The organism is Streptomyces ossamyceticus, assembly GCF_001418475.1.
GTDB classification, from domain to species: Bacteria; Actinomycetota; Actinomycetes; order Streptomycetales; family Streptomycetaceae; genus Streptomyces; species Streptomyces ossamyceticus.
This window is the reverse complement of record NZ_LIQX01000094.1, coordinates 437-58,107: the sequence shown is the minus strand read 5'-3', so window position 1 is coordinate 58,107 and position 57,671 is coordinate 437. Positions and strand designations below refer to the sequence as shown.

The following is a 57,671-nucleotide window of genomic DNA, read 5'->3' as shown; positions in this document are numbered from 1 at the left end:
GTCCGCCGACCAGGGCCACGAAGACCAGCACCTTGAACAGCAGGCCGAATACGACCTGGAGGATGCTGACCAGCAGCCCGCCGAACACGACCAGGGCGATGACCGGCACCGCGATCCACTTCACCCACCACGGCATCCCCGCGAAGATCTCCCGCATCGCCTTGCTCCTTGTCTCCGCCCGTGGCCCTCGTCGGGCACTGTTTCCGGGTCCCTTCATGTCCTGCCGTCGATGCTAGGGCCGCGCACGGGGCATCCGGGGGCTTCGCACCCCTTGTCCGTCCCTGATCGTTCCCCTAGGGAATCCGGAAGTGGAGCTCAACCCTCCGGCGGAGAGAACACCACCACGACCCGGAGATCCTCGGTGATGTGATGGAACTTGTGGGCGACCCCGGCAGGCACGTAGACCACGCTGCCTCGCGCCACCTGCGTGGTCTCCAGGCCGACCGTGAGTGAGGCCCTACCGCTCACGACGAGGTACACCTCGTCCTGGCTGTGCGGCCGCTGCGGGTCGAGCTCACCCGCGTCGAGCGCGTAGAGACCGACCGACATGTTCCGCTCACGCAGGAACTGCAGATAGGCGCCGTCGTTGGCGGCGCGCTCCGCCTCCAGTTCATCCAACCGGAATGCCTTCATCGACTTTGTCGCCCCTGCCCGGTGCTCGTACCGATCCGTTCTGCCACGATCAGACACATGATGAATTTCCTAGTCAAGACGATCGCCAACGCGGGCGCACTGGCCGTCGCCGTCTGGCTGCTCGACAAGATCACGCTCACCGGGGACAGCACGGGCAAGAAGGTCGGCACGCTGCTGCTGGTGGCGCTCGTCTTCGGCCTGGTGAACGCCGTGGTGAAGCCGCTCGTACAGCTCCTCACCCTGCCGCTTTTCATAGTCACCCTGGGCCTGTTCACGCTGGTGGTGAACGCCCTGATGCTGCTGCTCACCTCCTGGCTTGCCGACAAGGTCGATCTGAGCTTCCACGTGGAGGGCTTCTGGACCGCTGTCCTGGGCGGCCTGATCATCTCGATCGTCTCCTGGGCACTCCACCTCGTCCTGCCCGACGCCGACTGAGGCTTTGAGATGACCTACCGCGTCTGTTTTGTCTGCACCGGCAACATCTGCCGCTCGCCGATGGCCGAGTCCGTCTTCCGCGCCCGTACGGAAGAGGCCGGGCTCGACGGTCTGGTCGAGGTCGACAGTGCGGGCACCGGTGGCTGGCACGAGGGCGAGCCGGCCGATCCGCGTACCGTCAGCGTCCTGGAGGCCCACGGCTACGGCAGCGGTCACACCGCGCGCCAGTTCCACGCCTCGTGGTTCTCCCGCCTCGACCTCGTCGTCGCCCTGGACGCCGGTCACTTGAAGGCGCTGCGCCGCCTCGCGCCCACACCGGCGGACGCGGACAAGGTCCGCCTTCTGCGCTCCTACGACCCCGCGGCAGGGGACGACCTCGACGTTCCCGACCCCTACTACGGTGACATGGACGGCTTCGAGGAGTGCCTCGAGCTGGTGGAGGCCGCGAGCGAGGGCCTTCTGACCGCCGTACGCGAGCAGGTGGAAGGAGATGCCGCATGAGTGAGGAGAATCCCGTCACGGAGCTGGGCGAGGGCACACGAGCCGTCCGCGTCGGGCTGCCCGAACCCGTCAAGCACGAGCCGACCCTTCCGGGCCCGGTCTTCGCCGCGCACTACCACCTGCCGGGCGACCCCACCGGCCCGTACGCCTACGGACGGGACCAGAACCCCACCTGGACCCTCCTGGAGCGCGCCATCGGGGAGCTGGAGGCACCCGGCCAGGAGGAGGTCGAGACGCTCGCCTTCGCCTCGGGCATGGCCGCGATCTCGGCGGTCCTCTTCTCCCAGCTGCGCTCCGGAGACGTCCTCGTCCTGCCGAGCGACGGCTACAACGTGCTGCCCCTGGCCGGTGAGCAGCTGCGGTCGTACGGCGTCGAGGTGCGCAGCGCCCCGACCGGCGGCGACGCCCAGCTCGACGCCCTGGACGGCGCCAAGCTGCTGTGGGTGGAGACGCCGTCCAATCCGGGGCTCGACGTGTGCGACATCCGGCGGCTCTGCGAGGTGGCGCACGAGCGGGGCTGTCTGGTCGCGGTCGACAACACCCTGGCGACCCCGCTCGGGCAGCGGCCGCTGGAGCTGGGCGCGGACTTCGCGGTGGCCAGTGGCACCAAGCAGCTGACGGGGCACGGTGATGTGCTGCTCGGTTACGTGGTCGGGCGCGATGCCGGGCTGATGGCCGCCGTGCGGCGCTGGCGCAAGATCGTCGGAGCGATCCCCGGCCCGATGGAGGCCTGGCTCGCGCACCGTTCACTGGCCACGCTCCAGCTGCGAGCCGACCGGCAGAGCACCAACGCCCTGGCCGTCGCCGAGGCCCTGAAGGGGCGCCCCGAGGTGACCGGGCTGCGGTATCCGGGGCTGGGGGACGATCCGTCCCACAAGATCGCCTCGCAGCAGATGCGGCGCTACGGATGTGTCGTCTCGTTCTCGTTGCCCACACGCGCGCGTGCCGACCGCTTTCTCGACGCGCTGCGTCTCGTGGACGACGCCACGAGCTTCGGCGGGGTGCGGTCGACTGCCGAGCGGCGTGGGCGGTGGGGCGGGGACGCGGTGCCGGAAGGCTTCATCCGGTTCTCGGCCGGCGCGGAGGACACCGACGACCTGGTGGCGGATGTACTGCGGGCTCTCGCCGTGGCTACCGGCTAGTCCTCCGCTACGTACAACGGACGGTCCGAGCCTCCCCCCTCGTGGCTCGGACCGCCCCGGTTCCGCGCGCGAAGAACCGCGCGACCAAGGCTAGTTGACTCTGTGTCAGTGTCCAATCACAGTAGCGACAGAGACCTATCGACTTATTTATAGTTGGGCGCTCCGGGGCGGCGAAGGGGCGACCATGGATCTGGCCTTACTGCGTACGTTCGTGACCGTGCACCGGGCCGGTTCGTTCACCCGTGCTGCGGCCCTGCTCGGCCTCTCGCAGCCGGCCGTGACCTCGCAGATCCGCAGCCTGGAGCGGCAGCTGGGCCGACCGTTGTTCCTGCGCCAGGCCCGGGGCGTGACGCCGACGACGATCGGCGACGAACTCGCCCACAAGGCGGCCCCTCATCTCGACGCGCTGATGGAGATCGCCGAGACGGGTCTCGACGACGATTCCTCCTTGGGCACACTCCATCTCGCCGGTCCTCCGGAGTTCACCGCCGAGCGCGTCGTGCCCGCTCTCACGGAACTCATCGACGACGGCCAGGGCTACGCACTGCGGGTGTCCTTCGGGAACGCCGACGAGACGCTGGAGGGCCTCGGCGCCGGCCACCACGACCTGGCCATCACCACCGCGCGGCCCCGCGGCGCGCTGCTGACCGCGACCCCCCTCTGCGACGAGGAGCATGTGCTGGTCGGCGCCCCGCGGTGGGCCGAGCGCATCGGCCCCGGCAAGTTGCACCCCAAGGAGGCGCACCTGCTGGAAGGGCTTCCGGTCGTCGAGGTGCACGAGTCGCTGCCGTTCATCGCTCGCTACTGGGCCTCGATCTTCGACTCCCGTCCCGCCGCCTCCGGCACCGTGGTCGTCCCGGACCTGCGCGCGGTGCTGGCCTGCGCGATCTCCGGGGGAGGTGTGGCCGTGCTGCCCCGCTATCTCTGCGTCGACGCCCTGGAGCGCGGCGATGTCGTGGCGCTTCTCGAGCCGGCGGTGCCGCCGCTGCGGACGTACTTCCTGGTGGTCCGTACCGGCACCCTGGCCATGCCCCACATCGCCCGGGCCCACGAGTGGCTGCTGCGCACCGCGGTGGGCTGGTCCTGAGGCAGCGGGCGCCATGGCACATTTCCGTGGTCGGGCGATGTTTCACGTGGAACATGGCGGGCCACATTTCTCCCATGACCGTCCGACCCGTGGTCAAACGCACCGCCCGCGCCATCCTGCTCGACGGCGACGACCTGATCCTGATCAAGCGGACCAAACCGGGTGTCGATCCCTACTGGCTCACGCCGGGTGGCGGGGTCGAGCCCGAGGACACGACCGTCGTCGACGCACTCCACCGTGAAGTGCACGAGGAGCTCGGCGCCAAGATCACCGATGTCGTGCCCTGCTTCGTGGACACCGTCGAGCACATCGGTGAGGACGGTGGCGCCACGGGGGTCAAGGTCCAGCACTTCTTCGTCTGCCGTCTGGAATCCATGGACACGTCGAAGCGGCACGGCCCCGAGGTGGACGAGCCCTTGGGCGAGTACGAGATCGTGCGGGTGCCCTTCACCCGGGTCGGGATCGCCTCCGTCCACCTCGTCCCGCTGTCGCTGCGGCACTACCTCGACGGGAACATCGAGGGCGTCCGCGCGATGCACGCGCCCGACCTGGGCTGACGAACAGCTGCCGCTGCCCGTCAGGGGCCGGGTCGGCTTCCGGCTCAGTCGCCGGCGGCCACCAGTTCCTCCACCGAGTCATGGCGTATGCGGTCCGACGGGACACCCACGCCCCTGAGCGCGTCCACGCCGCTGCGGATCATCCCGGGCGGACCGGAGAGGTACGCGTCGTACTCGGTCCACGGTCCGTATTCGCGTATGGCGTCGGGCAGCTGGAGCAGCCCGTGCCGGTCGACCACCGGCCGGACCTTCAGCCAGGAGTTGCTCTGCTGCAGTCGCAGCAGGGTGTCGATGTCATAGAGGTCCTGGTCACTGCGGGCTGCGTAGAAGACCTCGGCCGGGCGGTGCCGTCCTCGTTCGGCGACGTCCTCGATCATGGCCTTGATGGGGGCGATGCCGGTACCACCGCCCAGGCAGAGCAGTCCGCTGTCGGTGCTGTGGTCGACGGTCATCGCACCGGCCGGCGGACCGAGCCGTATGACGTCGCCGGGTCGGGCTCGGTGCACGAGCGCGTTGGAGACCCAGCCCGCCGGGACCGCTTTCACATGGAACGACAGCAGTCCGTCCGAGCGGGGCGCCGAGGCGAAGGAGTAGTGCCGCCAGATCCGCGGCCACCAGGGAGTCTCCAGGCTGGCGTACTGACCGGCCAGGAACGGATACGGCTGGTTCGGCCGGACGGTGAGGACCGCTATGTCTGCTGTTCTCAGCTCGTGCGAGACGACCTCGGCGAGCCACCACGGCGGAGAACGCAGCTCGTCCGCGGCGGCCGCGTCGATCATCACCTGGGAGATCGTGGTGTACGTCCGGACCCAGGCCGCCTCGGTCTCGTCGTTCCAGGTCGTGGGGGCGTAGCGGCTCAGGGAGCCGATCAGGCACTCGCCGACCGCCGGGTAGTGGTCAGGCTGTGTGCCGTACTTGCGGTGGCCTCGGCCGAGGTTCTGGAGGTAGTCGACGAGGACGGGGGTGTTGTCGATGTGCTCGGCTGCGGTCAGTAGTGCCTTGAGCAGACGGTCCCGTTGGGCGTCCATCGCCGGCGGGAAGAGGGGGCGCAGGTCCGGGTGCTGGACGAAGAGGAGCGCGTAGAAGTACGAGGTGACCTTGTCGGCGACGGGTCCGATCTCGGCCATGGTGCGCCGGATGAGCACGGCGTCGGGCGAGGCCTCGGGGGTGCGGCCCGCGCGGGTGATGGGGACCCGGGCCTGGAACACAGACTGCTCGGAGCCATGCTCCTCGCCGAGGACAGCCGGTCGGGGCGGAGGGCTGGACGGCGGGTCCTGGAACGGGGGTATTCGCTCCCGGGCAGCCTCGTCCGGCATCCGATGCGGCCCGGTCGACGGCTCCTGGGGACGGCCCACGGGACGAAGCCCGGCGAGACGGTTGCCCTCGATCTCCTGGTCCCCGTCGGAGGACGGCTGGGTGCGCGGTGTGAACCAGCTGCCTCCGTCACTGTCCCCCGCAGCGCCGTTGCCGGCCGACGTGGTGGTGGTCGGAGCGTCCATGGTGTGCCTCGCCTCGAGCATCTTTCGGTCGATCTGCGCACTCCCTCAGTCGGAAGGTCGCATGTTTCCCCCGCGGACGGCCTTGCTTTCCCCGTTGTGTTCCCCCCGACCAATGCGGCCACATTCAACCCGGCTTCCCGCACCGTACGGACAAGTAGGCGAGAGTGTGACGTGGGCCGCAGCAATACGTGGCAGCGTTCCACAGCACACCAACGCCCACGTTCCGCAACGGTGAACGCGGGTCTTCGATCTCTCTGTCCGGTTAGGCTGCATTGGACTGTGTTCGTACCCGCAGGATGAGACGACTACATCTCGCTTCGGACACGAACCGGACTCGACCCTACCGGCACGCGCGTCACACACAAGTCCCCCCATGTCCCGGCGGGAATTCAACAGGGGCGAATCAGCGATTCCTTCAATTACCGGGCGCGGTGCACCAATTCATAGGCATCCCACAGATCCTGCCCCGTGTAGGAGTGCGTGGCCAACGCGGCCACGTGCTGATCCGCATTTACGGCGACCGAGATCGGCACCGAGTCGAAAAGGTCCGCGTCGGACAGCGAGTCACCGTATGCGACACAGTCGGCGCGTGTCAGTCCGAAGTGCGCGCAGAGGAGATCCGCGATCTCGACCTTGGCCGCCGGGGTGAGGATCCCTGCTGGATCCACCGGCTCGGTGAAGGGCACTCGGGGAAAGAGCGAACCGTACGCCGCGTGCGCACCCCACGCCCTCAGCCGCTCGACGAAGAACAAAGGCGAGAGGGAGATGACGGCGCAGTACTCTCCCCTGTTCCGGATCTCGGCCCAGGTGTCCCGGATACGCCGGAGCCAGGGCGCTCCATCGAAGGCCGCAGCGACATGTCTCTCGGTGAGCCCGGTCCACAGACCGTGGACGCGCTGCGCGTAGGTCCGTGAATCGATACGCCTGGTCACGAAGTCCCGTTCGAGCTCGGTGATCTCGTGGTCCAGGCCGAGCTGTCGGGAGATCTCCACAGGTGCTGCCGATCGGTGCAGCAGGGTCCCGTCCAGATCGAACAGGTGCAGTCGCGTCATAGCGGCCGAGGCTAGCCAGCCCCGCGCTTCACGCCTGCTCGGGTGTGCCTGCGCGCTGCTGTTTCACGTGAAACATCTGTCCGCGCGCTGTGCGGTTGTGGGCAAGATGGCCAAAAGCGCGTACGTCCCCCAGCAATCCGGTGGACGTCGGGGTCCTGCGTCGGACAGCCTGGCCCGCGTGCCGACACCTTCCGCCTCTGCTCTGCCCATCCGCCGCCTCACCCCGCACGATCTCACCGCCTGCGCCGACTTGTCCGAGAACCGGGGCTGGCCCCGCGAAGAGCACAAGTGGGGGTTGCTGCTGACAGCCGGGGCCGGGTACGGCATCGACGATCCTGAAGGTGGCCTCGTGGCCGCCTGTGTGGTGACCGAGTACGGAGCGGTGGGCCGCCCGGACCTGAGGGCGATCGGCATGGTGCTGGTGGCCGAGCGGCACGCCCGGCAGGGCATCGGCCGCCGGCTGATGCGCCACGTCATCACCGAGTCCGGGACGACCCCGCTGACGCTGCACGCGACGCCCAACGGACAGCCGCTCTACGAGGAGCTGGGGTTCAAGGTCACGGGACGAGCCGAGATGGTCCGGGGACACTTCTCAGCCGACGGGGACGATCCCGCTGTCGCTACCCGCCCGGCCACCGCCGAGGACCTCACGACCATCGTGCGGCTCGACGGAGAGGTGTTCGGCACGGACCGCACTCACGTCCTCACCCGGCTCCCCGCCTTCGCCGATCAGATCCGCGTCGCCGAGGAGAGCGGCCGAGTCATCGGTTACGCGGCCGCCTGGCCCAACATGGACACCCATGTCATCGGCCCGCTGATCGCCCGGAACACACGGACGGCGAAGGCACTCATCGCGTCCCTTGCCGCCCACACCGGGCTCCCCCTCCGCACGGACATCGACGTACGGCACGAGGAACTGCTGGCATGGGTGAAGCAACACGGCCTGAAGTCGGTTGCCTTCAACGCGGTGATGACCTACGGGATTTCCGAGCTGCCTGGCGACTGGTCCCGCCGATACGCTCCGCTGACTGTGGCGGCGGGCTGAGCGCTCGAGCCTGGCTGGCACGGCCTACGCACGGCTGTCAGCGGCGCACGGCCGTCCGCCGGTCGGCCATGGTCCCGCCGGCCACAACCGCGCGCGGCACGTTCCTCCTGCGCTCCAGAGCCGCCGAGAGAAACGCTGGCACGAGGGTGCTCACCGCGAGGAGGGCTCCGACCCAGTTGGGTGCCGTGTAACCGAACCCCGCGTCGATGACGAGGCCGCCGAGCCAGGCGGCGAGCGCGTTGCCGAGGTTGAAGGCGCCGATGTTGACGGCCGAGGCCAGGGTGGGCGCACCCTGGCCTGGTCGAGGACGCGCTTCTGCAACGGCGGCACGGTGGCGAAGCCCAGGGCGCCGACCAGCGTGATGGTCACGGCCGCGGCGACCTTGTCGTGGGTGGTGAGGGTGAACAGCGCGAGGACGACGGCCAGGGCGCCCAGGGAGACGCACAGCATGGGCATGAGCGCACGGTCCGCGTACCTGCCGCCCACGAGGTTGCCGGCGACCAGGCCGAGGCTGAAGAGGACGAGGGGCCAGGTGACGAAGGCGTCGGCGAAGCCGACGGCGTGGGTCATCATCGGCGCGATGTAGGTGATGGCCGCGAGACGCCGCCGAAGCCCAGCATGGTCATCACCATGGCGAGCAGAACCTGGACGTTCTTGAAGGCCTCCAGTTCATGGCGCAGGCGCACGCCCTGCGGCTTGGGTACCGCCCGTGGTCCGCACCGTGGAGTCACTGAACGCACCTGCGTAGGGTGCGGGCATGGAAGATCTTGAGATTCGCTCGGCGGCCAAGGACGACATCGCCGACATCGTCGCCATGCTCGCCGATGACCCGCTGGGCGCCCGGCGTGAGTCGCCGGACGATCTGACGCCGTACTTCGCGGCCCTGGAGCGACTGAGTGGTGACCCCCACCAGCACCTGATGGTCACCGTCCGCGAGGGCCGCGTCGTCGGCACACTTCAGCTGACGATCATCCCCGGTCTCTCCCGGCGCGGCTCCACCCGGTCGATCATCGAGGGTGTGCGTGTCCATGCGGATGAGCGCGGGAGTGGTCTCGGCACCCACCTCATCGAGTGGGCGATCGCCGAATCACGCCGTCAGGGGTGCCAGTTGGTCCAACTGACGTCCGACGTAACGCGCACCGACGCCCACCGTTTCTATGAGCGGCTCGGCTTCGAGGCGACTCATGTGGGCTTCAAGCTTCCGCTCTGAGCACACCTGGTTATGGGCCGGGGGCCCTGTTTCACGTGAAACATCGCGCCAGGACCCCGCCCCGACCCGGTCGGTGACTACGCGATCCCTCGCCACCCCTCGGGATCCACCCCACCGGGCACCGGAGCGCCCTCCTCGTACGGCTGACGCGTGAACACGAAGGAGCCGACGTCCAGGTGGCTCACTCGCTTGTCGGGCCCTCGTACGGCCTGTAGGCGCTCTCCCGCGAAGTATCCGTTGAGACCGGTCCAGCCGCCGTCGCCGTCGCGCCGGAAGCGAGCACTGCGGCCCACGCCCGACAGCGGATCCAACGACACGGCTCCGTCGGCCTCGAGGCGCAGTACGAAGCTGTATGTCCCCCAGTACCAAGGCCCCACCAGTTCCAGGACCGACTGGTCGACCTCGGGCAGCGGATGCCAGGGCTCCGGGATTCGCGGTTCGGCCTCCGCCACGATGCGGACCAGGTCGGCAGCCACCTCCGACACCACCGGCCCGGAGGTGCAGTTGGCCAAAACCACGGCCGCGATATCGTCCTCGACACTGATGGTCAGCTGCGCGAGGAAGCCGGGCACCGATCCTCCATGACCGACGAGCAACCGGCCGTCCCGGTCCTGGATCTGCATGCCTAGCCCGTACGCTGAGCCGGCCGACACATCGGCGGCGTCACTCGCGGCTGCGGCAGGCGCCCGCATCTCCTGAACCGACGCCGCACCCAGCACCCGGTCGTCCCCCTTGGCCAAGAACGCGGCGAAGCGCGCCAAGTCCGCTGCAGTCGACCAGAGTTGCCCTGCGGGACCCATCTTCCCGAGGTCCTCCACCCGCTCCGGCATCATCACATCGGCCCAGGGGTGGACGGCCCACCCACCGGCGTGCGGCGCATCGGGGTGCCAAGTCGTGCGGGTGAGGCCCAGCGGTTCGAGGACCTCGCGCCGCAGGACGTCCTCCCAGGAAGCGCTCCTCATCCTCTCGACCAGCGCACCGAGAAGCGTGAAACCTGGGTTGGAGTAGTGGAAGCGGCGGCCGACGGGATGCCGGTGCGGCTCCTCACCGAGCACATCGGAGAGTTCCGGACGCAGAAAGCCGGGGGTTCGCTCCCACCAGGGGGAGGGCGACTCGGCTGCCAATCCGCCCGTGTGGGCGAGCAGGTGGGCGATGGTGGCCTCCCCCGCGCCGGTGCCGGGCAAATGCTTCTCCAGCGGGTCACCGAGATCCAACAGGCCCTCGTCCCGCAGGCGCAGGACCAACACCGCCGTAAAGGTCTTGGTGATCGAGCCGATCCGGTACTGCACGTCCGCGTCCGGCGCATGCCCGTCGACGGAGGTCCGCGCCCCGTTCCACACCGTCCTGCCGTCTCGCACGACCGCGGCGACCAGGGACGGCGCGCGGCCCTCGGTCTGAGCGACGGCGATACGGTGCAGCAGAGCCCGGCGGGTGGCGGGAAGCAGCTCTTCCAGAGGTTGTGTCATGGGCTCAGTCCACCTGGCCCGGCCACGCACGTCGAGCACATTTCGTCCCGGACGAGCGGTCGGATCAGGTCTGGGCCATGTCCACGAACCGCGAGTAGTGCCCCTGGAAGGCGACAGTGATCGTCGCCGTCGGACCGTTACGGTGCTTGCCCACGATGATGTCCGCCTCGCCGGCGCGCGGGGACTCCTTCTCGTAGGCGTCCTCGCGGTGCAGCAGGATGACCATGTCGGCGTCCTGCTCGATGGAACCGGACTCACGCAGGTCGGAGACCATCGGCTTCTTGTCCGTGCGCTGCTCGGGACCACGGTTGAGCTGCGACAGCGCGATGACCGGCAACTCCAGCTCCTTGGCCAGCAGCTTCAGGTTTCGCGACATGTCCGAGACTTCCTGCTGGCGGCTCTCGGACCGCTTGCCGGACTGCATCAGCTGCAGATAGTCGATGATGACGAGCTTCAGATCGTTGCGCTGCTTCAGACGGCGGCACTTGGCTCGGATCTCCATCATCGACAGGTTCGGGGAGTCGTCGATGTAGAGGGGCGCGGCCGAGACGTCCGGCATCCTTCGGGCCAGCCGGGTCCAGTCCTCGTCGGTCATCGTGCCGGAACGCATGTGATGCAGGGCTACGCGCGCTTCCGCGGAGAGCAGACGCATCGCGATCTCGTTGCGGCCCATTTCGAGCGAGAAGATCACGCTCGGCAGGTTGTTCTTGATGGAGGCTGCACGGGCGAAGTCCAGCGCCAGCGTGGACTTACCCATGGCGGGACGGGCCGCGATGATGATCATCTGACCGGGGTGGAGCCCGTTGGTGAGCTGGTCGAGGTCGGTGAAGCCGGTCGGCACGCCGGTCATCTCTCCCGACCGTGAACCGATCGCCTCGATCTCGTCGAGCGCGCCCTCCATGATGTCGCCCAGCGGCAGATAGTCCTCGGTGGTGCGCTGCTCGGTGACCGCGAAGATCTCCGCCTGGGCTCTGTTGACGATTTCGTCGACGTCGTCGTCGGCCGCGTATCCCATCTGTGTGATGCGCGTGCCGGCCTCGACCAGGCGTCGCAGGACGGCGCGCTCGTGGACGATCTCCGCGTAGTACTCGGCGTTCGCCGCCGTCGGCACCGTCTGCACCAGCGTGTGCAGATAGGAGGCGCCACCGACCTTGGTGATCTCGCCACGCTTGGTGAGCTCGGCGGCGATGGTGATGGGGTCGGCGGGCTCGCCCTTGGCGTATACGTCGAGGATCGCCTGATAGATGGTCTCGTGAGCCGGCTTGTAGAAGTCGGCGCCCTTGAGGAGCTCGACGACGTCGGCGATGGCGTCCTTGGACAGCAGCATGCCGCCGAGGACGGACTGCTCCGCGTCGAGGTCCTGCGGCGGCACGCGCTCGAAGGCCGAACCCCCGCCGTCCCACTCCCCGTTGTCCCGGCCGCGGTCGTGCTGATCGTCCCGTCCCCGGCCGCCGTCCTGCCGTCGCCGGGAGGCGGGCAGACGATCACTGGGGCCGCTGTCGGCCCACGGGTCGTCCAGGGGCTCGGAAATGCTCACCGAGCGACCTCCTCCCGTCCGCCGAGCGGACCTCGCCGTGCTTCTCAGTTCTACGGCACGACACTGACAAATGAGAGGCCCAACTCCGGTTACGGCACGTCGGTTTTGCGGGGTTTCCGCGGCCTGCCGAGGGAGTGGGCGCCGCACCACCGTAGGCCCGCGGGCACCTTCAGCCAATCTGGTTATCCACAGGCCATGTGGACGACGCCCCAGATGCTGTGGAGAACTCCGCGAAACCTGTGCACGACTCGGTGGACAGCCCTGTGAACAAGCCCTCGCCTCAGCTACAGAAACCATCCTGACCTGCACGTTTAGCATCCACCGGTTGTGCAGAAGAAAAACTTCCCCAACAGGATCAAGATCATCACGATCCGTGCGCGAAGACACACTCAACCGGGCTCGATGTAATAGTCGTACGTCGATTGCATCTCTTACCTGTGGAAGATTAGATTGGTGCTCATGACACAGGCTCCAGCGACCTCCAAGGCCGATCGCCGACGCCACGACCGTGAGATCGTCGCACTCGCCGTTCCGGCCTTCGGCGCGCTCGTCGCCGAGCCTCTTTTCCTCATGGTCGACACCGCCATCGTCGGCCATCTCGGCACCGCACAGCTCGCCGGTCTCGGTGTCGCCTCCGCCCTTCTCGTCACCGCCGTGAGCGTCTTCGTCTTCCTCGCCTACGCCACCACGGCGGCCGTCGCCCGGCGGGTCGGAGCCGGCGATCTCAGGGCGGCCATCGGTCAAGGCATGGACGGCATCTGGCTCGCTCTGCTGCTCGGCGGTGTCGTCGTCGCGGTCGTACTGCCCGCAGCGCCTGCTCTGGTCACCCTCTTCGGCTCGTCGGAGACAGCCGCTCCCTATGCCACGACCTATCTGCGGATCTCGGCACTGGGCATCCCGGCCATGCTCATCGTGCTCGCCGCCACGGGCGTTCTCCGCGGCCTCCAGGACACCAAGACTCCTCTGTACGTCGCCGTCGGGGGCTTCGTCGCCAACGGCGCCCTCAACGCGGGACTCGTCTACGGCGCAGACCTCGGCATAGCCGGTTCCGCCTGGGGCACGGTCATCGCTCAGTGCGGCATGGCCGCCGCATACCTCTGGGTCGTGGTCCGCGGAGCACGCAGACACGGCGCTTCACTGCGGCCGGACACGGCCGGGATACGCGCTTCCGCTCAGGCGGGGGCCCCGCTGCTGGTCCGTACGCTCTCCCTGCGCGCCATCCTGATGATCGCCACCGCAGTCGCCGCCCGACTCGGCGACGAGGACATCGCAGCCCACCAGATCATCCTGTCGCTCTGGAGCCTGCTCGCCTTCGCCCTGGACGCGATCGCCATCGCCGGGCAAGCCATCATCGGCCGGTATCTCGGAGCCGGCGACGCTCAGGGCGCTCGCGAAGCCTGCCGCCGCATGGTGCAGTGGGGAATCGCCACGGGTGCCATCCTCGGGCTTGCGGTGATCGCGGCCCGCCCTCTGTTCATCCCACTCTTCACAGGGGATCCGGCGGTCCAGGAGGCCGCGCTGCCCGCACTGATCGTGGTGGCGCTCGCCCAGCCGATCTCCGGGATCGTCTTCGTGCTCGACGGAGTGTTGATGGGTGCGGGGGACGGGCCCTATCTTGCCCGGGCCATGTTGGTGACCCTCGCGGTCTTCGCGCCCGCTGCTCTGCTCGTCCCAGCCTTCCATGGCGGCCTGACCGCCCTGTGGGGTGCGATGACACTGATGATGGCGACCCGCATGCTGACCCTGTGGCTTCGCTCCCGCTCGGGCCACTGGATCGTCACCGGAGCCACTCGCTGAGCAAGCCGACCGTCGTTTCACGTGAAACATCACCCGGTTCACGCTGTTTCACGTGAAACAGCCACCGGTGTCGGCACAAGCACCAGCAGGTGAGGAACACAGAGTTTCTGTACGCAAGTGGGGCCGCACCCCTCCACAGGGTGCGGCCCCACGCAGTGCTCTAACGCAGCGCTTAGGCCGCGATGACCTCGATGTTGACCTTGGCGGCAACCTCGGGGTGCAGACGCACGGACGTCTCGTGAGAGCCCAGCGTCTTGATCGGAGCGCCCAGCTCGATGCGGCGCTTGTCGACCTCGGGGCCACCGGAAGCCTTGATCGCGGAAGCGATGTCGGCCGGGGTGACGGAACCGAAGAGACGACCGGCGTCGCCGGAGCGGACAGCCAGACGCACCTTGACGGCCTCGAGCTGGCCCTTGACCTGGTTGGCCTGCTCGATGGTCTGGATCTCGTGGATCTTGCGAGCACGACGGATCTGCTCGACGTCCTTCTCGCCGCCCTTGGTCCAGCGGATAGCGAACTTCCGCGGGATCAGGTAGTTGCGAGCGTAACCGTCCTTGACGTCGACGACGTCGCCGGCAGCGCCGAGGCCAGAGACCTCGTGGGTCAGGATGATCTTCATGTGTCTGTCACCCTTCCCTTAGCGCGCGGTGGACGTGTAGGGCAGCAGCGCCATCTCACGGCTGTTCTTGACGGCCGTGGCGACGTCACGCTGGTGCTGCGTGCAGTTGCCGGTCACGCGGCGGGCACGGATCTTGCCGCGGTCGGAAATGAACTTCCGCAGCATGTTCGTGTCCTTGTAGTCCACGTACGTGACCTTGTCCTTGCAGAAAGCGCAGACCTTCTTCTTCGGCTTGCGCACAGGCGGCTTCGCCATGGTGTTTCTCCTGTGTGATCAAGAAGTGTGGGGTACGGCCCCGCTCTCGACCGACGGACCGGTGTCCGGCCCGAGCGGTCTTAGAAGGGGGGCTCGTCCGAGTAGCCGCCACCGCCGCCGGAGCCTCCGCCCCAGCCGCCACCGCCGCCGCCTTGGTTGCCGCCGGCGGGAGCACTGGTCGCCCACGGGTCGTCAGCGGGAGCGCCACCGCCCTGCTGACCGCCGCCGGGGCCTCCGCCCCAGCCGCCGCCACCCTGGCCGCCGCCACCCTGGCCGCCGCCACCGCCGCCGCCTCCGCCGTAACCACCCTGGCCGCCTCGGCCGGCGGTCTTGGTGACCTTGGCCGTGGCATTGCGCAGGCTGGCGCCGACTTCCTCCACGTCCAGTTCGTAGACCGTGCGCTTGACGCCCTCACGGTCCTCGTAGGACCGCTGCTTCAGTCGGCCCTGCACGATGACGCGCATGCCTCGCTGGAGCGACTCGGCGACGTTCTCCGCCGCCTGACGCCAGACCGAGCAGGTCAGGAACAGGCTTTCGCCGTCCTTCCACTCGTTCGTCTGACGGTCGAAGGTGCGGGGGGTGGACGCGACACGGAACTTCGCGACCGCCGCACCGGAAGGGGTGAAGCGCAGCTCGGGGTCGTCGACAAGATTGCCGACGACCGTGATGACGGTCTCGCCTGCCATGGGGGAACCTCTCGGCGGGTTTGCTGCTTGGCTGCTGGTGCTGCTACTCGAAACCCGAGATCAGCTGAGCGGAAGGCTCAGTGGGTCTCGGGACGGAGGACCTTGGTCCGGAGGACCGACTCGTTCAGGTTCATCTGGCGGTCGAGCTCCTTGACGACCGCAGGCTCAGCCTGCAGGTCGATGACCGAGTAGATGCCCTCGGGCTTCTTCTTGATCTCGTACGCGAGACGACGACGGCCCCAGGTGTCGACCTTCTCGACCTTTCCGTTGCCCTCACGGACGACGGAGAGGAAGTTCTCGATCAGCGGGGAGACAGCACGCTCCTCGAGATCGGGGTCGAGGATGACCATCACCTCGTAGTGACGCATGTGGAACCCACCTCCTTTGGACTCAGCGGCCACGGTCGTTCCGTGGCAGGAGGGTTGTGATGCGTACGCAACGGTATCGGCCACCACTGACAATCGGGGTTCCCGCTGGGGATCCTCTGTCATGGCCTGGGCAGACACCGGTGCAGACGGTACACACTACCCGCACACCTGCTTCCGGTTGAAATTCGGCGGTGGTGACCGTCAATCTGTACACATCGGGTGTGTATGGCGCTACGATGCGCCGCTTTCCGCAGGAGGTGCCCCATGGCACAGACATTGCGACCCAACATCGCCGGATCCCTGTTCGCGACCGACGACAAGCCCCACCCCGTGCAGGACACGCTGCTCGCCGTGACGCTCGTCCTCGGTGTGGTCTCCTTCATCACGGCGATGTTCCACCACCTTCATCTGATCAGTTCCTGGACGGGGCTGGTGGGAATCCTGACCGGCGCGTACGGGCAGTTCATCTCGGAAACGACTCGTGAGCGCTTCGGCCTGATCGTGGGTCTCGGTGCCTCGGCCGTCGGCTTCTTCCTCGGCATGGCTCATGGAGGTCTGTTCGGCGGACTCATCGGCTGACTCTTTCCGCGGCCGCAGGGACGACATACGGCGGTGCCTCGCACCGTCCGCCGTCCCACATCGGACCAAGCGGCCTAATAGCACCGTCCGGCGTCCCAGCCGCGCATCGGCCGGGGCGCAGGTTCCATGCGGCCATTCGGCGTGCCCGCAGGGCGCAGTAGGCTTCGGCGCGAGAGCCGGAGCCCCTGTACCCATGGGGACACACCAGCCCGAGGAGCGCCCCGAATGAGCCTGACCCTGAGGACGATCAGCCGAGAGCAGCATCTGGCGTACATCCAGAGCCTGCCCTCGGCTAGCCACATGCAGGTCCCGGCCTGGGCCGACGTCAAGGCCGAGTGGCGCTCCGAGAACCTCGGGTGGTTCGACGACAAGACCGGTGAGATGGTCGGCGCCGGCCTGGTGCTGTACCGCCAGCTTCCCAAGATCAAGCGTTATCTGGCCTACCTGCCCGAGGGCCCGGTCATCAACTGGTTCGCGCCGAACCTCACCGACTGGCTGGAGCCGATGCTCGCGCACCTGAAGAACCAGGGCGCCTTCTCGGTGAAGATGGGTCCCCCGGTGATCATCCGGCGCTGGGAAGCCACCTCCATCAAGAGAGGCATCCAGGACCCGGATGTGAAGCGGCTGCGCGACATCGAGGCCGACTTCATCGAGCCCCGTGCCTTCGAGGTCGCCGACAAGCTGCGCCGCATGGGCTGGCAGCAGGGCGAGGACGGCGGGGCCGGCTTCGGTGACGTACAGCCCCGCTATGTCTACCAGGTGCCGCTGGCGAACCGGTCCCTCGAAGAGGTCCACAAGAACTTCAACCAGCTGTGGCGCCGCAACATCAAGAAGGCCGAGAAGGCAGGCGTCGAGGTCGTCCAGGGCGGCTACCACGACCTGGAGGAGTGGCAGCGGCTGTACGAGATCACCGCGGTCCGCGACCGTTTCCGGCCTCGCCCGCTGTCGTACTTCCAGCGCATGTGGACGGCCCTCAACACCGAGGACCCCAATCGCATGCGGCTCTACTTCGCCCGGCACAACGGCGTGAACCTGTCCGCCGCGACAATGCTGGTCGTCGGTGGGCACGTCTGGTACTCGTACGGCGCCTCGGACAACATCGGACGTGAGGTCCGGCCCTCGAACGCGATGCAGTGGCGCATGCTGCGCGACGCCTACGCCCTCGGCGCGACCGTCTACGACCTGCGGGGTATCTCCGACTCGCTGGACGAGACGGACCACCTCTTCGGCCTGATCCAGTTCAAGGTGGGCACGGGCGGCCAGGCCGCCGAATACCTCGGTGAGTGGGACTTCCCCCTCAACAAGCTGCTCCACAAGGCGCTCGACATCTACATGTCGCGCCGCTGACTCCCCCGTTTTTGCTTCCACACCTCTGATACACCGCTGCCACGAGAAAGGTTCCGGGACCGGCCATGGCGCTCACGCTCTACGTCGACACCGCGCGCTGGCGGGCACACCACAAGCACGTTCAGGAGCAGTTCCCGGGACTCGTCCCCGTCTGCAAGGGCAATGGCTATGGCTTCGGGCACGAGAAGCTGGCGGAAGAAGCCACGCGCCTCGGCGCGGACGTCCTGGCCGTCGGCACGACGTACGAGGCGGCCCGGATCAAGGACTGGTTCAGCGGTGACCTGCTGGTGCTGACGCCGTACCGACGGGCCGAGGAGCCCGTCCCCCTGCCCGACCGCGTGATCCGTTCCGTGTCGTCGGTCGACGGCGTGTACGGCCTCGTGGGTGCCCGCGTGGTCATCGAGGTCATGTCCTCGATGAAGCGGCACGGGGTGAGCGAGCAGGAACTGCCCCAGCTCCACGCCGCCATAGAGAACGTGCGCCTGGAGGGCTTCGCCATCCACCTGCCGCTGGACCGCACCGACGGCTCGGACGCCGTCGAGGAGGTCATCGGCTGGATGGACCGCCTGCGCGCGGCCCGTCTCCCGCTGCACACCATGTTCGTCAGCCATCTGAAGGCCGAGGAACTCGCCCGTCTCCAGCAGCAGTTCCCGCAGACCCGCTTCCGGGCCCGGATCGGCACGCGGCTGTGGCTGGGCGACCACGAGGCGACCGAGTACCGCGGGGCCGTCCTCGACGTCACCCGGGTCGCCAAGGGCGACCGCTTCGGCTACCGGCAGCAGAAGGCGGCTTCCGACGGCTTCCTGGTCGTCGTGGCGGGCGGTACGTCGCACGGGGTGGGTCTGGAGGCCCCCAAGGCCATGCACGGGGTCATGCCGCGCGCCAAGGGCGTCGCCCGAGCCGGCCTCGCGACGGTCAACCGGAACCTTTCTCCGTTCGTCTGGGGCGGCAAGCAGCGGTGGTTCGCTGAGCCGCCGCACATGCAGGTGTCGATCCTCTTCGTGCCCTCGGACGCCCCGGAGCCGCAGGTCGGCGAGGAGCTGGTGGCCCACCTGCGGCACACCACCACCCAGTTCGACCGGATCGTCGACCGCTGAGCCACACCCGCCCGGCCGCCATGCTGTGGCCGGGCGGGACTGCACGCCGCATCCATGTGAAAGGCCGTGCACGGAGATCCCGTGCACGGCCTTCCGTGTGCCTCACCTGCACTGTTCGCTCAGGGCGAACGGTCCGTGGAGTCCTGACAGCCCCACTCCACATGGGGGCCTTCGAAGTGCGCCGCGTGCCGCGGGGGACGGGCGGCGGCACCGTACACGTGCGTGTCTTCCGCGCCGTCCAGCACACCGCCGGACGGGTCGTCGTCACCGGCGCGGCGCACCATGTCCCGCTCCGGCATGAAGATGTCGCGTACGACGATGACGCACAGGTACAGCGTTCCCAGCAGATGGGCCATGATCGCCACGTGGTAGCCCTCGGGAGGCAATCCCTTGTGGGCCTCTCCGCTGGTCGTGTACGCGAGGTACAGCCAGATCCCCAGGTAGTACACGACCTCGCACGCCTGCCAGATGAGGAAGTCGCGCCACCGGGGCCGGGCCAGGGCGGCCAATGGCACCAGCCAGAGCACGTACTGCGGTGAGTAGACCTTGTTGGTGAGGATGAAGGCCGCCACGATCAGGAAGGCCAGCTGAGCGAAGCGCGGACGCCGTGGCGCGGTAAGCGCCAGTGCGGTGATGCCGCCGCAGATCAGGAGCATGGCGATCATCGCGTACGCGTTCGCCGTCTCGGGGGTGATCTGGATGTTCATCCGCTGCGAGATGACGAGGAAGGCCGAGCCGAAGTCGACGCCTCGCTCCTGGCTGAAGCGGTAGAACTTCGCCCAACCGTCGGGCGCCAGGAGCATCACGGGGAGGTTCACCGCGAGCCAGCCGCCGACCGCGCCGAGGAGTGCGGTCCCGAACTCGCGCCACTTGCCCGCTCGCCAGCAGAGGACGAAGAGCGGGCCGAGGAGGAGGAACGGATAGAACTTGGCGGCTGTGGCGAGTCCGATCAGCACGCCGAAGGCCAGGGGACGCTGACGCGACCACATCAGCATCGCGGCCGCCAGCAGGGCCACGGCGAGAAGGTCCCAGTTGATGGTCGCCGTCAGGGCGAACGCCGGCGCCAGGGCCACCAGAAGGCCGTCCCAGGGGCGCCGGCGGTGGATGCGCGCGGAGCACACGGCGATGACCGCCGCGCACGCCATCAACATGCCCGCGTTGACCATCCAGTACCACTGTTCTTGTTCCTGGATGGTGCCGCTGCCCGGGGTGAGCCACGCGGCCACCTCCATGAAGACACCGGTCAGCACTGGGTACTCGAGGTACTCCATGTCGCCGGGGATCTTGTCGAAGTACGGCACCAGCCCGTCGGCGAAGCCCCGCCCCTGATAGAGGTGGGGGATGTCCGAGTAGCAGGCGTGGGTGTACTGGGAGCTGGCCCCGAAGAACCAGGCGCCGTCGTAGCAGGGCAGCTTCTGCACCATGCCCAGCGCGAACATGCCGATCGCGACGAGGGCGACGACCCGGACCGGGCTCCACCAAGACGTCCCGAGCAGTGCACGTCGCCCGATGGGGCCGCCGATCAGCTCACTGCCGGCTGCAGCGATCTCGTCCTCTTTGGTCGGCCGCACCGGCTCCGGCTCGTCCACGCTCATTCGCGTCGTCTCCGCACTGGGCATGCCGCACATCCTGCCGTACGTGCCCAGGACTACGCCGAGGGCCGCCGCATCCAGCTGTCTGGGATGACCGGTGTTTCACGTGAAACAGCCTCTTGAGCACCCGCTCTCGTGCCGCCGCACACGAGAAGGGCCGCCGCACCTCAGCGGTGCGGCGGCCCTTGTTTCACGTGAAACACCTTCTACCGGGACGACGAGCTATCCGGCGGGTCCTCCGAAAAGTCCCCCGTTCTGATTGCCTCTTGTGTCGTCCTCCGGTTCGGTCGGGGTTGGTGTCACCCCGCCGTCCGTGCCACCGGTGTCCGTACCCCCTGTATCCGTACCGCCGGTGTCCTGACAGGTCGGATCGAACGGGTTCTTGCAGGGCTTGTCACTGGGCGTCGGCGACGGAACGACGGGCTCGCTGGCGGACGGCGACGGGGACGGCTCCGGGCTCTCCTCCGGGCTCTCTTCCACCGAGGGAGTCGGCGTCGGGTCCGGGTCGTCGTTGACGATCACGCCGATGGGCTGCGGCTCAGGGAACGCCTTGGGAGGCACGTTCTTGAGCGCGTCCTCCATGTAGTCGTGCCAGATCTCGGCCGGGAACGAGGCACCATGGATCGTCTCCTGGCCACCCGTGCCGTACATCTCCAAGAACGTGCGGTTCTTGTTGGATTCGTCGTCGTCCATGCGGTACATGCTGATCGCGGTGGACAGCTGCGGGGTGTACCCGACGAACCAGGCCGACTTGTTGCCGTCCGTGGTGCCGGTCTTGCCCGCCACCTCGCGGCCGGTCAGCTGAGCCGAGGTACCGGTTCCCTTGTCGACGACGGTCTTGAGGACATCGGTGACGTTGTCGGCGACATCCGCGGTGAAGGCCTCCTTGGGGGAGGCGATCTCTTCGTGGTCGAACTTCGTCAGGCCCTCGTACTCGACCTTGCTGACGGAGAACGGGTCGTTCTGCTTGCCGCTGGCCGCGAAGGTCGCGTACGAGCCGGCCATACGGATGGCGCTGGGGTCGGAGATGCCGATCGAGAACGAGGGGAAGCTGGTGCCCGTCAGGCTGTCCTTCTTGAGGCCCGCCTCGATGGCCGCTTCCTTCACCCGGTTGAGACCGACGTCCATGCCCAGCTGGACGAAGGCGGAGTTCGCCGAGACCCGCATCGCCTCACGCAGGTCGATCTGGTACTTCGGCGGGCTGCCGTACGACTCGTCGCCGTCGTTGGCCTGCAGCCACTCCTTGCCCTCTTCGTTGGTCCAGACGGTGCCGTCGTAGTCCTCGATCTTGAGGTTGTTCTTGCCGCTGTAGAGGCTCTTGGGCGAGACGATGGTGCGTTCGTCCTGGGCCTGCTCCTCATCCAGCTCGGGGTTGCGCTTGCCCCAGGTCATGGCCGCTGCCAGGACGAAGGGCTTGAACGTCGAACCGACCTGCGCGCCGGTCACGTCGGCGTTGTTGGTGAAGTGCTTGGTGGCGTCCTCACCGCCGTAGATCGCCTCGATGGCACCCGACTTCGGATTCACCGACGCCCCGCCGAACTGCACATGTGTGTCCGTCTGCGGCCGCAGCTTGGGCTTGATGTTCTCCTTGCGCACCTTGTTTACAGCTGCCTCGAGTTCCTTGACCTTGTTCTTGTCGAAGGTCGTGTGGATCTCGTAGCCGCCCTGCTCGAGCTGCTTCGGTGTGATGTCGGTGTTGTTGAGGATGTAGCCCTTGGCCGTGTCGACGAGGTAGCCGATCTGCCCGCTCAGCTGGGCGTTGGACCTGGGCCGCTCGATCTGGGGGAAGTCCTTGTACTTGGCCCGCGTGCCCGGCGAGAGGCGCTTGTCCTTGACCATCTCGTCGAGGATCCATCGCCAGCGGTCCGTGGCTCGCTTGGTGTTCGCCTCGGGCGTGGCTGATGGGTCGATCGATGTCGCTCCGGCCGGGTCGTAGTACGTCGCGCCCTTGAGGATGGCGGCGAGGAAGGCGCATTGACTCGGGTTGAGCTTCTCGGCGTCCTGGCCGAAGTACGTGCGGGCGGCTGCCTGAAGGCCATAGGCGCCACGGCCGAAGTAGGCCGTGTTCAGGTAGCCGCGCATGATGTCTTCCTTCTCGACGGAGGCGCCCACCTTCACCGAGATGAAGAGTTCCTTCACCTTCCGGGAGAGGGTCTGCGACTGGTCGTCGAGCATGGCGTTCTTGACGTACTGCTGGGTGATGGTGGATCCACCCTGCGTCTGACCGCCCTTGGCCATGTTGACGACGGCGCGGGCGATACCCATGGGGTCGACGCCGCTGTCATTCTCGAACGTCTTGTTCTCGGCCGACATGACCGCGTAGCGCATCGCCTTGGGGATCTTCTCGTAGGCGATGATCTGGCGGTTGACCTCACCACCCGTCGCGACCATCTGCGTGCCGTCGGACCAGTAGTAGACGTTGTTCTGCGCCGTCGCGGCCTCGGCCGGGTTGGGCACCGCGACGACGGCGTACCCGATACCGGCGGCCGCCACGAGGCAACCGAAGAACCCGATGAAGAGCGCCGTCACCTGGCGCCAGGACGGCACCCACCGCATGGCCCCGTACTTGCCGGCGCGTGGATAGTCGATGAAGCGCTTCTTGCCGGGAGGAGCGGGCCGTCCCCGGCCCCGACCCGGTCCGCGTCCCGCGGGCTCAGCCGCTCTCCGGCGGCTGCCGCCGGTGCCGGTACTTCTCTGCGCCGACCGTCGGGCCGCTGCACGTCCCTCGTAGGGCTCGTAGGGGGAGTCATCACCTCCCGCCCCATAGGTCTCGGAAAGTGACCCATTGGTGCCCCGCGGTGCAGCGCGGCGGCCGGAGGACGCCGATTGGCCGCGTCTGGCCGCGGCACGTCCGCCTCCCTGCGGCTGCGGCGGTTTGCGACGGTGCTCGCTCATCGAACGATTACTCCTCGGGCAGGCGCACCCGTGCGCGCCTGGAAACGGCGGCTGGTTTCCGGTCCCCCCGAAGTACGGATGCGGTCGTGTTGGCATTCATCCGTACCGCACCCAGGACCACGACGTGCTCTAACGTCACTCGCTTCCCGGTGGTGTGCATGCCGCACAGACTACGCACCGTCAAAACCCACTGAGCACCGAACTTCACCCCAAATCCGGCAACTTGCTTCGTACCAATCAGTGATGTGACCCCGTTCACCGTGCCCCCACTTGTCGCATACGTAGGGGCGTTCTATCGTCGTGATGTATCGAGTCGATACATCAGCTCGGCATAGTGGGTGTCGGGACGGCCAGTGGGAGAGGGGAGGCGACGATGAGCCGGCGCTCCGGGATCCTCGAGTTCGCCGTACTCGGCCTGCTGCGCGAAGCCCCCATGCACGGCTATGAGCTGCGCAAACGACTCAACACCTCACTGGGTGTGTTCCGGGCCTTCAGCTACGGGACGCTCTACCCCTGCCTCAAGACGCTGGTCGCGAGCGGCTGGTTGATCGAGGAGCCGGGGGGTGCCCAGGACGACGCTCCCGCCGCCCTCACGGGCCGCCGCGCCAAGATCGTCTACAGGTTGACGGCGGAAGGCAAGGAGCACTTCGAGGAACTGCTCTCGCAGACGGGTCCCGACGCGTACGAGGACGAGCACTTCGCCGCTCGCTTCGCGTTCTTCGGGCAGACCTCCCGCGATGTGCGCATGCGCGTCCTGGAGGGCCGTCGCAGCCGTTTGGAGGAACGGCTGGAGAAGATGCGTGCCTCCTTGGCACGCACGCGTGAGCGCCTCGACGACTACACGCTTGAGCTTCAGCGCCACGGGATGGAGTCCGTGGAGCGCGAGGTGCGCTGGCTGAACGAGCTCATCGAGAGCGAGCGGGCGGGCCGTGACCTGAAGGGTCCCGCCCATGGAGAACCCGCTCGCGACACCACAGAGGGAGCGCCGGGCGCCCTGCCCCGGCCCGGGGACACCCCCGGTCCGGATGCGCCCGGCGACACCGCCACGTGAGGTCCCTGCCAGGACCTCACTCGTACACACAGGGAGCAACCGGAATGGGTTCGGTTCGCGTAGCCATCGTCGGCGTGGGCAACTGCGCCGCGTCGCTGGTGCAGGGAGTCGAGTACTACAAGGACGCCGACCCGGCGTCCAAGGTGCCCGGCCTCATGCACGTGCAGTTCGGTGACTACCACGTCCGGGACGTGGAGTTCGTCGCGGCCTTCGACGTCGACGCGAAGAAGGTCGGCCTCGACCTCGCGGACGCCATCGGCGCCTCCGAAAACAACACCATCAAGATCTGCGACGTGCCGAGCACCGGCGTCACCGTCCAGCGCGGCCACACCCTCGACGGTCTCGGCAAGTATTACCGCGAGACCATCGAGGAGTCCGCCGAGGCCCCGGTCGACATCGTCCAGATCCTCAAGGACAAGCAGGTCGACGTCCTCGTCTGCTACCTGCCCGTCGGCTCCGAGGACGCGGCGAAGTTCTACGCCCAGTGCGCCATCGACGCCAAGGTCGCCTTCGTCAACGCCCTGCCGGTCTTCATCGCCGGTACCAAGGAGTGGGCGGACAAGTTCACCGAGGCGGGCGTCCCGATCGTCGGTGACGACATCAAGTCGCAGGTCGGTGCCACCATCACGCACCGCGTCATGGCGAAGCTGTTCGAGGACCGGGGCGTCGTCCTGGACCGCACCATGCAGCTGAACGTCGGCGGCAACATGGACTTCAAGAACATGCTCGAGCGCGACCGCCTCGAGTCCAAGAAGATCTCCAAGACCCAGGCCGTCACCTCCCAGATCCCCGACCGGGAACTCGGCGAGAAGAACGTCCACATCGGCCCGTCCGACTACGTGGCCTGGCTCGACGACCGCAAGTGGGCCTACGTCCGTCTCGAGGGCCGTGCCTTCGGCGACGTCCCACTGAACCTGGAGTACAAGCTCGAGGTCTGGGACTCCCCGAACTCCGCCGGCGTCATCATCGACGCCCTGCGCGCCGCGAAGATCGCCAAGGACCGCGGCATCGGCGGCCCGATCCTGTCGGCGTCGTCGTACTTCATGAAGTCGCCGCCGGTGCAGTACTTCGACGACGAGGCGCGGGAGAACGTCGAGAAGTTCATCAAGGGCGAGGTCGAGCGCTGACAGGACGAGGCGCGGTGCGCTAAGTCCACTCGCTCTTCGGGTCGTTGAGGGTCCCCGGGTCGCACACCCGGGGACCCTCAACGTATGTGAGGCTGTGCCCCATGGCTGTCGTACGAGACCTGCGGGTGCTCCTGCGCTTCCGGGACTTCCGGCGTCTGCTTGCCGTACGACTGCTCTCCCAGGGAGCGGACGGGGTCTACCAGGTCGCGCTCGCCACCTACGTCGTCTTCTCCCCGGAGAAGCAGACGTCCGCCGCGGCCATCGCCTCGGCCATGGCCGTCCTGCTCCTTCCCTACTCCCTCGTCGGGCCCTTCGCCGGTGTCCTGCTGGACCGCTGGCGGCGCCGTCAGGTGCTGCTCTACGGCAATCTGCTGCGCGCACTGCTCGCCTCGGTTACGGCCGTCCTGATCCTGATCCACGTTCCCGACTGGCTCTTCTACGTCTCCGCGCTCTGCGTCACGGCGGTCAACCGTTTCGTGCTGGCCGGACTCTCCGCCTCACTGCCCCGGGTGGTGGACGCCGACCGCCTGGTGGTCGCCAACTCCCTGTCTCCCACCGCCGGCACGCTCGCCGCGACAGCGGGCGGTGGACTCGCCTTCGTCGTACGGCTGCTGGGCTCGGACTCGGATGCCGTGGTGGTCCTCCTCGGCTCGGCCCTGTATCTGTGCGCGGCCCTCGCCTCGCTGCGCCTCGCGCGGAACCTGCTCGGCCCGGACCCCGCGTGGGTGCAGACGCGGCTGGGTGTCGCGATCGCCGGCACGACACGGGGGCTGGTCGCGGGCGTGCGACATCTCTTCGAACCGGGGCGGCGAGCGGCGGCATGGGCGCTCGCGTCGATGACGATGATGCGGTTCTGCTACGGCGCCCTCACGGTCATGGTCCTGATGCTGTGCCGGTACGCCTGGTCGTCCTCGCCCTCCGAAACGGCCGAGCCGGAGGAGGGGCTAGCCCTGCTCGGACTCGCCGTGGGGATCTCGGGGGCGGGATTCTTCACCGCGGCCGTGCTGACGCCTTGGGCGGCCGGGCGTCTCGGGCCGGCCCTCTGGATCGTGACGTGCGCTGCGACCGCCGCCGTACTGGAACCCGCCCTCGGCCTGCCCTTCACGGAGCGACCCATGCTGGTCGCCGCGTTCGTCCTGGGGCTCGTCACTCAGGGGGCGAAGATCTCGACGGACACGATCGTGCAGTCCGCCGTCGACGACGGCTACCGGGGCCGCGTCTTCTCTCTCTACGACGTTCTCTTCAACGTGGCGTTCGTCGGCGCCGCGGCAGTGGCCGCAGCGATGCTCCCTCCCGACGGCCGCTCCGTCGTCCTGGTGATCACGGTGGCAGTGATCTACGGAGCCGTCGCCGTGGGCATGGCGCGCTTCGGGATGGCGAAGCAGTCGCGTCAGACCTCTCAGACGGGGACCTGAGCCCGATGTTTCACGTGAAACATCACTCCGGTCAGTGAGCGGCACCCCAGCGGACCCGCCCCGCACAACACTGCGGCGCGATGTTTCACGTGAAACATCGCGCCGCAGCTGAGGTCGACCTCCCGGAGCCTAGGGCATCTGAGCCCACCACTCCTTGAGCGCCGCCACCGCCTCGTCATGTTCCATCGGTCCATTCTCCAGCCGCAGCTCCAGCAGGAACTTGTAGGCCTGCCCGATGACCGGGCCCGGGCCCACGCCCAGGATCTCCATGATCTGGTTGCCGTCGAGGTCCGGACGGATGGCGTCCAGCTCCTCCTGCTCCTGAAGCTGCGCGATGCGCTCCTCCAGACCGTCGTACGCACGGGACAGCGCACTCGCCTTGCGCTTGTTCCGCGTGGTGCAGTCGGAGCGGGTCAGCTTGTGGAGGCGATCGAGGAGCGGGCCAGCGTCACGGACGTAGCGGCGGACGGCGGAGTCCGTCCACTCTCCGGTGCCGTATCCGTGGAAGCGCAGGTGGAGCTCGACCAGACGCGAGACGTCCTTGATGAGGTCATTGGAGTACTTGAGGGCCGTCATGCGCTTCTTGGTCATCTTGGCCCCGACCACCTCGTGGTGGTGGAAGGAGACCCGGCCGTCCTTCTCGAAGCGCCGGGTACGGGGCTTGCCGATGTCGTGCAGCAGTGCGGCGAGACGGAGGGTGAGGTCGGGCCCGTTCTCCTCGAGCGCGATCGCCTGTTCCAGGACGATCAGCGTGTGGTCGTAGACGTCCTTGTGCCGGTGGTGTTCGTCACGCTCCAACCGCAGCGCGGGAAGCTCGGGCAGGACGTGCTGGGCGAGACCAGTGTCCACCAGCAGGGTCAGACCCGTGCGCGGGTGTGTGGAGAGGACCAGCTTGTTCAGCTCGTCCCGCACCCGCTCGGCGGACACGATCTCGATCCGGCCGGCCATGTCGGTCATCGCCGAGACGACCTCAGGCGCGACCTCGAAGTCGAGCTGCGCGGCGAATCGAGCGGCCCGCATCATGCGCAGCGGGTCGTCGGAGAAGGACTCCTCCGGCGTACCAGGGGTGCGCAGCACTCTCGCCGCGAGATCCTCGAGCCCACCGTGCGGGTCGATGAACTCCTTCTCCGGCAGCGCCACCGCCATCGCGTTGACGGTGAAGTCACGTCGCACGAGGTCTTCCCCGATGGAGTCGCCGTACGACACCTCCGGCTTGCGAGAGGTCCGGTCGTAGGCCTCCGACCGGTACGTCGTGACCTCGATCTGGTAGCCGTCCTTCTGGGCCCCCACCGTGCCGAAGGCGATGCCGACCTCCCAGACGGCGTCGGCCCAGGGACGCACGATCTTCAGCACGTCCTCGGGGCGGGCGTCCGTCGTGAAGTCCAGGTCGTTGCCGAGCCTGCCGAGCAGCGCGTCCCTGACCGACCCGCCGACCAGAGCCAGCGAGAACCCCGCCTCCTGGAAGCGGCGGGCGAGATCATCGGCGACAGGGGCGACACGTAGCAGTTCACTCACCGCGCGGCGCTGCACCTGGCTCAGGGCACTGGACTGTTCGTTGGCGTTCGGCACAACAGAAAAGGGTACGTGGCCACCGTGGCGGTGGTCGCCTCCATTGAACGTGCACAACGGTTTCGCGTAGATGACCCCATCCCCGGCGCCTTTGATACGTGTACATACAGGGACAGCCCGGTCTCGCCGCCCGATCTTGTGGCGCGGACCGCGGCACTTCACCTCGGCGCGCATCGTTACCATGCGTGGACGCACATTCCGACGACCACTGACGACGACGAGGACGGGCGAGCGCGTGGCCGAGGCGGCAGACTTCCAGGGGACCAGTCCCTCACCTGCCCGCCGCTGGCTGCTGCGTACAGGGGCGCTGATCGCCGGGGCGCCGCTGCTGGCCGGTCTGCTCCAGCTCACCGCCGCTCCGGAGGCTCTGGCGGCGCCGAAGGCCGCGTCGGCCGATGCCACGGGGACGAACACCGTCGCTGTCTCACTCGACTCGCTCAGCCCCAGCGCGCCCACCGACGGCGACACGGTCACCGTCTCCGGCACGGTGACCAACAGGGGCAAGCAGACGATCACGGACGCCCATGTGGGCCTGCGGGTGGGCTCAGCTCCCCTGACGACCCGTTCCTCCATCGACAGCGCGGCCAAGCGCGACGGCTTCGACCAGTTCGCCGACGGGACGGAGGTCGGCGGGAAGTACGTGGAGAAGTTCTCCAAGCTCACTTCCGGTGTGGCCCAGCCCTTCACCATCTCCGTGCCCGTCAAGGAGCTGGACCTCGGTGCGGACGGCGTCTACCAGCTCGGTGTCTCCCTCTCGGGCCAGACGTCGGCGGCCCGGTACGACCAGATCCTCGGCATCCAGCGCACGTTCCTCCCGTGGCACCCCGACGAAGCGGACACGAGGACGAAGACCACGTACCTCTGGCCGCTGATCTCCACCAGCCACCTCACGGCCGAGACCGGGCCCGGAGAGCGCCAGACGCCCACGTTCCTCAACGACGACCTGGCCAAGGAGATCTCCGCGGGCGGTCGCCTGGAGCAGATGCTGTCGCTGGGCAAGGATCTCGACGTCACCTGGGTGATCGACCCCGATCTGCTGGCGTCCGTCGTCGCGATGACCGAGAGCTACAGCGTCCGGAGCGGAAGCACGACCGTCCCGGGCAGGAGCCAGGCGGTCGCCAACGCGTGGCTGGCCGACCTCGAGACCGCGGTCCAGGGCAAGGAAGTGGTCGCGCTCCCCTTCGCGGACCCCGATCTGGCGTCGCTGGCGCAGAACGGCAAGGCCGTCACGGGCTCCCTCAGCCGCCTCAAGGACGCCACCGACGTCGCCGCGGACACCGTCGAGAACATCCTCCACGTGGAGCCGAATACCGAGTTCGCATGGCCCGTGAACGGCACCGTGGACCCGTCCATCATCAAGGTCGCCACCTCGGCGGGCGCCGACAAGGTGATCGCCCGCAGCGACAGCCTTCAGGAGAACCGCGGCCTGTCCTACACGCCCACCGCCGCCCGCCCCATCGGTGGCGGCACCACGGCCGTCGTCGCGGACGCCCAGCTGTCCACGGCGTTCCAGGGCGACATGACGAAGGCCGAGAGCTCCACGCTGGCGGTGCAGAGGTTCCTCGCCCAGAGCCTGATGACGAACCTGCAGACCGACCGGCAGCGCAGCATCGTGATCGCCCCGCAGCGCATGCCCTCGGCCAGCCAGGCCCAGACGATGGCACAGGCCCTGACGATGCTCCAGGGCGGTACCTGGTCGCAGTTCCAGGACCTGTCCGCGGCCGCCGAGGCGAAGCCCGACCCGAACGCCAGCACCAGGATCCCGTCCGCCTCGGCGTACCCCAAGTCGCTGCGCAAGCAGGCACTGCCGAAGTCGGCGTTCGAGGAGATCCACGGCACCCAGAGCGACCTCGACCGCTTCAAGGTGATCCTCAATCGCCAGTCGCGCGTGGTCACGCCCTTCGGCCGGACCATGGACCGGGAGATGTCCACGTCGTGGCGGGGTCACGCCGCGGACGCTCAGGGCTATCGCGACGGCGTGCAGTCGTACCTCGACACTCTCACGAGCCAGGTCCGGCTGATCGATAAGTCGGAGACCAAGCTCTCGGGCCGTAGCGCCATGATCCCGGTGACGGTCGAGAACAACCTCGTGCAGGGCGTCGACCTGACGCTGCGCCTCACGTCGCAGCTCCCGAAGCGTCTGAAAATCGATGGCGACGACGACGCCGAGCGGTCAATCGACATCTCGGGCGGACACAGGGAGTCCGTGAAATTCACCACCAATGCCAAGGCCAACGGCAAGGCCGACGTCATCGCCCAGCTCTACACGAAGGACGGCCAGAAATACGGCGACCCTGTCGTCTTCACTGTGAGCGTCACCGAGATCACTCCCACGGTGATGCTCGTCATCGCCGGCGGTGTCCTGCTCCTCGTCCTCGCCGGGTTCCGGATGTACACCCAGCGCAAGCGCGCCGCCGCCCGGCAGGCGGCGGGGGGCGCCTCGCAGGACGAGTCGGCGGACAGCACTTCTCCGGGCGAGGAAGCGAACACCGAGGGGGCCTCGGTCGTACACACTGACGGAGTCGTACACACTGACGAAGGGGATTCCTCGGCCGAGCCCGTGGCAGACGCGCCGGAGCACCCGAGTGACCCGGCCACGGACACCGCATCGGAAAGCACCGACCGGTCCGGAACGGGTGAGAGAGTGGACCGTTGAGCGATTGTCGTGGCCCGTGGGCCCGGGGACGATGAGGTGGGGTAACCATGAACGCGCCGTACGACGGTGACCGCGGCCAGGGCGCGGCCGACTCGGGCTACCCCGACAGCTCGCTGCCCGATTCGGCCCAGGTGCCGCCGCAGCCTCCCGCGGACATGTACCTCCAGGACACCTACGACCAGGACCCATACCGCGCGCGGGATCTGTCCGCCCAGGACCCGGTGGCCGAGGCGCTCTACGACCGCGCCGCGCACCCTCCGCCGCCTCCGGGCGTCCAGCAGCCGCAGCAGCCGCTCTACGGGCAGCCCGCGCCGTCGCAGTACGCCCCCGACCCGCAGGTGTGGGCCCAGACTCCCGCGCCCGAGCCGGACGGTCCGTCGCGGCATCTGCCGTACGGCGACAACGCCCGTACGACCCAGTTCGTGGGAGTGGACGACCTGGTCACGCAGGCCGGCGAGGAACGCCACGAACCCGACGCGTTCGCCCATCTCTTCCGGGACCAGCAGCAGAGCGGCAGCGGCCCCGTGGGGCAGCCCTCCGTGCCCAGCCCGACTCCCGCTCCGGCCCCGGGCCCGGGCCGTCCGCAGAACGAGGAGCCCGCACAGGCCCCCGCGGCCGCTCCGGCCCCGAAGAAGGGTGGGCGGGCCTCGGGTCTGCTGAAGTCGAGCGCCGTGATGGCGGCGGGCACCATGGTCTCGCGCCTCACCGGTTTCATCCGCTCGGCGATGATCGTCTCAGCGCTGGGCCTCGCCCTGCTCGGCGACTCCTTCCAGGTGGCCTACCAGCTGCCGACCATGATCTACATCCTGACCGTCGGCGGCGGCCTGAACTCCGTCTTCGTGCCGCAGCTCGTGCGCGCGATGAAGGACGACGAAGATGGCGGCGAGGCCTACGCCAACCGTCTGCTGACCCTCGTCATGGTGGTCCTCGGCCTTCTCACGGCGCTCGCGATGTTCGCGGCCCCGCTCCTGGTGCGAGCGCTGTCCGTGGGAGTCGCCGACAACCCCGCGGCCAACGAGACCGCCGTGACCTTCACCCGGTACTTCCTGCCGTCCATCTTCTTCATGGGCGTCCACGTGGTGATGGGGCAAATCCTCAACGCCCGCGGTCGGTTCGGCGCGATGATGTGGACGCCGGTCCTCAACAACATCGTCATCATCGTCACCCTCGGCGCGTTCCTGTGGGTCTACGGCAGCGCGGCCGACTCCCGGATGACCGTCGACAACATCCCGCCGGAGGGCGTGCGCCTGCTCGGTGTGGGCATCCTGCTCGGCCTCGTCGTGCAGGCTCTCGCGATGATTCCCTACCTGCGGGAGACCGGGTTCCGGCTCCGGCTCCGCTTCGACTGGAAGGGCCACGGCCTCGGCAAGGCCGCGATGCTCGCCAAGTGGACGATCCTCTTTGTCCTCGCCAACCAGGCGGGCGCCCTGGTGGTCACCCAGCTGGCCACGTCCGCGGGCATCGGCTCCGACGTCAAGGGCACCGGTTTCGCCTCCTACGCCAACGCCCAGCTGATCTGGGGTCTCCCGCAGGCCATCATCACGGTGTCCCTCATGGCCGCCCTCCTCCCGCGCATCTCGCGGTCGGCGGCCGAGGACGACGCGGGAGCCGTCCGCGACGACATCTCGCAGGGGCTGCGCACGACGGCGGTCGCGATCGTGCCGATCGCCTTCGGGTTCCTCGCGCTGGGCATCCCCATGTGCACCCTGATCTTCGGTTCTTCCGGCACCGTCGAGGCCACCAACATGGGCTTCATGCTGATGGCCTTCGGCCTCGGCCTGATCCCGTACTCCGTGCAATACGTCGTCCTGCGCGCCTTCTACGCGTACGAGGACACGCGGACGCCGTTCTACAACACGGTCATCGTGGCCGCCGTCAACGCCGGGGCCTCCGCGATCTGCTTCTTCGTGATCCCGGCCCGCTGGGCGGTGGTCGGGATGGCGGCCTCGTACGGCCTCGCCTACATGATCGGTGTGGGCGTCGCCTGGCGGCGGCTGAAGAAGCGGCTGGGCGGTGACCTGGACGGCTCCAGGGTGATGCGGACATACGCACGGCTGTCCATCGCGTCGCTGCCGGCGGCGCTGGTCAGCGGAGCGGCCTGTTACGGGATCAGCCGGAGTCTGGGACAGGGCGTGGGCGGCTCGATACTCGCCCTCGTCGGGGGAGGAATCGTTCTGCTCGGTGTCTTCTACGTCGCCGCGCGGCGCATGCGCATCGAAGAGCTCAACTCGATGGTCGGTATGGTCCGAGGACGACTGGGGCGCTGAGACGGGGTTAGGCGCACAACCATCGTCCGTCGTCGCGTGTCGCTCATAGCGGCGGACTGTGGGCACAATTGGCTTTGGCGTCGCAGAGCGCGCAACGGATGGGGAGGCAGGAACGACGGTGGCGGAACGGAGCACGGCTGCCGTCGACGTGGCAGACAACAGCGGCGAAGAGCCGCTGACCGCGCAGGCGGACCAGTCCACGGCCGACGGGGAGGCCCAGAACCGGGAGCGGGACACGGACAGCTCGGCGAGCGAAGAGGCACAGGGAAGCGGCGACACCGAGAGCCCTTCCAGGACGACACCGCCCGAACTGCACAGCGGTCACAAGCTCGCCAGGCGCTACCGCCTCGAAGAGTGCGTCACCCGTCTGGACGGTTTCAGTAGTTGGCGTGCCGTCGACGAGAAACTGCGGCGTGCGGTCGGAGTTCACGTCCTGCCGGCCGACCACACACGCGCCCGTGCCGTGCTGGCGGCTGCGCGTTCCTCGGCGCTGCTGGGCGACCCCCGCTTCGTCCAGGTGCTGGATGCCGTGGAGGAGAACGACCTCGTGTACGTGGTGCACGAGTGGCTTCCCGACGCCACGGAACTGACGACGCTTCTCGCTTCCGGCCCGCTGGAACCGCATGACGCTTACCAGATGGTCACGCAGGTCTCGCACGCCATGGCCGCCGCGCACCGCGAGGGCCTGTCCCACCTCCGGCTCAACCCGAGCGCCGTCCTGCGCTCTGCCGCAGGGCAGTGGCGGATCCGCGGCCTGGCGGTGAACGCGGCGCTGCGCGGCATCAGCTCCGACACCCCGCAGCGCACGGACACGGAGGCGATCGGCGCACTGCTCTACGCGTCGCTCACCCAGCGCTGGCCGTATGAGAACGACGCGCACGGCCTCTCCGGGCTCCCCAAGGGCGTCGGGCTGATCGCTCCCGACCAGGTGCGGGCAGGCGTCCACCGTGGTCTGTCGGAGCTCTCCATGCGCGCGCTCGCCAACGATGGCGCCACCGCCTCGCGGCACGAGTCTCCGTGCACGACGCCGGAGGAGTTGGTGAAGGCGATCGGTGAGATGCCTCGCATCCGCCCGCCGGAGTCGGCGTTCACCGCCCCGCCCGACTATCAGCGCACGACGTATCAGCAGGGCACGTACGGCCGTCCGTCGCCCCATCCGGGCGTCACGCAGCCCATTCCGACGCCTCCGCCGCCGCTGCAGAGCCGTACCGGCAAGGCCCTGAAGTGGGCGGTGTCGGCTCTGCTGATCGCCGCGCTCGGCCTGGGCAGCTGGCAACTGGCGGACGCCCTGATGGAGCGCGCCGACCGGTCCAACGACACGGACACGGGCCAGACGACGGACAACGACAAGGGCGACAGCACGGCCAAGCCGCTCAGGAAGCTCGGCATCAGTGGCGCTGTGGAGTACTACCCGGACGGGAAGCCGCAGCACGCCGACGACGTGGATCTGACCTACGACAAGAGCGGGTCCACGTACTGGCGGACCTACTCCTTCAACGACGGCCCCACTCTGGCGCCGTACAAGCAGGGTGTCGGCATCGTCTACGACCTGGGCTCCGCCCAGGAGGTGTCGGCCGCGTCGATAGGGCTGTACTACGCCGGGGATCACACATCGGCCACGCTCTACGCGGCCGACTCCCTCTCGTCGTCCGCCCCCCTCGGTTCGATGACGAAGATCGCCTCGAGCACGACCAGCGGGACCAACCTGAAGATCTCCGCCAAGAAGCCGGTGAAGACCCGGTACGTTCTGGTCTGGCTCACCGCCGTGCCCAAGTCGGCGCCCGACCAGTTCAGTGGCGCCGGCTACAAGCAGGCGATCACCGACGTGAAGTTCATGGGCTGAGAGTTCTTCGAGGAAGGGGGTCCGATGGCGCCAGTCGCTGACCATAGCGGGACGAGCGATCAGGACCTCCTGGCCCAGCATGTCGGGGGCGACCCCGATGCCTTCGCGGAGCTCGTACGGCGCCACCGGGACCGGCTGTGGGCGGTGGCGCTGCGGACCCTGGGAGACCGCGAGGAGGCCGCTGACGCCGTCCAGGACGCGTTGGTGTCCGCCTATCGGGCCGCGCATACCTTCCGGGGCCAGTCGGCCGTCACGACCTGGCTGCACCGCATCACGGTGAACGCCTGCCTGGACCGCGCCCGCAAGGCGGCCTCGCGCAAGACCTCCCCGGTCGACGACACCGAGCGGCTGGAGCAGCTCCTGGAGCCGCACGAGTCGGCATCCGCTCCCGCCGAGCGCAACGACGTGCACCGTGAGCTCCTGGAAGCCCTGGGCACCCTGCCGCAGGACCAGCGGGCAGCCCTCGTCCTGGTGGACATGCAGGGCTATCCGGTGGCGGAGGCCGCTCGGATCCTTGATGTCCCGACCGGGACGGTGAAAAGCCGCTGTGCCCGTGGCAGAGCCAGACTTCTGCCGCTGCTGACCCATCTCCGCGGCGACGGCGGGGGTGACAGCGGCAAGAAGTCAGGGCGCGGAAGGAACCGGACGCAGGGGACATCCGTCCCACCCGCAGCAGGACCACATGATGCAGGGCCAAGCGATTCAGCTGCTGTGAAGGGCGGAGGTGGGCGAGCGTGACATCCACGACCGACACAGCCGGACACCCGGACGTCGAGGAGATCTCCGACCTCACCGAAGGTCTTCTCCCGCCGTCCCGTACCGAGGACGTCCGACAGCACCTGGACGAATGCTCCCTCTGCGCCGATGTGCATGCCTCGCTGGAGGAGATCCGCGGCGTGCTCGGCACCCTGCCGGGCCCTTCGCGCATGCCCGACGACGTAGCGGGACGGATCGATGCAGCTCTGGCTGCCGAAGCCTTGCTGAGCGCCACCACGCCCGACCCGGAGATCGCAGAGACCTCCGAAGCCTCCGACTCCTCTGTCACGACTGGCACGACGTCGCGGGCGGACGACCGTGTTCATGTTTCACGTGAAACATCGACGCCAGCCGATCGTCCCTCCGGTCATGGCCGGGGGCCCACGGGGCCGGGCCGCTCCACACCCAAGCGACGCGCTCGCCGCGTCAGGATCCTTGCCGCGGTCTTCGCGACCGCCACTCTGGGACTCGGTGTACTGCTCGTCCAGTCGATGAACGACAGCGGCTCCGGCGACAACTCTCCGAGCGCTCAGAGCCCCGCCTCCGACGTGTTCTCCGGCGTCAAGCTTCAGAAGCGGGTGGACGATCTTCTCGGCGGCCAAACGACGAAGGAAGCACCGAGCCGCGATTCGGTCGGCGCCAATACGGCACCCGGCGATCCTGAGCACTTCGACTCGAACCCCACCACGAAGCTCACGAAGGACGTGCCCCCTTGTATCGCCAAGGGCATCGGCGACGTGACGGGGGCCATCGCTTCGGAACCCGGGACCTATCAGGGGGCGGACGCCTATCTCGTCCTGTTGCCCGTCCTGGAGGACACTTCGCACGTCACGGCCTACGTCGTCGACGCCTCCTGCGTGGGCAAGGCGTCGGCAACCGCCGGAGAGGTTCTGCTGAAGCAGACCTACGCCCGCCCCTGAGAAACGGCGTGCCGCGCCACCCTGGCATCCCTGTCCGGTGTGACGTCTCCGTGTGCCCGGACACACCGGGAATGCGCGCCCCTTAGGATCCGTTGGGTGGGGTGAGAGTTCCGAGAGCAGCTCCCACCGGCAGTACGCAGCACTCTCCAGAGACGAGGAATCAAGCCGTGAGCGACGTCCGTAACGTGATCATCATCGGCTCCGGGCCCGCCGGCTACACGGCAGCGCTCTACACCGCGCGCGCATCGCTGAAGCCGCTGGTGTTCGAGGGAGCCGTCACCGCAGGCGGCGCGCTCATGAACACCACCGATGTGGAGAACTTCCCCGGCTTCCGGGACGGCATCATGGGCCCCGACCTCATGGACAACATGAGGGCCCAGGCCGAGCGCTTCGGTGCCGAGCTCATTCCGGACGACGTCGTCGCCGTCGACCTGACCGGCGAGATCAAGACGGTGACGGACACTGCGGGCACCGTGCACCGCGCCAAGGCCGTCATCGTCACCACGGGCTCGCAGCACCGCAAGCTCGGGCTGCCCAACGAGGACGCCCTCTCCGGGCGAGGCGTCTCCTGGTGTGCTACCTGTGACGGGTTCTTCTTCAAGGACCAGGACATCGCAGTGATCGGTGGCGGTGACACGGCCATGGAGGAGGCCACCTTCCTTTCCCGCTTCGCGAAGTCCGTGACCGTCGTCCACCGCCGGGACACGCTGCGCGCCTCCAAGGCGATGCAGGAGCGTGCGTTCGCCGACCCGAAGATCTCCTTCATCTGGGACAGCGAGGTCGCGGAGATCCAGGGTGACCAGAAGCTCGCCGCGCTGAAGCTGCGCAATCTCAAGACGGGCGAGACGTCCGACCTGCCGGTGACGGGCCTGTTCATCGCGATCGGCCACGACCCGCGCACGGAACTCTTCAAGGGTCAGCTCGACCTGGACGACGAGGGCTACCTGAAGGTCGCCTCCCCTTCGACCCGGACGAACCTGACCGGTGTCTTCGGCGCCGGCGATGTCGTCGACCACACCTACCGCCAGGCGATCACCGCGGCCGGCACCGGCTGCTCCGCCGCGCTCGACGCCGAGCGCTTCCTCGCCGCCCTCGCGGACGGCGAGCAGACTGCCGAGCCCGAGAAGACCACCGTCTGACCCCCGTCCGCCCCACCGCACCAACCAGTTAGGAGCCCGCCGTGGCCGGCACCCTGAAGAACGTGACCGACGATTCCTTCGAGCAGGACGTCCTCAAGAACGACAAGCCCGTCCTGGTGGACTTCTGGGCCGCGTGGTGCGGCCCGTGCCGCCAGATCGCGCCGTCCCTCGAAGCGATCGCCCAGGAGTACGGCGACAAGATCGAGATCGTCAAGCTCAACATCGACGAGAACCCGGCCACGGCAGCCAAGTACGGCGTCATGTCCATCCCGACCCTGAACGTCTACCAGGGCGGCGAGGTCGCCAAGACCATCGTCGGTGCCAAGCCGAAGGCTGCGATCGTGCGTGACCTCCAGGACTTCATCGCCCAGTAGGCGTCGGCCAGGCAACACCGCCGCAAGGTGCCGCCGTAGTCACTCGGCGACGATGTTTCACGTGAAACATGAGGGGGCCGATCCCATCGGGATCGGCCCCCTCGCTTGCACACACGTTCCAGCCCGGTCGCCCTCAGAGCGGCCGCAGGGCGGGCTCCTTCTGGACAGCTCCCAGAAGCCGGTCGAGCGCCAACTCGACGTCCTCCTTCCAGGACAGCGTCGTCCGCAGCTCCAACCGCAGTCGAGGGTAAGCAGGATGAGGACGGACCGTCTTGAAGCCCACGGCGGTCAGATGGTCGGCGGGCAACACACAGGCCGGCTCCTTCCAGCGTGCGTCACCGAAGGCCTCGACCGCCTTGAAGCCTCGCCGCAGGAGGTCCTTGGCCACCGTCTGCACCATCACCCGACCGAGCCCCTGCCCCTGAAAGCCGGGCACGATGTAGGCGGTCATCAACTGAACCGCGTCCGGGGAGACCGGGCTCGTCGGGAACGCCGTCGAGCGTGGCACATAGGCCGGCGGTGCGTAGAGCACGAACCCCGCAGGGACGTCGTCCACATAGACGACTCGTCCGCAGGACCCCCAGTCCAGAAGAACGGCGGAGATCCAGGCTTCCTTCTCCAGTGCGGGAGTACCGGCCTTTAGCGCTGCCTCACCGCTGACGGGGTCCAACTCCCAGAAGACGCACGAGCGGCAGCGCTGGGGAAGGTCCTGAAGGTTGTCCAGCGTGAGCGGTACGAGCCGGCGCCCCATGAAGGCTGTTCCTCGCTTCCTACGCCCGCAGCGTCGCGAGCGGCTGTCAGAGCGCTTCGCTCCCTGAGCAGGCTGCCGACGAATCCGCCGATCGCACCCAGCCCCAGGCCGACGGTCAGCAGACCGGAACGGCTCACGGTTCGCATTGCCCCCGCCTCCCATGAAGGTGTCACAAGGTGGATGCGCCCTACCCCACCGCATCGTATCGACGATGTGATTGCCTAGACACTGCCTGCCAGCAAAGAGCGGGCAGTGTCCGGTATACATCGGACACTGCCCGCTCATGCGGTCGACCAGCCGACAGGCGTCCTACCGATCGACGGTTCAGGCTTCGCTCTCGTCGCTGTCGTCGTCCAGCAGGCTCCGCTGAAGGACGGGTCCTTCACCCGGGGCGAGCGACGACAGGATGCGCTCCAGATCTTCCATCGAGGCGAACTCGACTGTGATCTTTCCCTTCTTCTGGCCCAGGTCGACCTTCACCCGGGTCTCGAAGCGGTCCGAGAGCCGGGTCGCCAGATCGCTCAGCGCGGGGGAGACACGCGCGCCGGCGCGCGGTCCCTTGGAGCGTGAGGTCGTCTTGGGCCGCGAGCCCATGAGCGTGACGATCTCCTCGACCGCTCGCACCGAAAGCCCCTCAGCCACGATCCGGTGCGCCAGCTTGTCCTGCTCCTCCGAGTCCTCGACCGAGAGCAGTGCCCGCGCGTGCCCGGCGGAGAGCACACCAGCGGCCACACGACGCTGCACTGCAGGCGAAAGCTTCAGCAGGCGCAGGGTGTTGGAGACCTGAGGACGGGACCGACCGATGCGGTCCGCCAGCTGGTCGTGCGTGCAGTTGAAGTCCCGGAGCAACTGGTCGTAGGCGGCGGCCTCTTCCAGCGGGTTCAGCTGAGCCCGGTGAAGGTTCTCCAGGAGGGCGTCCAGAAGAAGCTTCTCGTCGTCCGTGGCACGCACGATCGCCGGGATCGCCTCCAGGCCGGCCTCACGGCAGGCGCGCCAGCGCCGCTCACCCATGATGAGCTCGTAGCGGGCCGGCCCCAGTTGCCGCACGACGACGGGCTGGAGAAGGCCGACTTCCTTGATGGAGGTGACCAGCTCCTGGAGGAGGTCCTCGTCGAACACCTCACGGGGCTGCCGCGGGTTCGGCGTGATGGAGTCGAGGGGCAGCTCGGCGAAGTGGGCGCCGATAGGTGCTGCGGGCACCTCGACGCCGCCGTTCGAAGGCAGCTCCTCTGTTTCACGTGAAACATGGGGCAGCGTGGCCACCCTCGCGGCCGCCACCCCACGTTCCTGGGTGAGAACCGGTACCGCTGCCGGGGAGGGGGACGCGGGTCCACCGATGGCCGGCGGCGCCGCCTTCTCCCCAGTTGGGGCTGCAGGGATCAGTGCGCCGAGACCACGGCCCAACCCCCTCCGTCGCTCGCTCACTGGATCCCCTCCACCATGCTCGGGTTGTTCTGTGCGCCAATGTGGGCGTGCGTCGGGTCATAGCCCAAGCCGACGCCCTTCAGCGCGATTTCTCGTGCCGCCTCAAGGTAGGAGAGGGCACCGCTCGATCCTGGATCGTAAGTCAGCACGGTCTGCCCGTAGCTGGGGGCCTCCGAGATACGGACAGAGCGCGGAATGCTCGTCCGCAGCACCTCGTCGCCGAAGTGGTTGCGTACCTCGTCGGCGACCTGGGAGGCAAGACGCGTCCGGCCGTCGTACATGGTGAGCAGGATGGTCGACACATGGAGGGTGGGGTTGAGGTGCCCCCGCACCAGGTCGACGTTGCGGAGCAGCTGGCCGAGGCCCTCCAGTGCGTAGTACTCGCACTGGATCGGGATGAGGACTTCCTGGCCGGCCACCAATGCGTTGACTGTCAGCAGGCCGAGCGAGGGAGGACAGTCGATCAGGATGTAGTCCAGCGGCTGCTCGTACGCCTGAATCGCTCGCTGGAGTCGGCTCTCACGGGCCACCAGGGACACCAGCTCGATCTCCGCACCGGCGAGATCGATCGTGGCGGGAGCGCAGAAGAGTCCCTCGACATCGGGAACGGGCTGGACGATCTCGGCCAGAGGCTTGCTCTCGACCAGCACGTCGTAGATGGACGGCACCTCGGCGTGGTGGTCGATCCCCAGCGCGGTGGAGGCATTGCCCTGGGGATCCAGGTCGATCACCAGAACACGGGCGCCATGCAGAGCCAGCGATGCGGCGAGGTTGACCGTGGTCGTGGTCTTGCCCACACCGCCCTTTTGGTTGGCGACCACCATGACCCGAGTCTGCTCAGGCCGGGGCAGCCCTTCCCCGGCGCGGCCCAGAGCCTCTACCGCCAGTTGAGCAGCACGACCGATGGGAGTGTCGTCCATTGGGGGCGGTGTTTCACGTGAAACATCCTCCCCCATCGATTCGGTACGGGGACCGGGGACCGGATCGGTCATCGGTCCCGCGATGTTGGCGTCGGACCGCAAGGATTCACTCTCCTCGACTTCAGGCTCGCAATGAACAGAGCCTCCCATGTCTTCGGGGTCGTGAACCAGTGAGGCCTGGGGTTCTGTGGAGAAATCCACCTCTGTGGAAATCTCCCTCGCCTCTCCGAGTGACCCGAGAGGCTTCCGGTCGCGCGGTTCGGCCGCGGCGCGGCCACGGCCGATGATGCCGTGTAGCAATGAGCGACGTTTCACGTGAAACACGATGCATAGCCGCTCAGGCCACCACCGCGCGACACTCCGACATGCGTAGGTTGGGGGCTTGTGTGGAGTATGCCTCGTCGTCAGGACGGATCAGCCCGCGTGTCGAGCGACAAGGCCAGTGGCCGCTCGCCGAGCATCGCCGTCAACGACGTCGGCGGGCCCGTCCCGTCCGGGCCGCCTTCGCTCGCTTCGCTGCGAAGCGGACACCACCCGGGCTCTCGCCGACCTCCACACGGACGACCGTGGAGAGCGGATCCACCACGCCCTCGCCGACATGGTGGATGGAGGTCTCCACCGCGCCGAGCTTGCTCAGCGCCGTGGCCGCGCTCTTGAGCTCCTCCTCGGCGGTGTCGCCCTTGAGCGCCAGCATCTCTCCGTACGGACGCAGGAGCGGAATGCCCCAGGTGGCCAGTCGGTCCAGGGGAGCCACGGCCCGTGCTGTCACCACGTGGACCGGCTGGAGCGTGCCGAGGACTTCTTCGGCACGGCCTCGGAGCACCGTGACGTGGTCGAGGCCCAGCAGCTCCACGACCTCGGTCAGGAAGTTGGTGCGCCGCAGCAGCGGCTCCAGCAGCGTGATCTTCAGGTCGTCCCGAACGAGCGCCAGCGGGATTCCGGGCAGACCGGCACCGGAGCCGACATCGCAGACCGTCACTCCCTCGGGGACGACCTCGGAGAGCACCGCGCAGTTCAGCAGGTGCCTCTCCCACAGCCGAGGTACTTCCCGCGGGCCGATGAGCCCCCGCTTCACTCCCGCTTCCGCCAGCAGTTCGGCGTACCGGACCGCGTCCGCGTAGCGATCACCGAATACGTCGCGCGCCTGCTCGGGCGCAGGGGGAAGCTCCGCTGCCTCCGTCACGGGGACCGTCCTTCCGTACCGCAAGAGCGCACTGTGCGCTGACACCAGAACAACAGGCTGACAAAGTTCGGCCCCGCCTGCGGGCAGACGGGGCCGGAGAGACGTACGTACCGAATCAGGCAGGCAGCACGACGACGAAGCGCTGGGGCTCCTCGCCCTCGGACTCGCTGCGCAGGCCCGCGGTCTTGACCGCGTCGTGCACGACCTTGCGCTCGAAGGGCGTCATCGGCTTCAGCTTGACGGGCTCACCGGTGCTCTTCGCCTCGGCCGCGGCCTTGGCACCCAGCTCGGAGAGCTCGGCACGCTTCTTGGCGCGGTAGCCGGCGATGTCGAGCATCAGGCGGCTGCGATCACCGGTCTCGCGGTGCACGGCCAGGCGCGTGAGCTCCTGGAGTGCCTCGAGCACCTCGCCTTCCCGGCCGACGAGCTTCTGCAGGTCGCGGCTGCCGCTGTCGCTGATGATCGAGACAGAGGCGCGGTCGGCCTCGACGTCCATGTCGATGTCGCCGTCGAGATCGGCGATGTCCAGCAGACCTTCCAGGTAGTCCGCCGCGATCTCACCCTCCTGCTCCAGGCGGGTCAGGGTGTCTCCACCCTCGGAGGCGGCGGAGGTGGTGCCTTCCGTCACGGGATGGGCTCCTTCTTACTTCTTGGACGGGGACTTGGGGCGCTGCTGGCCCTTGCGCTGACCGGACTGGGCCTTGCTGCGGCCGCTGGTTCCGGGCTTGGGCGCCGCCTTCTTGGCTGCGGCCGCCGGCGTGGCGTCCTCGGGCTCGTCGGACTTGCTGAGCGAGGTGGGCGCGCTCTGCTGCTCGGCGTCGTCGGCGGTCTTCGTGACACCGGCCTGACGCTGGGCCTTGGTCTGGCGCTTGGGCTGCTGACGCCTGGCGGGAGTCGGCGTACCGTCCTCGGCGGTGGCCACGGCCGAGGCCTCGCCCTTGATCACGGTTCCGTCGGTCTGGGCCGCGAGGCCCTCCTTGTTCAGACCGTTGATGAACTTCCGCTCGTACTCGTTGCGGTCACGGCCCTTGACGACGATCGCCTTGACGATGGCGCGCTCACGCCGGTTGCGGGTCTTGCCGTGGCGCGTGACGTGCTTGAGGAGGCGCTCCAAGTACGCGGCCTGGGCCTTGGAACCCGGGGTCGGGTTGTTGTGGATGACGTACATCTGCTGGCCCATGGTCCACACGTTGGTGGTCAGCCAGTAGACGAGGACACCGACGGGGAAGTTGATGCCGAAGACGGCGAACATGATCGGGAAGATGTACATCAGCATCTTCTGCTGCTGCATGAACGGCGTCTTCACCGTGGTGTCGACGTTCTTCGTCATCAGCTGACGCTGCGTGTAGAACTGCGACAGCGACATCAGGACGATCATGATCGCGGTCACGATGCGGACCGTGGTGATGGAAGCGTCGAGCGCCGACGCCTCGGCCGCGCTGTCCGTGAAGGTCGCGGCCAGCGGGGCGCCGAAGATGTGCGCCTTCTGCGCGCTCTGCAGCAGGCTCTCGTTGATGACACCGATGGTGTCGTTGTTCGCGATGCTGTTGAGCACGTGGTACAGGGCGAAGAAGAACGGGGACTGCGCCAGGATGGGAAGGCACGAGGAGAGCGGGTTGGTGCCCGTCTCCTTGTACAGCTTCATCATCTCTTCGGACTGACGCTGCTTGTCGTTCTTGTAGCGCTCCTGGATCTTCTTCATCTCGGGCTGGAGCGTCTGCATGGCCCGCGTCGCCTTGATCTGCTTCACGAAGAGCGGGATCAGGCAGATCCGGATCAGGATCACCAGGGACACGATGGACAGGCCCCAGGCCCACCCGGTGTCATCGCCGAAGAGGGCGCCGTACACCGTGTGGAACTGGACGATGACCCAGGAGACGGGTGTCGTGATGAAGCTGAAGAGACTGGCAATCGTGTCCACTAATCATGCTCCTTGGGCATGGGACGGGCTCTCGGCGGCCGGGCTCGAAGGGGTGTGCCCCTCGGTGGCCGGTTCGGCGGCGGAGGACCCGCCCTTGCGTGCGCGCCACGCACCACGCACCATCTCGTGCCACCGCGGACGCTTGCGCGGCGGGACATGGTCCACACCGCCGAGCGACCACGGGTTGCACCGCAGGATGCGCCAGGCCGTGAGGGCCGTGCCCTTGATCGCACCGTGGCGGTCGATGGCCGTATAGCCGTAGTGGGAGCACGACGGGTAGTACTTGCACACCGGCCCGAGCAACGGACTGATCGTCCACTGGTACAGCTTGATCAGCGCCAGCAGCGGGTACTTCATCGTGCGCCCCCTCCCAGCAGCCGTCGTATGGCGGCATCCAGGTCTTGGGCCAGTTGTACGTGGTCGGCGTCGCCCGCACCGGGCAGCGCTCGTACGACTACCAGGCTACCGGGGGGAAACTGGGCGACCCGATCGCGCATGAGATGGCGAAGCCTGCGCTTCACCTTGTTGCGGACGACCGAACCGCCGACGGCCTTGCTCACGACGAAACCCGCACGCGTCGGGGGAGCGCTCTCCCCAGGCGCGTGCGGGTCCATGGAACCGCTACGTAGGTGAACGACGAGGAGCGGGCGTCCGGCCCGACGCCCTCGTCGTACCGCGGTCGCGAAGTCCTCGCGCCGCCTCAGCCGGTTCTCGGTGGGCAGCACGACGGCATGACCTGACCGGGATCAGGCGGACAGGCTCGCGCGACCCTTGGCACGACGGTTCGCGAGAATCGCGCGACCGGCACGGGTACGCATCCGCAGACGGAAGCCGTGGGTCTTCGCGCGACGACGGTTGTTCGGCTGGAAGGTGCGCTTGCTCACTCGGGGGCTCCAGAATAAATCGGTAGTTGCGGGGTGCCGTCCTGGCTGTCACCGTGCGCCCACGAGTAGCTCGTATTAACGCCCGAGTGCACCGCTTTCCGATCACCTGACGCGATCTGTGCCCATCGGAGGCAGGCGGCAGCAGCCATCGACAACTCGACCTGGTTACGGTACGCGCGGCTGCGCCATCCGGTCAAACCAGAGGTCACGGAGGGACACTATCCACAGGCTGGGGACAACAACTTGAACCGTACCGGCCGCCGTGACTACCGTGACGGAACTCCGATTCGTTCCCATTCCTCGGCTGCTGGGTGACCGACCGACCCACCAGACCTGGTCCCGAGCGCACCACCCGAGTTCCATCCCGACCCCCGTCCCAGAACCACACGTTCGTGGGACCTGTGAGAGAGCGTGCCCTGTGGCTGACGTACCTGCCGATCTTGCCGCAGTGTGGCCACGAGTACTGGAACAACTTCTGGGTGAGGGCCGAGGCCAAGGGGTCGAGGTCAAGGACGAGCGCTGGATCAGACGCTGCCAGCCGCTCGCGCTGGTAGCGGACACCGCTCTGCTCGCCGTTCCGAACGAGTTCGCGAAGGGCGTACTCGAGGGCCGGCTCGCGCCGATCGTCAGCGAGACCCTGAGCCGGGAGTGCGGCCGCCCGATCCGGATCGCGATCACAGTGGACAGCTCCGTCGGCGAGACGCCGGCGCCGCCGGTCCAGTCACGCTTCGAGGAGCCCGAGCACCCCTCGGGCCCGGGGCAGAGCCGCGACTCCTACGACGGCAGGGACCCGTACGACAGCGGGCGGGACGCGCGTGGTCCGTACGACAGCCAGAGCTCCTACGACCATCAGAACTCGTACGACGGCCAGGGCCGCGACCCGTACGAGAGCTACGGCCGCCATCGCGCCGACGACCGGGGCACCGGCGGTGCGGGCGACCAGCTGCCCACCGGCCGCGGTGACCAGCTGCCGACCGCGCGTCCCGCGTACCCGTCGGAGTACCAGCGCCCCGAGCCCGGCGCCTGGCCCCGGCCGTCGCAGGACGACTACGGCTGGCAGCAGCAGCGGCTCGGCTTCCCGGAGCGGGACCCGTACGCGTCGCCGTCGTCGGACTACCGTCCGCAGTCGATGGAGCGGCCGCCCTACGACCAGCGCCCGGAGTACGACGCGCCGCGCGGCGACTACGACAAGCCTCGCTCCGACTACGACCGGCCGGGCGGCGACTACGACCAGCGGCCGGACCGGCGTGAGCTTCCCGAGCCGCCGCCGGGGGGTCCCGGTGCGCATCGGGACCGCGGTCCGGCCGGTGGTGCGCCCGGTCCGCTGGCCGCGCAGCCGGCGCCCGCGACCGGTCCGGGCGAGCCCACGGCCCGCCTGAATCCCAAGTACCTCTTCGACACGTTCGTCATCGGTGCCTCGAACCGCTTCGCGCACGCCGCCGCGGTGGCTGTCGCGGAGGCGCCGGCGAAGGCGTACAACCCCCTCTTCATCTACGGCGAGTCCGGCCTCGGCAAGACGCACCTGCTGCACGCGATCGGGCACTACGCGCGCAGCCTCTACCCGGGCACGCGGGTGCGGTACGTGAGCTCGGAGGAGTTCACCAACGAGTTCATCAACTCCATCCGCGACGGCAAGGGCGACAGCTTCCGCAAGCGCTACCGCGAGATGGACATCCTGCTCGTCGACGACATCCAGTTCCTGGCGGACAAGGAGTCGACGCAGGAGGAGTTCTTCCACACATTCAACACGCTCCACAACGCGAACAAGCAGATCGTGCTCTCCAGCGACCGGCCGCCGAAGCAGCTGGTCACGCTGGAAGACCGGTTGCGGAACCGCTTCGAGTGGGGGCTGATCACCGACGTCCAGCCGCCCGAGCTGGAGACTCGTATCGCGATCCTCCGCAAGAAGGCGGTGCAGGAACAGCTCAACGCCCCTCCGGAGGTGCTGGAGTTCATCGCCTCGCGGATCTCGCGCAACATCCGCGAGCTGGAGGGCGCGCTGATCCGGGTGACGGCGTTCGCGTCGCTCAACCGGCAGCCGGTGGACCTCGGGCTGACGGAGATCGTCCTCAAGGATCTGATCCCCGGCGGGGAGAACGCGTCCCCCGAGATCACCGCTACAGCGATCATGGCGGCGACGGCCGACTACTTCGGGCTCACGGTCGAGGACCTGTGCGGCACCTCACGCGGCCGTGCCCTGGTGACCGCCCGGCAGATCGCCATGTATCTGTGCCGTGAGCTGACTGATCTGTCGCTGCCGAAGATCGGCGCGCAGTTCGGCAACCGGGACCACACGACCGTGATGCATGCCGACCGCAAGATCCGCGCGTTGATGGCCGAGCGCCGCTCCATCTACAACCAGGTCACCGAGCTGACGAACCGCATCAAGAACGGCTGAGGCCCAGGCCCTGCCACCCGCCGAGGGCGCCCCGGGACGAGTTCCCGAGGGCGTCTTCGGCGTTCCCGAGGCTGTTTTCGTCGTCTCCAGGAGCCTGGCTCGCCGTTCTCAGGAGCCTGGCTCGTAGTTCCCGGCGGCCTGGTCCGTCGTTCCCAGGAGCCTGTCAGTAGCTTCCCCGGCCCCTTCCCCAGACGCCTCCGCGAGGTTTCCGCCCCTTCCCCGACCCCTTGCTCGGAGGCTCCCCGAGCATCCGCAGGGGCTCCGCGGCGGGCGCCCCGCGTCATCGAGTCGTCAGCCGGTGTTCGAATACCTGCCGCGTTACGGCCGTCCTCCACAGATTCGGGGACTTTCTCCCGTCCACACCCTGGGGACCGGGAAGTTATGCAGATCATGTCCACAGGGCAGCCTGGTGAGGGATCATCAGGCCAGGTCAACAGCCTGTGGATTGGTGGACGAACGATCTCCACAGACTGTGGACGAAGCGAAGATCCACAGACTGTGGACAGAGTTGTCCACCGGCAACCCACAGCCTGCGGCCGGTTGTCCCCAGCGATCCCCAGCTTCTCCACATGCCTGTCCACTGTTCGGCAAGGAAACCGGCCTTCTCACCGCGTCGAGTGAAAGGCGTCACATGAAGTTGCCTGGTTGGGCTGTGGGTAAGACGGGTAAACCTGGGGACGCGGTTGGGGAGAAGTGCCGTCCCGCTGTGCACGGTGTGTGCAGAACTTTCTGTTCTCCACAGACCGGCCTGGTTGTCCACCGCCTCCACCCACAGGGTCAGTGGATAAAATTTGCCGCCTGAGCTGCGCAAACGCGGTTATCCACGGTTTCCACAGCCCCTACTACTACTCCCAACTAGAGAGAGCTGGGAATCCGTTTCGAAGGGGGCCCTGTGCACAACTCGCTCTTGGCTGCCCGACCGCGCCTCGTCACGACTTGACCCCGGAAGGCTCCGAGTGTCAGTGGCGTGCGTCAGACTGTTCCCCGGTGTCCTTCCCCTCACAGGAACCAGCGACACCGCGACAGACGACGAAGCCAGGCAGGCCGAGAAGCGCCGGCAACAGCAGGAGGCGGCAACAGTGAAGATCCGGGTGGAACGCGACGTACTCGCGGAGGCCGTGGCCTGGGCGGCGCGCAGCCTCCCGGCCCGTCCGCCGGCGCCTGTCCTCGCCGGCCTCCTTCTGAAGGCCGAGGAAGGCCAGCTGAGCCTGTCCAGCTTCGACTACGAGGTCTCCGCGCGGGTGTCCGTGGAGGCGGAGGTCGAGGAGGAGGGCACTGTCCTGGTCTCGGGCCGTCTCCTCGCGGACATCTGCCGCGCCCTCCCCAACCGCCCGGTGGAGATTTCCACAGACGGTGTACGGGCGACGGTGGTCTGCGGCTCCTCGCGGTTCACCCTCCACACACTGCCTGTGGAGGAGTACCCGTCCCTGCCGCAGATGCCGAACGCCACGGGCACCGTCCCCGGCGAGGTCTTCGCCTCCGCCGCCGCCCAGGTCGCCATCGCCGCCGGGCGTGACGACACGCTGCCCGTCCTGACCGGTGTGCGCATCGAGATCGAGGGCGACACGGTCACGCTGGCCTCCACCGACCGCTACCGCTTCGCGGTCCGCGAGTTCCTGTGGAAGCCGGAGAACCCGGACGCCTCCGCGGTCGCCCTGGTGCCCGCCAAGACGCTCCTGGACACCGCCAAGGCGCTCACGAGCGGCGACAGCGTCATCCTGGCGCTCTCCGGCTCTGGCTCCGGCGAGGGCCTGATCGGTTTCGAGGGCGCCGGACGCCGGACGACCACCCGGCTCCTCGAGGGTGACCTGCCGAAGTACCGCACGCTGTTCCCGACCGAGTTCAACAGCGTGGCCGTGATCGAGACCGCCCCCTTCGTGGAGGCCGTCAAGCGTGTGGCCCTGGTCGCCGAGCGGAACACCCCGGTGCGGCTCAGCTTCGAGCAGGGCGTGCTGACCCTGGAGGCAGGCTCCAGCGACGACGCACAGGCTGTGGAAAGGGTCGACGCCCAGCTGGAGGGCGACGACATCTCGATCGCCTTCAACCCGACGTTCCTGCTGGACGGCCTGAGCGCCATCGACTCCCCGGTCGCCCAGCTGTCCTTCACGACGTCCACCAAGCCCGCGCTGCTCAGCGGCAAGCCGGCGGTGGACGCGGAGGCTGACGAGGCCTACAAGTACCTGATCATGCCGGTGCGGCTCAGCGGCTGACCCGCCGAGCGACCGCTCTCGCCGCCGTCGGGCGGCCAGAGGCCGTCCACAGCGCTGCGGGGCCCGGTGGATCACCGGGCCCTCGGTGCGAAAGCGCAGGTCGGGGTGTACCTATGAGCGGGTATGCCCACAGATGTGCGTGAGCGTCCGGGTTTAGGCTCGTGCATGGGTACGCAGTGCCCTCATGCCACGTCGCAACCTAAGGAACAACTGATGGATCTCGGTCTCGTCGGCCTCGGCAAGATGGGCGGCAACATGCGCGAGCGGATACGCCGCGCGGGCCACACCGTCATCGGATACGACCGGAACCCGGATCTCGCCGACGTCCACAGCCTCGAAGAGCTTGTGGGCAAGCTCGCGGGCCCCCGCGTCGTGTGGGTGATGGTCCCGGCCGGGGCCGCCACCCAGTCGACCATCGACGAGCTGGCCGAGCTGCTGGAGCCCGGCGACGTCGTCGTGGACGGCGGCAACTCGCGCTGGACGGACGACGAGAAGCACGCCGAGGAGCTGGCGGCCAAGGGCATCGGCTTCGTCGACTGCGGTGTCTCCGGCGGCGTCTGGGGCCTGGAGAACGGCTACGCGCTGATGTACGGCGGCGACGCGGAGAACGTGGCCAAGGTGCAGCCGGTCTTCGACGCGCTGAAGCCCGAAGGTGACTCCGGAGCGGTGCACGCCGGCAAGGTGGGCGCCGGGCACTTCGCGAAGATGGTCCACAACGGCATCGAGTACGCCATGATGCAGGCGTACGCCGAGGGCTGGGAGCTGCTGGAGAAGGTCGACTCCGTCACGGACGTCCGTGAGGTCTTCCGCTCCTGGCAGGAGGGCACGGTCATCCGCTCCTGGCTGCTCGACCTGGCCGTGAACGCCCTCGACGAGGACGAGCACCTCGACGGGCTCCGGGGGTACGCGCAGGACTCTGGCGAGGGCCGCTGGACCGTGGAGGCCGCCATCGACCACGCCGTGCCACTGCCCGCGATCACGGCCTCCCTCTTCGCGCGGTTCGCGTCGCGCCAGGAGGACTCCCCGCAGATGAAGATGATCGCGGCGCTGCGGAACCAGTTCGGCGGCCACGCGGTCGAGAAGAAGTAACCCGCGCCCCCACGGCCCGCGAAGGGCACGAACACCACTACCGTCGACGAGAAGTCATCCACAGGACCGCACCGCGGTCCACAACCCTGGGGGAGGTCGGCACCCGACCATGCACGTCACGCATCTGTCGCTGGCCGACTTCCGCTCGTACGCCCGGGTCGAGGTCCCGCTCGACCCGGGCGTCACCGCGTTCGTCGGCCCCAACGGACAGGGCAAGACGAACCTGGTCGAGGCCGTCGGCTACCTGGCGACCCTCGGCAGCCACCGCGTCTCCTCCGACGCGCCCCTGGTCCGCATGGGCGCCGACCGGGCGGTCATCCGGGCCCAGGTGCGGCAGGGCGAGCGGCAGCAGCTGGTCGAGCTGGAGCTGAACCCCGGCAAGGCCAACCGCGCCCGCATCAACAGGTCGTCGCAGGTCAGGCCGCGTGATGTGCTCGGCATCGTACGGACCGTGCTGTTCGCGCCGGAGGACCTCGCCCTGGTGAAGGGCGACCCCGGTGAGCGGCGGCGCTTCCTCGACGAGCTGATCACCGCGCGGGCGCCGCGCATGGCGGGTGTGCGCTCCGACTACGAGCGGGTCCTCAAGCAGCGCAACACCCTCCTCAAGACGGCCGCCCTGGCCCGTCGGCACGGCGGCCGCAGCATGGACCTGTCCACGCTCGACGTCTGGGACCAGCACCTCGCGCGCGTGGGCGCCGAACTGCTCGCCCAGCGCCAGGACCTGGTCGCCGCCATTCAGCCGCTGGCCGACAAGGCGTACGAGCAGCTGGCCCCCGGCGGCGGCCCCATCGGTCTGGAATACAAGCCCTCCTCGCCGGGGATCGTCGGCCACGCGCGCGAGGAGTTGTACGAGCAGCTGACGGCTGCCCTGATCGAGGCCCGCAAGCAGGAGATCGAGCGGGGCGTCACGCTCGTCGGTCCCCATCGGGACGACCTGGTGCTCAAACTCGGTCAGCTGCCCGCCAAGGGATACGCCTCCCACGGGGAGTCCTGGTCGTACGCCCTGGCGCTGCGCCTCGCCTCCTACGACCTGCTGCGGGCCGAGGGCAACGAACCGGTGCTGATCCTCGACGACGTCTTCGCCGAGCTGGACGCGCGACGGCGGGAGCGGCTGGCCGAGCTGGTCGCCCCGGGCGAGCAGGTCCTGGTGACCGCCGCGGTCGACGACGACGTGCCCGGCGTACTGACGGGGACGCGGTTCGCCGTGTCCGACGGGACGGTGGAGCGCGTATGAGCGGATCCGAGGGGAGCCCGAAGACTCCCGAGCCGTCCGGTGTGGACCTCGCGCGCGTGGCGCTGCGCGCCGCCAAGGAGGCCGCACGCGCGCGTGGGGACGCGGCGCAGCAGAAGAGCCAGGCGCGGCGAGGCGGCGGTCTGCGCTCCGGCGCCCGCCGGGACGGCCGGGACCCGATGGCTCTCGGCTCCGCCATCAACCGGCTCATCACCGAGCGGGGCTGGGAGACGCCGGCCGCCGTCGGCGGGGTGATGGGCCGCTGGCCGCAGATCGTCGGTGAGGACCTGGCCCGGCGTTGCGTTCCCGAGCGGTACGACGAGGACGAGCGGGTCCTGCACGTGCGGTGCGACTCCACGGCCTGGGCGACGAACCTGCGCCTGCTCGCCCCGCAGCTGGTCGCCCGGCTCAACGAGGATCTCGGCCACGGCACCGTACGGCTGCTCAAGGTTCACGGACCCGGTGGTCCCGCCCACCGCTACGGCCCGCTGCGGGCTCCGGGGAGCACCGGTCCCGGCGATACCTACGGGTGACCGTAGTCACATTTTGACGCTCTCCCGGAAGCCGTCGGCTGCCTGGTCGCACCCCCCTGTGACCCCGCGCGCACGGTCGCGTGCGGATGCGAACTCCTACCTGACCCTGGGGTAGCAAAGGGTTGACACCCGGAAGCGCTGAGTGCCTCCGTGAGCCTCTTGGAGCCCCGCTCCGCATATGGGGAGTCGGGAAGGACCGGTTGAGGGCGGCACATGCGGACTCAGGTACCGGCAAACCCCCATCACTGTCGGCGCTACCGGTAGACTGGAAGCGAAACCCGCCCCATTCGTGGGGACCGCTTCGGAAACACTGTGCAACGCTGACAAAGGCTTCCACCGCAACATGCCGCAGCCGCTCCGGCAAACCCGCCGGGAGTCTGGCTTGTGCTGTGCCAGAAAGGGCGCTTCGTGGCCGATTCCGGCAACCCCAACGAGAACATCCCGTCCACCGAGGCCCTGGCCGGAACGGCCGAGGCCTCATCCTCGGCGTACGACGCCAGCGCCATCACCGTCCTCGAAGGGCTGGACGCGGTCCGCAAGCGGCCCGGCATGTACATCGGCTCGACCGGTGAGCGTGGCCTGCACCACCTGGTGCAGGAGGTCGTCGACAACTCCGTCGACGAGGCCCTGGCCGGGCACGCCGACACGATCGACGTGACGATCCTGCCCGACGGCGGCGTGCGCGTCGTGGACAACGGCCGAGGCATCCCTGTGGGCATCGTCCCGTCGGAGGGCAAGCCGGCCGTCGAGGTCGTGCTGACCGTCCTGCACGCGGGCGGCAAGTTCGGCGGCGGAGGCTACGCGGTCTCCGGCGGTCTGCACGGCGTGGGCGTCTCCGTCGTCAACGCCCTGTCGACCAAGGTCGCCGTCGAGGTCAAGACCGACGGCCACCGCTGGACGCAGGACTACAAGCTCGGCGTCCCCACGGCCCCGCTGGCCAAGCACGAGGCCACGGAGGAGCACGGCACCTCGGTGACCTTCTGGGCCGACCCGGACATCTTCGAGACCACCGACTACTCCTTCGAGACGCTCTCGCGGCGCTTCCAGGAGATGGCGTTCCTCAACAAGGGTTTGACGATCAAACTCACTGACGAGCGCGAGTCCGCGAAGGCCACCGCGGGGGCGGACGAGGCCGGCGAGGACGAGAAGCACGAGGTCAAGACCGTCACGTACCACTACGAGGGCGGCATCGTCGACTTCGTGAAGCACCTCAACTCCCGCAAGGGGGACGTGGTGCACCCCTCCGTCGTCGACTTCGAGGCGGAGGACAAGGACAAGCACCTGTCCGTCGAGATCGCGATGCAGTGGAACAGCGGTTACAGCGAGGGTGTGTACTCCTTCGCCAACATCATCCACACGCACGAGGGCGGCACCCACGAGGAGGGCTTCCGCGCGGCGCTCACCGGTCTGATCAACCGCTACGCGCGCGACAAGAAGCTGCTGCGGGAGAAGGACGACAACCTCACGGGTGACGACATCCGCGAGGGTCTGACGGCGATCATCTCGATCAAGCTGAGCGAGCCGCAGTTCGAGGGCCAGACCAAGACCAAGCTGGGCAACACGGAGGCGAAGACCTTCGTGCAGAAGGTCGTGCACGAGCACCTCACCGACTGGCTGGACCGCAACCCGAACGAGGCCGCGGACATCATCCGCAAGTCGATCCAGGCGGCCACCGCGCGCGTGGCGGCCCGCAAGGCCCGTGACCTCACCCGTCGCAAGGGCCTGCTGGAGACGGCGTCCCTGCCGGGCAAGCTGAGCGACTGCCAGTCGAACGACCCCACCAAGTGCGAGATCTTCATCGTCGAGGGTGACTCCGCCGGCGGCTCGGCCAAGTCCGGCCGCAACCCGCAGTACCAGGCGATCCTCCCGATCCGCGGCAAGATCCTCAACGTCGAGAAGGCGCGGATCGACAAGATCCTGCAGAACCAGGAGATCCAGGCGCTGATCTCCGCCTTCGGCACCGGGGTCCACGAGGACTTCGACATCGAGAAGCTCCGCTATCACAAGATCATCCTGATGGCGGACGCCGACGTCGACGGCCAGCACATCAACACCCTGCTGCTGACCTTCCTGTTCCGCTTCATGCGCCCGCTGGTCGAGGCCGGACACGTCTTCCTGTCGCGTCCGCCGCTCTACAAGATCAAGTGGGGCCGGGACGACTTCGAGTACGCCTACTCGGACCGTGAGCGCGACGCCCTGATCGAGCTCGGCCGGCAGAACGGCAAGCGGATCAAGGAAGACTCGATCCAGCGCTTCAAGGGTCTCGGCGAGATGAACGCCGAGGAGCTGCGCATCACGACCATGGACCAGGACCACCGTGTCCTCGGCCAGGTCACGCTCGACGACGCCGCCCAGGCCGACGAGCTGTTCTCGGTGCTCATGGGCGAGGACGTCGAGGCCCGGCGCCAGTTCATCCAGCGCAACGCCAAGGACGTCCGCTTCCTCGACATCTGAGTCGGTCTCAGCTGACCGCACCAGGAAGGATCCCCACCAGCAATGGCCGACGAGACCACCCCTGTCACGCCTGACCCCAACGAGGGCGAGACCACCGTGCGCATCGAGCCCGTCGGGCTCGAGACGGAGATGCAGCGCTCGTACCTGGACTACGCGATGTCCGTCATCGTGTCCCGGGCGCTGCCCGACGTACGCGACGGTCTCAAGCCCGTCCACCGCCGTGTCCTGTACGCCATGTACGACGGCGGCTACCGGCCCGAGAAGGGCTTCTACAAGTGCGCCCGCGTCGTCGGCGACGTCATGGGCAACTACCACCCCCACGGTGACTCCTCGATCTACGACGCGCTGGTCCGCCTCGCGCAGCCGTGGTCGATGCGCATGCCGCTGGTGGACTCCAACGGCAACTTCGGCTCTCCGGGCAACGACCCGGCGGCGGCCATGCGCTACACCGAGTGCAAGATGGCGCCGCTGTCGATGGAGATGGTCCGTGACATCGACGAGGAGACCGTCGACTTCACGGACAACTACGACGGCCGCTCCCAGGAGCCCACCGTCCTGCCGGCCCGCTTCCCGAACCTGCTGATCAACGGCTCGGCCGGTATCGCGGTCGGCATGGCCACCAACATCCCGCCGCACAATCTCCGCGAGGTCGCGGCCGGCGCGCAGTGGTACCTGGAGAATCCGGAGGCATCCCACGAGGAGCTCCTGGACGCCCTGATCGAGCGCATCAAGGGCCCCGACTTCCCGACCGGCGCCCTGGTCGTCGGCCGCAAGGGCATCGAGGAGGCGTACCGCACGGGTCGCGGCTCCATCACGATGCGCGCGGTCGTCGAGGTCGAGGAGATCCAGAACCGACAGTGCCTGGTGGTCACCGAACTGCCGTACCAGGTCAACCCGGACAACCTCGCGCAGAAGATCGCCGACCTCGTCAAGGACGGCAAGATCGGCGGCATCGCCGACGTCCGTGACGAGACGTCCTCCCGCACGGGCCAGCGCCTGGTCATCGTGTTGAAGCGGGACGCGGTCGCCAAGGTCGTGCTGAACAACCTGTACAAGCACACCGACCTGCAGACGAACTTCGGCGCCAACATGCTGGCGCTGGTCGACGGCGTGCCCCGCACGCTCTCCCTGGACGCGTTCATCCGCCACTGGGTGACGCACCAGATCGAGGTCATCGTCCGCCGTACGAAGTTCCGGCTGCGCAAGGCCGAGGAGCGCGCGCACATCCTGCGCGGTCTGCTGAAGGCCCTGGACGCCATCGACGAGGTCATCGCGCTGATCCGGCGCAGCGACACCGTCGACATCGCGCGCACCGGCCTGATGGACCTCCTGGAGATCGACGAGATCCAGGCCAACGCGATCCTCGAGATGCAGCTGCGCCGACTGGCCGCCCTGGAGCGCCAGAAGATCCTCCAGGAGCACGCCGAACTCCAGGCGAAGATCAGCGAGTACAACGAGATCCTCGCGTCCCCGGTCCGCCAGCGCGGGATCGTCAGCGCCGAACTCGCCGCGATCGTCGAGAAGTACGGCGACGACCGCAAGACGATGCTGGTCCCCTACGACGGCGACATGTCCATCGAGGACCTCATCGCCGAGGAGGACATCGTCGTCACGGTCACCCGCGGCGGCTACGTCAAGCGCACCAAGGCCGACGACTACCGGGCGCAGAAGCGCGGCGGCAAGGGCGTACGCGGCGCGAAGCTCAAGGAAGACGACATCGTCGACCACTTCTTCGTGTCCACGACCCACCACTGGCTGCTGTTCTTCACCAACAAGGGCCGTGTGTACCGGGCCAAGGCCTACGAGCTGCCGGACGCGGGACGTGACGCGCGTGGACAGCACGTCGCCAACCTGCTGGCCTTCCAGCCGGACGAGGCGATCGCGGAGATCCTCGCGATCCGCGACTACGAGGCCACGCCGTACCTGGTGCTCGCCACCAAGGGTGGTCTTGTGAAGAAGACGCCTCTGAAGGATTACGATTCGCCCCGTTCCGGCGGCGTCATCGCGATCAACCTCCGTGAGAAGGAGGACGGTTCCGATGACGAACTGATCGGAGCCGAACTCGTGTCGGCAGAGGATGACATCCTTCTGATCAGCAAGAAGGCGCAGTCGATCCGCTTCACGGCGACCGACGACGCGCTGCGGCCCATGGGCCG

General features: G+C 68.0%; 50 protein-coding genes and 1 pseudogene (1 of these 51 cut by a window edge). 28 read left to right on the top strand and 23 right to left on the bottom strand.

Annotated features, from left to right (window positions below; genetic code table 11):
- Together AOK15_RS08865 and AOK15_RS08860 are read right to left on the bottom strand one after the other, a co-directional pair.
- Positions 1-157, bottom strand: the 5' portion of a protein-coding gene (locus AOK15_RS08865; protein WP_055514548.1) for a DUF5326 family protein. It extends 56 nt beyond the left edge of the window; 157 of the gene's 213 nt are visible here — the first part of the coding sequence; it begins with the start codon at positions 155-157; the stop codon falls past the left edge of the window.
- Positions 158-315: 158 nt separating this feature from the next.
- Entirely contained in the window at positions 316-633 is a 318-nt protein-coding gene (locus tag AOK15_RS08860; RefSeq protein WP_033530837.1) for a cupin domain-containing protein, read from the bottom strand.
- Between the two features lie 57 nt (positions 634-690).
- Here AOK15_RS08860 and AOK15_RS08855 point away from each other — a divergent pair, with 57 nt between their 5' ends.
- The 5 genes from AOK15_RS08855 to AOK15_RS08835 all read left to right on the top strand — a co-directional run bounded on the left by AOK15_RS08855 (position 691) and on the right by AOK15_RS08835 (position 4,355).
- Positions 691-1,068 (top strand): phage holin family protein, encoded by a 378-nt coding sequence (locus tag AOK15_RS08855; RefSeq protein ID WP_055514546.1) that lies wholly within the window; start codon positions 691-693, stop codon positions 1,066-1,068.
- A gap of 9 nt (positions 1,069-1,077) precedes the next feature.
- Positions 1,078-1,569: a low molecular weight protein-tyrosine-phosphatase gene (locus tag AOK15_RS08850; RefSeq protein WP_055514545.1), complete on the top strand. Its 492-nt coding sequence runs from the start codon at positions 1,078-1,080 to the stop codon at positions 1,567-1,569.
- Entirely contained in the window at positions 1,566-2,711 is a 1,146-nt protein-coding gene (locus tag AOK15_RS08845; protein ID WP_055514543.1) for a cystathionine gamma-lyase, read from the top strand. The genes AOK15_RS08850 and AOK15_RS08845 overlap by 4 nt, the downstream gene beginning before the upstream one ends.
- Before the next feature lie 184 nt (positions 2,712-2,895).
- The gene (locus AOK15_RS08840; RefSeq protein WP_055514541.1) at positions 2,896-3,798 is read left to right on the top strand and encodes a LysR family transcriptional regulator; all 903 of its coding nucleotides are present in this window, start codon (positions 2,896-2,898) and stop codon (positions 3,796-3,798) included.
- Positions 3,799-3,872: 74 nt separating this feature from the next.
- Complete coding sequence (locus tag AOK15_RS08835; RefSeq protein WP_055514539.1) at positions 3,873-4,355, top strand: NUDIX domain-containing protein; 483 nt, start codon at positions 3,873-3,875, stop codon at positions 4,353-4,355.
- A 44-nt stretch (positions 4,356-4,399) separates the two neighbouring features.
- Here the strand turns inward: AOK15_RS08835 and AOK15_RS08830 are convergent, their stop codons facing one another.
- Both AOK15_RS08830 and AOK15_RS08825 read right to left on the bottom strand, forming a co-directional pair.
- Entirely contained in the window at positions 4,400-5,854 is a 1,455-nt protein-coding gene (locus AOK15_RS08830) for a globin domain-containing protein (protein WP_240508355.1), read from the bottom strand.
- Between the two features lie 419 nt (positions 5,855-6,273).
- Positions 6,274-6,906 (bottom strand): HAD family hydrolase, encoded by a 633-nt coding sequence (locus AOK15_RS08825; RefSeq protein WP_055514537.1) that lies wholly within the window; start codon positions 6,904-6,906, stop codon positions 6,274-6,276.
- Positions 6,907-7,084: 178 nt separating this feature from the next.
- On the opposite strand from AOK15_RS08825, the gene AOK15_RS08820 reads away from it, so the two are divergent.
- On the top strand, positions 7,085-7,951 hold the full coding sequence (locus AOK15_RS08820; RefSeq protein WP_055514535.1) for a GNAT family N-acetyltransferase: 867 nt from the start codon (positions 7,085-7,087) through the stop codon (positions 7,949-7,951).
- A gap of 37 nt (positions 7,952-7,988) precedes the next feature.
- On the opposite strand, the pseudogene AOK15_RS08815 reads toward AOK15_RS08820, so the two are convergent.
- Positions 7,989-8,655, bottom strand: a pseudogene (locus tag AOK15_RS08815) (MFS transporter); the annotation flags it as partial.
- Between the two features lie 53 nt (positions 8,656-8,708).
- On the opposite strand from AOK15_RS08815, the gene AOK15_RS08810 reads away from it, so the two are divergent.
- Positions 8,709-9,161 (top strand): GNAT family N-acetyltransferase, encoded by a 453-nt coding sequence (locus tag AOK15_RS08810; RefSeq protein WP_055514533.1) that lies wholly within the window; start codon positions 8,709-8,711, stop codon positions 9,159-9,161.
- Positions 9,162-9,238: 77 nt separating this feature from the next.
- On the opposite strand, the gene AOK15_RS08805 is transcribed toward AOK15_RS08810, so the two are convergent.
- Both AOK15_RS08805 and dnaB read right to left on the bottom strand, forming a co-directional pair.
- Entirely contained in the window at positions 9,239-10,627 is a 1,389-nt protein-coding gene (locus AOK15_RS08805) for a serine hydrolase domain-containing protein (RefSeq protein WP_055514531.1), read from the bottom strand.
- Between the two features lie 64 nt (positions 10,628-10,691).
- Positions 10,692-12,164, bottom strand: coding sequence for a replicative DNA helicase (gene dnaB, locus AOK15_RS08800; protein WP_055514529.1), 1,473 nt, complete (start codon positions 12,162-12,164; stop codon positions 10,692-10,694).
- A 450-nt stretch (positions 12,165-12,614) separates the two neighbouring features.
- Between dnaB and AOK15_RS08795 the strand changes: the two genes are divergently transcribed.
- Positions 12,615-13,961 (top strand): MATE family efflux transporter, encoded by a 1,347-nt coding sequence (locus AOK15_RS08795; RefSeq protein ID WP_055514527.1) that lies wholly within the window; start codon positions 12,615-12,617, stop codon positions 13,959-13,961.
- A gap of 172 nt (positions 13,962-14,133) precedes the next feature.
- On the opposite strand, the gene rplI is transcribed toward AOK15_RS08795, so the two are convergent.
- The 4 genes from rplI to rpsF all read right to left on the bottom strand — a co-directional run bounded on the left by rplI (position 14,134) and on the right by rpsF (position 15,889).
- Positions 14,134-14,580 carry a 50S ribosomal protein L9 gene (gene rplI, locus AOK15_RS08790; RefSeq protein ID WP_055514525.1) on the bottom strand — a complete coding sequence of 149 codons (447 nt, stop codon included), beginning with the start codon at positions 14,578-14,580 and terminating at the stop codon, positions 14,134-14,136.
- 18 nt (positions 14,581-14,598) lie between these two features.
- On the bottom strand, positions 14,599-14,835 hold the full coding sequence (rpsR, locus tag AOK15_RS08785; RefSeq protein ID WP_003949403.1) for a 30S ribosomal protein S18: 237 nt from the start codon (positions 14,833-14,835) through the stop codon (positions 14,599-14,601).
- An 80-nt stretch (positions 14,836-14,915) separates the two neighbouring features.
- Entirely contained in the window at positions 14,916-15,521 is a 606-nt protein-coding gene (locus AOK15_RS08780; protein ID WP_055514523.1) for a single-stranded DNA-binding protein, read from the bottom strand.
- 77 nt (positions 15,522-15,598) lie between these two features.
- Positions 15,599-15,889, bottom strand: coding sequence for a 30S ribosomal protein S6 (gene rpsF / locus AOK15_RS08775; protein ID WP_004950685.1), 291 nt, complete (start codon positions 15,887-15,889; stop codon positions 15,599-15,601).
- Between the two features lie 264 nt (positions 15,890-16,153).
- Between rpsF and AOK15_RS08770 the strand changes: the two genes are divergently transcribed.
- The 3 genes from AOK15_RS08770 (at position 16,154) to AOK15_RS08760 (ending at position 18,912) form a co-directional block, all read left to right on the top strand.
- The gene (locus tag AOK15_RS08770) at positions 16,154-16,468 is read left to right on the top strand and encodes a hypothetical protein (protein ID WP_055514521.1); all 315 of its coding nucleotides are present in this window, start codon (positions 16,154-16,156) and stop codon (positions 16,466-16,468) included.
- A 225-nt stretch (positions 16,469-16,693) separates the two neighbouring features.
- A complete protein-coding gene (gene femX / locus AOK15_RS08765; RefSeq protein ID WP_055514519.1) occupies positions 16,694-17,815 on the top strand; it encodes a peptidoglycan bridge formation glycyltransferase FemX in 1,122 nt (373 codons plus the stop codon).
- 65 nt (positions 17,816-17,880) lie between these two features.
- Complete coding sequence (locus tag AOK15_RS08760) at positions 17,881-18,912, top strand: alanine racemase (RefSeq protein WP_055514516.1); 1,032 nt, start codon at positions 17,881-17,883, stop codon at positions 18,910-18,912.
- A gap of 119 nt (positions 18,913-19,031) precedes the next feature.
- Here the strand turns inward: AOK15_RS08760 and AOK15_RS08755 are convergent, their stop codons facing one another.
- Entirely contained in the window at positions 19,032-20,540 is a 1,509-nt protein-coding gene (locus tag AOK15_RS08755) for a glycosyltransferase family 87 protein (protein ID WP_079058374.1), read from the bottom strand.
- Positions 20,541-20,726: 186 nt separating this feature from the next.
- Positions 20,727-23,399 carry a transglycosylase domain-containing protein gene (locus AOK15_RS08750; RefSeq protein WP_205632098.1) on the bottom strand — a complete coding sequence of 891 codons (2,673 nt, stop codon included), beginning with the start codon at positions 23,397-23,399 and terminating at the stop codon, positions 20,727-20,729.
- A gap of 373 nt (positions 23,400-23,772) precedes the next feature.
- Between AOK15_RS08750 and AOK15_RS08745 the strand changes: the two genes are divergently transcribed.
- The 3 genes from AOK15_RS08745 to AOK15_RS08735 all read left to right on the top strand — a co-directional run bounded on the left by AOK15_RS08745 (position 23,773) and on the right by AOK15_RS08735 (position 26,992).
- On the top strand, positions 23,773-24,450 hold the full coding sequence (locus AOK15_RS08745) for a PadR family transcriptional regulator (RefSeq protein WP_055514510.1): 678 nt from the start codon (positions 23,773-23,775) through the stop codon (positions 24,448-24,450).
- 44 nt (positions 24,451-24,494) lie between these two features.
- A complete protein-coding gene (locus tag AOK15_RS08740; RefSeq protein ID WP_055514508.1) occupies positions 24,495-25,577 on the top strand; it encodes an inositol-3-phosphate synthase in 1,083 nt (360 codons plus the stop codon).
- A gap of 101 nt (positions 25,578-25,678) precedes the next feature.
- Positions 25,679-26,992, top strand: coding sequence for an MFS transporter (locus AOK15_RS08735; RefSeq protein ID WP_055514506.1), 1,314 nt, complete (start codon positions 25,679-25,681; stop codon positions 26,990-26,992).
- Between the two features lie 129 nt (positions 26,993-27,121).
- Here AOK15_RS08735 and AOK15_RS08730 read toward each other — a convergent pair whose 3' ends face one another.
- Complete coding sequence (locus AOK15_RS08730) at positions 27,122-28,561, bottom strand: CCA tRNA nucleotidyltransferase (RefSeq protein WP_055514504.1); 1,440 nt, start codon at positions 28,559-28,561, stop codon at positions 27,122-27,124.
- A 235-nt stretch (positions 28,562-28,796) separates the two neighbouring features.
- Between AOK15_RS08730 and AOK15_RS08725 the strand changes: the two genes are divergently transcribed.
- The 7 genes from AOK15_RS08725 (at position 28,797) to trxA (ending at position 38,516) form a co-directional block, all read left to right on the top strand.
- Complete coding sequence (locus tag AOK15_RS08725) at positions 28,797-31,217, top strand: DUF6049 family protein (RefSeq protein WP_055514503.1); 2,421 nt, start codon at positions 28,797-28,799, stop codon at positions 31,215-31,217.
- A gap of 47 nt (positions 31,218-31,264) precedes the next feature.
- Positions 31,265-33,484 (top strand): murein biosynthesis integral membrane protein MurJ, encoded by a 2,220-nt coding sequence (gene murJ, locus AOK15_RS08720; RefSeq protein WP_055514501.1) that lies wholly within the window; start codon positions 31,265-31,267, stop codon positions 33,482-33,484.
- A 118-nt stretch (positions 33,485-33,602) separates the two neighbouring features.
- A complete protein-coding gene (locus AOK15_RS08715; RefSeq protein WP_055514498.1) occupies positions 33,603-35,327 on the top strand; it encodes a protein kinase family protein in 1,725 nt (574 codons plus the stop codon).
- Positions 35,328-35,351: 24 nt separating this feature from the next.
- Positions 35,352-36,065 (top strand): RNA polymerase sigma factor SigM, encoded by a 714-nt coding sequence (gene sigM / locus AOK15_RS08710; protein ID WP_055514497.1) that lies wholly within the window; start codon positions 35,352-35,354, stop codon positions 36,063-36,065.
- On the top strand, positions 36,062-37,003 hold the full coding sequence (locus AOK15_RS08705) for an anti-sigma factor family protein (RefSeq protein WP_055514495.1): 942 nt from the start codon (positions 36,062-36,064) through the stop codon (positions 37,001-37,003). The genes sigM and AOK15_RS08705 overlap by 4 nt, the downstream gene beginning before the upstream one ends.
- A gap of 167 nt (positions 37,004-37,170) precedes the next feature.
- Positions 37,171-38,142 (top strand): thioredoxin-disulfide reductase, encoded by a 972-nt coding sequence (trxB, locus tag AOK15_RS08700; RefSeq protein WP_055514493.1) that lies wholly within the window; start codon positions 37,171-37,173, stop codon positions 38,140-38,142.
- A 41-nt stretch (positions 38,143-38,183) separates the two neighbouring features.
- Positions 38,184-38,516, top strand: coding sequence for a thioredoxin (gene trxA / locus AOK15_RS08695; RefSeq protein WP_055514491.1), 333 nt, complete (start codon positions 38,184-38,186; stop codon positions 38,514-38,516).
- A 133-nt stretch (positions 38,517-38,649) separates the two neighbouring features.
- On the opposite strand, the gene AOK15_RS08690 is transcribed toward trxA, so the two are convergent.
- From AOK15_RS08690 to rpmH, 9 genes are all read right to left on the bottom strand, one after another.
- Complete coding sequence (locus AOK15_RS08690; protein WP_055514489.1) at positions 38,650-39,267, bottom strand: GNAT family N-acetyltransferase; 618 nt, start codon at positions 39,265-39,267, stop codon at positions 38,650-38,652.
- Positions 39,268-39,591: 324 nt separating this feature from the next.
- Entirely contained in the window at positions 39,592-40,692 is a 1,101-nt protein-coding gene (locus AOK15_RS08685; protein WP_055514487.1) for a ParB/RepB/Spo0J family partition protein, read from the bottom strand.
- Positions 40,689-41,762: a ParA family protein gene (locus AOK15_RS08680; protein WP_079058376.1), complete on the bottom strand. Its 1,074-nt coding sequence runs from the start codon at positions 41,760-41,762 to the stop codon at positions 40,689-40,691. Before AOK15_RS08680 ends, AOK15_RS08685 begins: the two co-directional genes overlap by 4 nt.
- Before the next feature lie 316 nt (positions 41,763-42,078).
- Positions 42,079-42,795 (bottom strand): 16S rRNA (guanine(527)-N(7))-methyltransferase RsmG, encoded by a 717-nt coding sequence (rsmG, locus tag AOK15_RS08675; protein ID WP_055514483.1) that lies wholly within the window; start codon positions 42,793-42,795, stop codon positions 42,079-42,081.
- A 115-nt stretch (positions 42,796-42,910) separates the two neighbouring features.
- Complete coding sequence (locus AOK15_RS08670) at positions 42,911-43,423, bottom strand: Jag family protein (RefSeq protein WP_055514481.1); 513 nt, start codon at positions 43,421-43,423, stop codon at positions 42,911-42,913.
- A 15-nt stretch (positions 43,424-43,438) separates the two neighbouring features.
- Complete coding sequence (gene yidC, locus AOK15_RS08665; RefSeq protein ID WP_055514479.1) at positions 43,439-44,716, bottom strand: membrane protein insertase YidC; 1,278 nt, start codon at positions 44,714-44,716, stop codon at positions 43,439-43,441.
- Positions 44,717-44,719: 3 nt separating this feature from the next.
- Complete coding sequence (gene yidD / locus AOK15_RS08660) at positions 44,720-45,073, bottom strand: membrane protein insertion efficiency factor YidD (protein WP_055514477.1); 354 nt, start codon at positions 45,071-45,073, stop codon at positions 44,720-44,722.
- Positions 45,070-45,441 carry a ribonuclease P protein component gene (gene rnpA, locus AOK15_RS41850; protein ID WP_079049646.1) on the bottom strand — a complete coding sequence of 124 codons (372 nt, stop codon included), beginning with the start codon at positions 45,439-45,441 and terminating at the stop codon, positions 45,070-45,072. The genes yidD and rnpA overlap by 4 nt, the downstream gene beginning before the upstream one ends.
- 21 nt (positions 45,442-45,462) lie before the next feature.
- Entirely contained in the window at positions 45,463-45,600 is a 138-nt protein-coding gene (rpmH, locus tag AOK15_RS41845; RefSeq protein WP_015659252.1) for a 50S ribosomal protein L34, read from the bottom strand.
- Between the two features lie 418 nt (positions 45,601-46,018).
- Between rpmH and dnaA the strand changes: the two genes are divergently transcribed.
- The 7 genes from dnaA to gyrA all read left to right on the top strand — a co-directional run.
- On the top strand, positions 46,019-47,998 hold the full coding sequence (gene dnaA / locus AOK15_RS08650; RefSeq protein ID WP_055514475.1) for a chromosomal replication initiator protein DnaA: 1,980 nt from the start codon (positions 46,019-46,021) through the stop codon (positions 47,996-47,998).
- 1,079 nt (positions 47,999-49,077) lie between these two features.
- Complete coding sequence (dnaN, locus tag AOK15_RS08645) at positions 49,078-50,208, top strand: DNA polymerase III subunit beta (RefSeq protein ID WP_055514473.1); 1,131 nt, start codon at positions 49,078-49,080, stop codon at positions 50,206-50,208.
- A gap of 213 nt (positions 50,209-50,421) precedes the next feature.
- The gene (gene gnd / locus AOK15_RS08640) at positions 50,422-51,297 is read left to right on the top strand and encodes a phosphogluconate dehydrogenase (NAD(+)-dependent, decarboxylating) (protein ID WP_055514471.1); all 876 of its coding nucleotides are present in this window, start codon (positions 50,422-50,424) and stop codon (positions 51,295-51,297) included.
- A gap of 109 nt (positions 51,298-51,406) precedes the next feature.
- Positions 51,407-52,531, top strand: coding sequence for a DNA replication/repair protein RecF (gene recF, locus AOK15_RS08635; RefSeq protein ID WP_055514469.1), 1,125 nt, complete (start codon positions 51,407-51,409; stop codon positions 52,529-52,531).
- Positions 52,528-53,061 carry a DciA family protein gene (locus AOK15_RS08630; protein ID WP_185093667.1) on the top strand — a complete coding sequence of 178 codons (534 nt, stop codon included), beginning with the start codon at positions 52,528-52,530 and terminating at the stop codon, positions 53,059-53,061. The genes recF and AOK15_RS08630 overlap by 4 nt, the downstream gene beginning before the upstream one ends.
- Positions 53,062-53,445: 384 nt before the next feature.
- Positions 53,446-55,515 carry a DNA topoisomerase (ATP-hydrolyzing) subunit B gene (gyrB, locus tag AOK15_RS08625; protein WP_055514467.1) on the top strand — a complete coding sequence of 690 codons (2,070 nt, stop codon included), beginning with the start codon at positions 53,446-53,448 and terminating at the stop codon, positions 55,513-55,515.
- 42 nt (positions 55,516-55,557) lie between these two features.
- Positions 55,558-57,671: DNA gyrase subunit A (gene gyrA, locus AOK15_RS08620; protein WP_240508353.1), on the top strand; the 2,114-nt coding region annotated here is incomplete at its 3' end.

Excerpts from the sequence above, each read along its gene's own strand:
- AOK15_RS08860 (WP_033530837.1), bottom strand. The coding sequence starts at position 633 with ATGAAGGCATTCCGGTTGGATGAACTGGAGGCGGAGCGCGCCGCCAAC.
- AOK15_RS08855 (WP_055514546.1), top strand. The coding sequence starts at position 691 with ATGATGAATTTCCTAGTCAAGACGATCGCCAACGCGGGCGCACTGGCC.
- AOK15_RS08850 (WP_055514545.1), top strand. The coding sequence starts at position 1,078 with ATGACCTACCGCGTCTGTTTTGTCTGCACCGGCAACATCTGCCGCTCG.
- AOK15_RS08845 (WP_055514543.1), top strand. The coding sequence starts at position 1,566 with ATGAGTGAGGAGAATCCCGTCACGGAGCTGGGCGAGGGCACACGAGCC.
- AOK15_RS08840 (WP_055514541.1), top strand. The coding sequence starts at position 2,896 with ATGGATCTGGCCTTACTGCGTACGTTCGTGACCGTGCACCGGGCCGGT.
- AOK15_RS08835 (WP_055514539.1), top strand. The coding sequence starts at position 3,873 with ATGACCGTCCGACCCGTGGTCAAACGCACCGCCCGCGCCATCCTGCTC.
- AOK15_RS08830 (WP_240508355.1), bottom strand. The coding sequence starts at position 5,854 with ATGGACGCTCCGACCACCACCACGTCGGCCGGCAACGGCGCTGCGGGG.
- AOK15_RS08825 (WP_055514537.1), bottom strand. The coding sequence starts at position 6,906 with ATGACGCGACTGCACCTGTTCGATCTGGACGGGACCCTGCTGCACCGA.
- AOK15_RS08810 (WP_055514533.1), top strand. The coding sequence starts at position 8,709 with ATGGAAGATCTTGAGATTCGCTCGGCGGCCAAGGACGACATCGCCGAC.
- AOK15_RS08805 (WP_055514531.1), bottom strand. The coding sequence starts at position 10,627 with ATGACACAACCTCTGGAAGAGCTGCTTCCCGCCACCCGCCGGGCTCTG.
- rplI (WP_055514525.1), bottom strand. The coding sequence starts at position 14,580 with ATGAAGATCATCCTGACCCACGAGGTCTCTGGCCTCGGCGCTGCCGGC.
- rpsR (WP_003949403.1), bottom strand. The coding sequence starts at position 14,835 with ATGGCGAAGCCGCCTGTGCGCAAGCCGAAGAAGAAGGTCTGCGCTTTC.
- AOK15_RS08780 (WP_055514523.1), bottom strand. The coding sequence starts at position 15,521 with ATGGCAGGCGAGACCGTCATCACGGTCGTCGGCAATCTTGTCGACGAC.
- rpsF (WP_004950685.1), bottom strand. The coding sequence starts at position 15,889 with ATGCGTCACTACGAGGTGATGGTCATCCTCGACCCCGATCTCGAGGAG.
- AOK15_RS08770 (WP_055514521.1), top strand. The coding sequence starts at position 16,154 with ATGGCACAGACATTGCGACCCAACATCGCCGGATCCCTGTTCGCGACC.
- femX (WP_055514519.1), top strand. The coding sequence starts at position 16,694 with ATGAGCCTGACCCTGAGGACGATCAGCCGAGAGCAGCATCTGGCGTAC.
- AOK15_RS08760 (WP_055514516.1), top strand. The coding sequence starts at position 17,881 with ATGGCGCTCACGCTCTACGTCGACACCGCGCGCTGGCGGGCACACCAC.
- AOK15_RS08755 (WP_079058374.1), bottom strand. The coding sequence starts at position 20,540 with ATGTGCGGCATGCCCAGTGCGGAGACGACGCGAATGAGCGTGGACGAG.
- AOK15_RS08750 (WP_205632098.1), bottom strand. The coding sequence starts at position 23,399 with ATGAGCGAGCACCGTCGCAAACCGCCGCAGCCGCAGGGAGGCGGACGT.
- AOK15_RS08745 (WP_055514510.1), top strand. The coding sequence starts at position 23,773 with ATGAGCCGGCGCTCCGGGATCCTCGAGTTCGCCGTACTCGGCCTGCTG.
- AOK15_RS08740 (WP_055514508.1), top strand. The coding sequence starts at position 24,495 with ATGGGTTCGGTTCGCGTAGCCATCGTCGGCGTGGGCAACTGCGCCGCG.
- AOK15_RS08735 (WP_055514506.1), top strand. The coding sequence starts at position 25,679 with ATGGCTGTCGTACGAGACCTGCGGGTGCTCCTGCGCTTCCGGGACTTC.
- murJ (WP_055514501.1), top strand. The coding sequence starts at position 31,265 with ATGAACGCGCCGTACGACGGTGACCGCGGCCAGGGCGCGGCCGACTCG.
- sigM (WP_055514497.1), top strand. The coding sequence starts at position 35,352 with ATGGCGCCAGTCGCTGACCATAGCGGGACGAGCGATCAGGACCTCCTG.
- AOK15_RS08690 (WP_055514489.1), bottom strand. The coding sequence starts at position 39,267 with ATGGGGCGCCGGCTCGTACCGCTCACGCTGGACAACCTTCAGGACCTT.
- AOK15_RS08680 (WP_079058376.1), bottom strand. The coding sequence starts at position 41,762 with ATGGGAGGCTCTGTTCATTGCGAGCCTGAAGTCGAGGAGAGTGAATCC.
- yidD (WP_055514477.1), bottom strand. The coding sequence starts at position 45,073 with ATGAAGTACCCGCTGCTGGCGCTGATCAAGCTGTACCAGTGGACGATC.
- gnd (WP_055514471.1), top strand. The coding sequence starts at position 50,422 with ATGGATCTCGGTCTCGTCGGCCTCGGCAAGATGGGCGGCAACATGCGC.
- recF (WP_055514469.1), top strand. The coding sequence starts at position 51,407 with ATGCACGTCACGCATCTGTCGCTGGCCGACTTCCGCTCGTACGCCCGG.
- AOK15_RS08630 (WP_185093667.1), top strand. The coding sequence starts at position 52,528 with ATGAGCGGATCCGAGGGGAGCCCGAAGACTCCCGAGCCGTCCGGTGTG.